This window comes from Collinsella sp. AF19-1LB, from assembly GCF_003459655.1.
Taxonomy (GTDB): Bacteria; Actinomycetota; Coriobacteriia; order Coriobacteriales; family Coriobacteriaceae; genus Collinsella.
In genome coordinates, this window is sequence record NZ_QRWO01000011.1 from 1 (window position 1) to 57,671 (window position 57,671).

Sequence of the window (57,671 nt, forward strand, 5' to 3'; positions counted from 1 at the left end):
GGGACGCTCTTACACCACGTCTGCGCGCGCCACCCGATTGAGCCCTGTTTGGGAAAGCATATCCCGTTCTGAGCCGAAATTCCGGGTCGCAGTTTCCGCTAGGGGCCTCAACCGGAAAGCGCGTCCCAGAATTCGACCAAATTGCGGGATGCACTTTCCGGAGCCAAGCCGCGGCGCGCATAAAAAACGGGTGCAGACCGAAGTCCGCACCCGTAAACGTCGATGACCGAAGGCTTATTTGCGCATCAAACCGCCGCGCTCGTCGATGGCGTCCCAGAAGGCGCTGGCAAAGCGAGGATCGCTTGCGGCCATGAGGGCGTTGGTGGCCATCCAGCCAGAAGGGGTGCCGGTGTCGTAGCCCGACAGCGGGTCGATGACGACAGCGTACATAGCCTCGCGGTCGAGCGAGCGGGCCATGGCATCGGTAAGCTGGATCTCGCCGCCCTTGCCGGCCTGCTGATCGGCGAGCAGGTCCATGACCAGCGGGCTCAGCAGATAGCGACCGACGATGTACAGGTTGGACGGAGCCGCCTCGGGAGCGGGCTTCTCAACCAGACCGCCGATGCGCCAGACAGCGCCCGGCTCTGCGTCGCCGGCGTCCTCAAAACCCTCGAGCGATCCAACACGATCGCCAGCGATGACGCCATAGCGGCTGACTTCCTCGGGAGCGCACGCGGCAACGGCGATAACCGAAGCGCCACCGTGCTCCTTGGAAACGGCAAGCATCTTGTCGCAGATGTCACGGTTAGGCACAACGTAGTCGCCTAGAAGAACCAGGAAGTTTTCCCCTGCCACGGCGTCGGCAGCAGAGCGAATGGCATGGCCGAGGCCCTTGGGCTCGTACTGATAACGGAAGTCGACCGGCATGCCGCCCGCGTGGGCGACGGCATCGGCGTAAGCATCCTTACCGCGCTCGCGCAGCAGATTCTCGAGCGAGCGATCGGGCTGGAAGTAGCTCAGCAGCTCGGGCTTACCGGGAGAGGTAACGATGATGGCGTCGTCGACCTCCTCGGGGTCGAGTGCCTCCTCAACGACATACTGAATGACCGGCTTGTCGAGCACCGGCAGCATCTCTTTAGGCGTGCATTTAGTGCCAGGCAGAAAACGCGTGCCGAGGCCGGCGGCGGGGATGATTGCCTTCATGTTATTCAAGGATCCTTTCGCAGGCGCAGAATACGCCCTGTGCGTGCGGCACAACGGCCGCAGACCAAATTGCGATACCGGAGTATCTTACCGCCGGAGACATACGTCGCCGTAAGGCAAACGCAATTCTTCAGCAGGTCAACGCAAATTATTGGTCGAATGGTGCAATTTTTGGCCCCAGCGGTAACGGGATTGGCACGGCGAAGACAGCGGCGTTCTGCGTGTCGAGCAATGGGAATGAGGGGCTAAAAACAAAAAAGACGGGACTCGCATAGCGAGCCCCGTCTGCAAAGAAATCTGGCAAGAAAGCCTGATTACTTGAGGGTGACAGCAGCGCCAGCAGCCTCGAGCTTCTCCTTGGCAGCCTCGGCGTCCTCCTTCTTGGCACCCTCGAGAACAGCCTTGGGAGCGCCCTCGACGACCTCCTTGGCCTCCTTCAGGCCAAGGCTGGTGAGCTCACGGACGGCCTTGATGACCTGGATCTTGTTGTCGCCGAAGCCCTCGAGCACGACGTCAAACTCGGTCTTCTCCTCGGCCTCAGCAGCGCCAGCAGCAGGAGCGGCGACAACGGCGGCAGGAGCAGCGGCGGAAACGCCGAAGGTGTCCTCGATAGCCTTGACGAGCTCGGAAGCCTCGAGAAGGGTCATTTCCTTAAGAGCATCGATGATCTCATCGGTGGTAAGCTTAGCCATTTCTAAGTCCTTTCGGTTTCCGTGTCTGTGCACGGAGATCAGTTAAAACACGGCGCGAATGCGCCAGGGGTGCGGCGTTGCCGCCGCGGGTGAAAACAGCGACTAGGCTGCCTTCTGCTCGGAGACCTGCTGGATCGAACGAGCGAGACCAGAGGAAACGCCGTTGACGCAGACAGCGATGTCGCGAGCGAAACCGGAGATGAGACCGGCGATCTGGCCGAGAAGCTGATCCTTGGTGGGCAGCTCGGCGATAGCCTTAACATCATCAGCGGAAACGGCCTTGCCGTCGGAGATACCACCCTTGATCTCAAGGACACCCTTGGAATTGGCGGAGAAGTCCTTAAGGGCCTTAGCGGCCTCGACCGGCTCGGTCTCGTAGAACACATAAGCGACGGGGCCGGCGAGGATCTCGTCGATCTCGGGCTGCTCCTGGTTCTTGAGGGCGATCTTGACCAGGTTGTTCTTGTAGACCTTCATCTCGGCGCCGCACTCGCGAAGCTGATGACGCAGCTCCTGAGCCTGCTTAACCGTCAGACCGTTGTAGTTGACGACGAACAGACCGGCGTTCTCGGCGATACGGGACTCGATCTCTGCAACCTTGTCGATTTTGTACTGCTGGGGCATGAATTACACCTCCTCGAATTCTTTCCGGGCACGGTCCGCCACAAGGACGTGACGGGGGCATGTCCAAAAAGAAAGCCCCCGCGCTGCATGAGCGACGGGGGCGAGAAGACATATCTACTCGACCACCTCGGCTGGCGGGATATCCCATTAAGCTCGCGGGCGATGCCCGTTTGCGCCGGCTGTCTCTGGCAGCGGATTCGTGCGTGAATCGAAAGTATTATGGCGGGGACCCCGGCGTCGGTCAACGGACACGAGGATTCGTACACAAACCCTGCATACGCTCCGGTCCGAGGGGCCGGGTAGAGATTTTCGCTCGGTCAAGTCCTGGGCTCGCACGAAGAGCACATTAAGTGCTCTTCGGCTCGTGCGGAATCTACGAAAATCTCAACCCGGCCCCTCGGACCGGAGCTGCGGTAACTTTGCTGCGAATCCTCGCGTCCGTTGAGTGACGCGCCCCACGCATAACCCTTATGTCGGTAGGCTGATGCGTTGCGTCCCTGATGGCTACAGGGTTGAAACGAAGTTGGACAGGCGATTTAGGCCTTCGTCCAGGTTTTCGTCGGAGACGCAGTAGCTGAGGCGGATGTGGCCTTCGGTGCCGAAGCAGTCTCCGGGGACTAGGGCTACGTTTGCTTCTTTGATGGCTTTGATGCAGAAGTCTTCGCTCGTTAGGCCAAATTGTTTGATGCTGGGGAAGGTGTAGAAGGCGCCGGCTGGTTCCACTACGTCGAGGCCCATGGTGTCTAAGGCTGCGAGCACGCGTTCACGGCGAGCTCGGTAGACTTTGAGCATGGGGGTTGGGTCGACGGTCAGAGCTCGCGCTGCGGCGTCCATCTCGAAGGAGACGGCACTCGATACTAAGTATTGGTGGGCCTTTGCGATCTCGGCAATGACGGGCCCTGCCGCTGCGAGCCAGCCCAAGCGCCAGCCGGTCATAGCCCAGGGTTTGGAGAAGCTCTCGATGACCACCGTCTGCTCGCGTAGCTCCGGGTGGCGCTGGGCAAAGCGCTCGCAGCCATCCACGTAGACCAGACGGTTGTACACGTCGTCGCAGACCACATAGATGCCCGCCTGGTCTGCCACGCGCGCCACAGCGTCGAGCGATGCCGCGTTGAGGATGCAGCCCGTAGGATTGTTGGGCGAGCAGATGACGATAGCCTTGGTCGCCGGTGTCACGCAAGCACGAAGTGTATCTTCGTCAATCTGGAATTGCGCAGGCTCCGTATCCAAAAAGACCGCTTTGGCGTGATTGGCCACGACGATGCTCTCGTACAGGCCAAAGGCCGGCGTGGGGATGATAACCTCGTCGCCGGGGTTGAGCAAAGCCATGAATGCTGCCGACAGGGCCTCGGTCGCGCCGTCGGTCAGGATGATCTCGTCGGCCGAAAACGTAAGGCCCGCGTCCCCCATGTAGGCAGACAGCGCCTCGCGCAGGGCGGGGCGACCGTTGTTGGGCGGATAGTGCGTGTCGCCGCGGCCCAGCGCGGCGGTCACCTCGGCGCTAATCACATCGGGCGTGGGAAAATCGGGCTCGCCGAGCGCGAGCGCAATGCATCCTGGGTGCTGGGCAGCGAGCGCGTTAATCCGACGGATGCCGGAGGGCTTAAGCGTGGCAAGCGAGGTATTCATGGGCAGACGCATGGCGTTCCTTTCGTAAGGGTTGCACTAGGATAGCGCGGCGAGGCGCCGCCAGACGGTGTAACCTAAACGGAAACCAACCGGAAAGGAGGCGGCATGGAGACGACCGTGCGCGGCGATAAGCCAAAAACGTTGCAGACCATTGCGTATATCAGTATTTCCGATAGCGCCGATCTTGAGTTTTTGCTCTGGGACCTGCAGGACGCTATCGCCGCCTATGCACAGCTTTCCGGCACCGTGCTCCCCCGCCCGGTCGACTTGAAGGCGAATAGCGCCGATACCGCCGATGGCATGGTGCTCGCTGTTGATGATGCCTTTGATGATGAGGCGATGAGCGTCGTAGAGCAGGTGCTTGATTGCCTTGGGGGTGCGGAAACGCGCGTCTATGTTGTTGTTCAAGCCGGCTGTGGGAGTCCCGAGCGGGCGCACACGGTCGTTGGCCATCTGCGCGAAGCGTGCGAGCGTCGGGGGCTATCGTGGTGCGGTGGCATTGTCGTCTGCACCGGCAGCGGCTTCGCGGCGCTTCGTCGCTCACCGCGCATGGGACTCTTGCGGCGACCGTTTTCGGAAGCGATGGACAAGCTCGTAGGCGCCGTTCGTATGGGCTGTTCGGTTAAGCATGCGCAGCGACTTGGTGGTGGTAATGCCGAGGACGTCGACGCCGACGGCATGGTTTGCGCCGAGCCAGCCGTGCCCGTGCCGATCTGGCGAGGCGTTCTGAAACACCTCGGCGCCCGCACTCAATCAATAATCTAAATTAATAGGCTGCCCAGTCAACGGCTTCACTCCAACGCTCGACAAGCCGCTCCAAACGCCACGCTGCGTTGGCAGGACTCGTCGACGGCAGCACGATGGCGGGTAGCCCCGCCCGCTCTTGTAGATAGCGTTTGTAGAGCCGGCCAGCTGTACCACCGTTGCATATCACCTGCTCAATAGGAGCTGCACCGGTAATGCGCTCGATATGCGCCGGCACAACGTTTTTGATGCTGGCGTCACTCGAGCCCTTAATGTCGCAGCTCTCAATCACATCCCACAGGGCCACGCCGCCGTTCAGCAGCATGGATCGCTTGGCGGCAATCGAGGCGTCGAGCGTCGCAGGCTCACTGCCTGCCAAAGGGTCGCCCTCGTTGGGCGGCACGGGCACACCGAGGCACGCAGCCATCACACGCCAAAAGCGGTTCTGGGGGTTACCGTAATAAAAATCATTGGCACGCGAGAGCACCGAGGGAAACGACCCCAGCACCAAAATGCGCGAGCGCTCGTCAAACACAGGCTCAAACCCATGCTCAATATGTTGATAGCCCTCGTCGGATGCAGCCATGGCCTAGGCCCTCAACAGATAGCGCACCTCGAAGGGCGCAAGCTCAAGGGTACCCGGCAGCTCGACCGTGGGCGCGCCGTCGGCAAGCAGGTCGACGAAGGACCCGTTGAGCTCGCCAGCGCCAAAGGCGAAGGTCTCGTTCACGGCATTGACCGCCACGAGCACCGTCGCGTCGTCGCAGGTGCGCTCGAACAGTAGCTGCTTGTTCTGGATCACCACGTTACGGTACGCGCCGTAGTTGAGAGCACGGGCCGCCGCGTCATCGGCCGAGCGCAGGCGTGCAAGCTGCTTGATGAAGGCCGTCAGCTCGTTGGGTGCGGGCTCGTCGAGCGCAGGACGCAGCGTCCAATCGCCATCAGGGCCGCCCTTTTCGCCGGCAATCCCCCACTCGCTGCCATAGTAGACGCACGGGATGCCCGGCATGCCAAAGAGCATGCCATAAGCGGGGCGCAGACAGGACTTGTCGGTAAGGATGCTCGCCAGGCGCGGCACATCGTGGTTGTCGACAAACGACAGCAGATGCTTGCCGCGATAAATGCACCACGGGTCACCGCCAAACTGGCGATGCAGTGAGTGGGCAATCTCGAACATGTTGACCGAGTTAAAGCTGGAATACAGGCCCTTGTAGCACTCGTAGTTGGTGCAGGAGTCAAGCATCTCGTCGTTGACGATCTGGTTGTAGTCGCCGTGGAGTGTCTCACCAATCAGCACAAAGTCGGGCTGGAGCCCACGGGTAAAAGTATGCAGGCGGCGCATAAAATCGCGATCGAGCATATAGGCGACGTCCAGCCGCAGGCCGTCGATGCCAAAGACCTCGGCCCAACGGCGCACGGACTCGAGCAGGTAATCGACCACGGCGGGATTTTGCAGGTTGAGCTTCACAAGCTCAAAATGGCCCTCCCAGCCCTCGTACCAAAAGCCGTCGCCATAGCAGGAATCGCCGTCAAAGCTAATGTGGAACCAGTCCTTGTAGGGCGAGTCCCACTTGCGCTCCTGCACATCGCGGAAGGCCCAAAAGCCGCGGCCCACATGGTTGAAGACGGCGTCGAGCACCACGCGGATGCCGTGGGCATGCAGCGTCTCGCACACGGCGGCAAAGTCGGCGTCCCCACCCAGGCGACGATCTATATGGCGCAGACTGCGTGTGTCGTAACCGTGGCTATCAGACTCGAGCGGCGGGTTGATGAGCACAGCGCCAATACCGAGTTCCTGCAGGTAACCGGCCCATTGGGCAATCTTCATGATGGGGGCATCGGGGCTAGCTGTGGCATCGGCGGCCTGGGTGAGCGCATCCTCGGTAACGGGGGCGGCGTTTTCGCGCGGAGCTCCGCAAAAGCCCAGCGGATAGATCTGATAGAACGTCGTCTCGTATGCCCACATAGCAACCTCCCGGTAAGCTCAACACAACGACATCCATTGTATGCCCAGCAGGGTAGCTAATTTGGGACGGGGCTATTTTAGCTACCCCTGCATCGGATGCGGGGTAGCTAAAATGGCCCCGTCCCAAATTAGCTACCCCAGCCCCTTTCTAAGTTGCGGTGAAATAGTTCCCGCTTGGGCCTTCAGAGGCCTTAAACAGGAACTATTCCACCGCAACTGATGAGGGGATGTGGTTAGGCAACGACCTTGGCGCGATGGATGGCCGGGAACAGCACCGTAATGGCGAGGATGACGCCCACGACGGCAATCGCCCCGCCCGCGAAGCCGATCCAGGCGATACCGGGACCCGAAACCACGGCGCCGCCGATCGCTGTGCCCGTGCCGATACCCAGATTGAACAGGCCCGAGAAAATCGACATGGCGACGGCCGACGAGTCCGCCGGCGTGTACTTGATGAGCTCGGCCTGAAAAGCCACGTTAAAGGCCGTACCACAGCAGCCCCACAACGCGCAGACGGCAAGCACCGCCACGAGCGCCGAAGCCGCGGGGGCCATGAGCAGCAGGGCCACTGCCACGCCGGAAAGCGTGATAGCCAAGAAGGGGAAGCGATGCCCGTCGAACAGACGGCCAAACAGCCAGCTGCCCACCAGGCCGGAGCAGCCAAACGCCGTCAGCGTCATGGTGATAGCGCTCGCGTCGACATGCGCGACCTGAGCCAGGAAGGGCTCGATATAGCTGTAACCCGCGTAGTAGCCGGTCGCAATAAAGACCGTGACCGCGTAGAGCGCGATCAGGAACGGGTTCTTGAGCAGCTCGGGCAGCTGTTTGACGGTAAAGCGCTCACCCGCCGGCATGGCCGGGAACACTGCCGCCTGGTACACCACCGCAGCGGCAGAGAAGGCCCCGACCGCGGCAAACGTCATGCGCCAGCCCACGGCCAGCCCGATGGCGCGGCCGATCGGCAAGCCAAAGATCTGCGCGATGGACGAGCCCGTGGCGATCATGCTGATGGCGAGCGCTCCGTGGCGGGTGTCGACCAGACGCGAGGCCATGATCGAGGCGACCGACCAGAACACGGCGTGTGCGCAGGCAACCACCAGGCGCGCGCAGACTAAGATGGGATAGGTCGGCGCCAAGGCGGACAGGAACTGGCCGAGCGAGAACACGGCAAGCACGCCCAGCAGCATCCGCTTGAACTCAAAGCGCGAGGCAAACACCATAAGCGGCAGCGACAGCAGCATGACGCCCCAGGCATAGACCGAGATCATGATGCCAGCTTGGGCCTCGGTGAGCGAAAACGATGCGGCGATGTCGGTCAGCAGGCCGATGGGCATGAACTCCGACGTGTTGAATACGAACGCGCAACAGGCGAGCCCGATAAGCGGGAGCCACTGCTTGAGTGAGATGCCATCTTGCTTTGTTTGAGCCATATAGGAAAACCTCTCCGATTGTCGTGGGCGGTGGGCGATTATAGCAATGAGAAGTCTGTAAAATGAGCAACAAAAGAATTCTTGGAAAACGATCGTTAACGGACGGCGCGCCAATTCTGCTTAGAAAGCAAGGTACGCAGGAACTCAATGTTGAAAACGCGGCTTCATCTTCGGGCTATCGCGCCTGCTCGGACACGCACAAGGACACCCCCAAGAGCACGTCAATTTCGAGCCAACTCGCAACCGCACAATGAACTAGCAAAAGCAGCATATAAGCAAACGCCCCATAATAAAGTCCCTCGTGTACAAGCGCCGTCACTGAAAGTACCGGCGGCAGCGCCACGCTCGAAACTACCCATCCAACAAGAACCTGGATAGCGCAACTTGCAACCAGGTTCCATGCCACCAGCAGCATTGCGGGACGCGCGATTTCTCTCCAGGAGGAACGAAGCACCGTGAACGAACGCATGATGTAGCGTGGTGCAAACCGAATGCCCCGTAGCCCCCTCTGCCCCACGTCTGCATCTTCAATCAACACGAATACGAACGACGCGGAAAGAAGCGTCACGATTACCGTCACCACAAGCGAGCACAACACCCCGAGCTGGCTGCTCGTAAGCGAAGCAAAGACTACAATTGCCGATAAAATCAAGTGAACCAAATAAAGTTGCAGCGCCCCAGAAATCTGGAGGGGAACCGTCGAGGCCAAGAGATAAACCGGAAGGGTTCGAGCCGGTTGCACCGTCTCTTTGGATCGGTCGACAGCAAATAATGAAAAAGCCGCATTCGATAGAAGCAGGTTTAAAAAGGCTGCGACCACAGTGCAAATAAGCGTAATGGACGGATTGATATAGGCGAGCTCAGTTGCAACGTTTGATACACCAATTTGAAGCGCGCTCATAACAAACAAGGGGATATATAACGCCATCGTGCAGCCACTCCGGCATCCCTTCGCTCGATCGCCCGATTCCAGAAAGACATTGAAGTTCTCTCGCAAGTTCACTCTATACCCGTTTTCTTACTAGGCAGGGCGAACGGGCGCCAATATAAACGCCAGTCCGCCCATCCATAATTTCTAGTTTTAACGTCCAGACTAGTCTGTCCAGCCGTCGATGTAGTCGCGGTTAAGCTCAAAGTACTGCGCGGCGATATCTTTCGCCAAGGAGTACGAATTAACGAGCGGGTGCATCGCGAGGCTCTCGACAATGTCGTGCTTCGATCGGTTAACGATGCCACGCGCCACGGTGCGCTCGTAGTACTTGACGCGACGAATCAATTCGAGGTTTCCCGCGGGCACAGAATCGGCTTCGACGCGATGCGGCACGCAGCCATCGGTGGAGATATCGCACGTTGACTCAATGACATCTGTATCGAGAAGGCCGGGGATGGCGCCATTGTTGGGTGTGCACAGGATCATCTGCTGCGTCTTGCCAGAGCGAGCAATATCCATGAAACGGAGCGCGACACCTGCGTATCCGCCAGCATCTTTGCCGTACACGTCAAACGTCCACGGCTTGTCGCGACGAATACCTGTCTCGGCCGCCATGTAGTTGTTTTCGCGCATTCCGTACCACTTCTCAAAGCAAGCGAGGCCTTTTTCGAAGTCGTTCTCAATATCGATAGATGCAAGCTCGCTCGTCATTTCTCGATTAATTTCTTCGATTAGTTCGCCGCGCGTCTGGGGCGAAGAGAGAACGTTGGCAACGGCGCGCTCGCGATAGTAGAAATAGTATAGGTACTCATTTGGCACGCATCCGCGATTTAGGACGAGGTCCTTCTCGAAGAACCTAAGATCTGTATGAGCATATGCCCCGTCGTCGTGGATCAAGTCGGGCATGATGTCCTCGCCGTCAACCGTCACATTGCGGAAGAACGAGAGGTGGTTGAGTCCATAGCACTCGCCCTGAACCGATGCGGGATCAACGCCTTTATACTCGGCAAACTGATGCAACATGCCCGAGGGGGCATCGCAAATGCCATAAGTAAAATCATAGCCCATATCGCGTAGGGCCTGAGATACGACGCCAGCGGGATTAGTAAAGTTAAACACCTTGACGTCCGGCTTTGCATACTTCTTGATTAACTCGCAATACGAAGCAAGCGCAGGGACGGAGCGCATGGCAAAAGACACGCCGGCTGCGCCAGTCGTCTCTTGGCCAAGAACCCCACGTGAAAGAGCAATGCGCTCGTCGCGAACGCGCATATGGTCCCCTCCGACGCGAATCGTCGTGATCACGTAATCGGCGTCCTTAACGGCCTCGACTGCATCGCCCGTCAGCGAAAAATTAAGCGCGGGGCAAAGCATGCCCGAGACATGGGCGGCGAGGCCACCGTAGATGCGTAGCTTCTCAGGATCATTGTCCATAAACACAAGTTCGTCGATTCCAAGCGATGACGCCTGCTGGGCTATGCTCTTTGCCAAAAACATGGAGCGGACGCCACCGCCCCCTATGACCGTAAGCTTCATATCGAAACCCCCAATTAGCACATTCAATATTGCATGGTTCGCCTGTGTATGGATATTGTATCCAGCATGGAGGGCCGCTTCCCGCCCCGGCTGCAAGGCGGGAAAGGAATTCCCCAAGGAGTTATTATTTACGCAACGGAAGCGGCCGCACACGACCGGCGGGAAGGGAGCACCGATGGTTGATAAAAAGCAGATTTCTAAGCTCTACTCAGCCGCAAAGCTATCCGAAACCGAGCAAAGCGTACTCGAATACCTACTCAACAATATCGACACCCTCGATGATATTGGCATAAAACCCGTCGCCATGGCATGCTTTACCAGCATGACGACAGTCATCAGGCTTTCGAAAAAGCTCGGCTACCGTGGCTACCGCGAAATGATGTACGATCTCAAGCACCTTCAGCATGTCTCCCGCGAAATGAATCAATCACTCAAAGACAGCGGCGTCCACTTCGTATGCCACACCGGAGATGTAGACGTATTCATCGCCGCCCTGCATCGCAACAGAATGATCGGAGTAAACGGAGAGGGCTTCTCACGCATCGTTGCGCAGTACATGGCGACCAAGCTCGTTGGACTTGGCTTTTTGGCCGTCATACAGGACTTCCTAGAAACCGATCAGTTTGTCGAATCCAACCGAAATACGCTCAGCTGCATGATGCTCATATCCAAATCGGGCCAGACAGAAGCCATCCTAGAAACCGCAAGGGCATGCCACGACGCGGGCATTACGACTCTCGCGTTTACCGGCAGTGAAGACAGCGAGCTCGCCAAGACGGCAGACGCGATCTTTACGATACATGACGATCACCCAATGGATCTTAAGAACGTTAAGCCTAACTGCTTTACTGGAAGTTGTATTCTCGCATTCGAAGAACTATTGAGCATCTGCCTTGACAATCTAAAACAAGAAGGCTTGGCCCCCTAAAACATGCGATAGGAAGCCAAGCCCTGGAATTGCGCTATGCAATTGCAAACCACTTGCGCGTTTTACTCGTCACCGAGAACTTCGTGTACCTCAGAAGCGACTTCGCCGACACGAGGACCGTAAATGACCTGGATCGCCTTGTCGCTCAGGCGGATAACGCCCATAGCTTCAAGTTTCTTGGTGAACACCTCGTCATCTGCAACCTTAGAACCATCCTTGACAATCACACGAAGACGTGAGATGCAGTTGTCAAGATCATCAATGTTGTCGGCTCCACCAAGCGCTTCGACAATGCCAACAGCAAGCGCGCTGTCCTTGGTCGCACGGCCCTGGACTGCCTTCTCGGAAGTGCTACCAGACTCGCCCTTTGCCTCAGCGGCCTTTGCCTCGAACTCGGCTCTGCTGTTGATCAGCTCAATATCGTCACCATCATCTCGACCGGGCGTCTTGATATCGAACTTAGTAATAAAGAACCGGAAGAGGAAGAAAGCTGCCAGGAAAAAGGCGGGGAGCAGAATAAGGTACGGAAGCAGATTAAGCTTCTCGGGGCGGAATAAGAATGGGATCAGGTCCTTGATATTTCCCTGGTACACCGAAACGCCCATTGCCTCCGAGAGAACTTCACCCAGTCCGGAAAGCGGAGCGTAAACGCCAAAGTAGAGCCAGGGGGCGGCAAACAGGAACGTAAAGAGAATGGGCTCCGTAACGCCAAAGAAAACAGTCGAAATCACTGTGGGGATTAAAAGGCCAGCAACCTTCTTGCGGTTCTGGGGCTTGGCACAAGACCACATAGCAAGGGCGATGCCTGGGAACAACGCGTAATCGTTAATGCCATAGCCAGCCATGAAGGCCCTAACCAAGAGCTTGTCGCTGCTGGGAGAAGCGAGCTGTGCAAGCTGAATGGCGCTATTGCCCACCACGCGCGTTCCATCGACGACCATGGAGCCGCCAAGCTCAGTCCAATACATGGGCGTCTCGAGCAGCGGATGCAAGCCAAACGGCACAAGGCTCTCGAGCACCCAGCGATAGACAAACGTACCGACCAGACCGGAGCCTTTCACGAACGTCGCAATACCCGAAAAGCATCCACCGATGACGGGCCAGACGAAGTACATGATGCCGCCCAGGATGCCACCGGCGACCAGCGATACAATGGGGACCGTTCGACTGCCCGCAAAAAACGCCAACGCCGTTGGAAGCTTGGTCTTGTAAAAACGGCCGGTGATCCAGGCGACCAGGCAGCCCACGATAATGCCGCCAAAGACACCAGAGCTGTAGCCAAAAAAGCCGAGCGAGGTAGTGTAGAGTGCGGACTGCTCACTCGCCTGAATGGACGTAAGGCCGACCTTCTGAAGAGCTTCCACCGTTGTATTGTCGGCAGCCAAGCCAGCTGCTCCAAGCAGAATCTCAACCGTCTTGAGCATGGTGAGATAGCAGACAAGGGCAGAAAAGGCAGCCCAGCCCTTCTCTTTGCGAGACAAGGAGAAGGCGCAGCCGACGGCAAACAAAACACCGAGGTTTCCAATGATTACCTCGCCGAGACCCTTAAATACCGAGAAGAACGTAAAGAGCGGCGAAGCGGCATACCAGTCCCAATTAACGCCAAGGGACACAAGGGTCAGTTCGGTCGTAAAAACGCTACCGATACCCAAAAAGAGACCGGAAATGGCAATGAGCGTAATCGGAACGAGCATTGCCTTTCCGAACGATTGGAATTTTTCTTTCATCAATTCCCTCCTCAATGAGCCTCTACAAACGACTATTGCACCCCACGTCCCCACACAGGCGAAACGGAAGACATGTTCGGCAATAGACACAAAGTGATTGTAGAAAGGGGCACACAAAATGCGCATCGGCATCGCGTAATGCGGTTAAATCGACCGACGATTGCAAGTATTTACGAATCCGTAAACGGCAGCAAATAGGCAGCGAACGGCAACCTGCAGCGTAGGACAGTCCCCGCAGGCCGACAATTACCGGTATTTTGGCTCATATTTATTGAATTGTTGCTCGCCCAAAAGCGCGGAGCATCAACGCGCCCCTAAGCCAACCCCAGCAATATGCCCGCCGAATGCACGACAAACGCCACGATCCAGGCGACCGTCACCTGAAACGCGAATACGGCCACGGCATAGCGCGCGCCCAACTCGCTCTTGACGGCGCCGATGGACGCCACGCAAGGCGGGTACAGCAGCGTAAAGACCAAGAACACGTAGGCGGTAAACGGCGAAAACATGGCTGACAGTGCCGCGGGAGAGGTTGCGCCCAAAAGCACCGTGAGCGTCGAGATGACGCTCTCCTTGGCAATAAGTCCCGTGACGAGTGCCGTCGAGGCGCGCCAGTCGCCAAAACCGAGCGGGGCCAACACCGGCGCGATGATGCTACCCAGACCGGCAAGCAGGCTTTGCGACTGGTCGGCGACCACGTTAAAGCGGATATCGAACGTCTGCAGGAACCAGATGACCACCGTAGCGGCAAAGATAATGGTAAAGGCCTTGGTAATAAAGTCCTTGGCCTTATCCCATGCCAGCGTCACCGTCGTCTTGACGCTCGGCAGGCGGTAATTGGGGAGCTCCATGATAAACGGCACCGGGTCGCCCTTAAATGCCGTACGGTTGAGCACCAGAGCCGCAATGCAACCAACCGCAATACCAATCAGATAGAGCGAGACCATGGCGGGAACCGTCGCCTGTGGGAAAAACGCCCCGCACAGCAAGCCGTAAACCGGCAGCTTGGCCGAGCAGCTCATGAACGGTGTGAGCATGACCGTCATCTTGCGGTCGTGCTCGGATGGGAGCGTACGGGTCGACATGATAGCCGGCACGGTGCAGCCAAAACCGACGAGCATGGGCACAAAGCTGCGGCCCGACAGGCCAAAGCGACGCAGCACCTTATCCATGACAAAGGCCACGCGTGCCATGTATCCGGAGTCTTCCAGAATGGAGAGGAACAAGAAGAGCACGACGATAATCGGCAGGAAGGTCAGCACGCTACCCACGCCCGTAAGCACGCCGTCGACAGCCAGCGAGCGCACCACGTCGTTGGTTCCGAACGCCTTGAGGCCCGCATCGGCCGAGGCGATGATGGCAGCGATACCGTCCTCCATGAGTCCCTGCAACGCCGCGCCGATCACGCCAAACGTCAGCCAAAAGACGAGGCCCATGATCACCAGAAACGCCGGAATGGCTGTGTAACGACCTGTCAGGATGCGGTCAATCTTGACGGAGCGCACGTGCTCGCGGCTTTCGTGCGGCTTGACGACGCAACGCCCGCACACGTCGCCGATAAAGCTAAAACGCATATCGGCCAACGCAGATAGGCGGTCGGTGCCGGCCTCGCCCTCCATCTGGGTAATGATGTGCTCGATAGCGTCGAGCTCATTGCGATCCAGGTGAAGCGCCTCGGTTACCAGCTCATCGCCCTCGACCAGCTTAGTCGCCGCAAAGCGCACCGGGATGTGCGCCGTCACGGCATGGTCCTCGATCAGGTTAGCAATACCGTGGATGCAGCGATGCAGCGCACCGCCGTCCGGACCGTCGGGCGCGCAAAAGTCCAGGCGACCAGGACGCTCGCGGAACCGTGCCACGTGCAGGGCGTGGTCCACCAGCTCGCCGATGCCCTCGTTGCGGGCAGCGCTAATGGGGACAACAGGCACGCCCATCAGGCTCTCGAGCAAGTTGACGTCTACGGCGCCGCCGTTGGCGGTCACCTCGTCCATCATGTTGAGCGCGATGACCATGGGACGGTCAAGCTCCATGAGCTGCAGTGTCAGGTACAGGTTACGCTCAATGTTGGTGGCGTCAATGATGTCGATGATGGCGTCCGGGCGCTCGTCGAGGATGAACTGACGGCTCACGACCTCTTCGCCTGTGTACGGCGACAGGGAGTAAATGCCAGGCAGGTCGGTAACGCTCGCCTCGGGATGGTTACGGATGGTGCCATCTTTGCGGTCGACAGTCACGCCGGGAAAGTTACCGACGTGCTGGTTGGAGCCCGTCAGCTGGTTGAATAACGTGGTCTTGCCGCAGTTTTGGTTGCCAGCGAGGGCAAAGTGCAGCGGCGCGCCCTCGGGCACGGCCGTCTTTGCCGCACGGGGCGAATACGTCCCCTCGCCCAGGGCCGGATGCTCCGTCGTGCCGATTGCGGCGTTAGCGCGCGGACCCGTATCGGTGTCGTGAATACCCACGAGCTCGATGCGAGCGGCATCGTCCTTGCGCAGCGTCAACTCGTAGCCACGCAGGCGAATCTCGAGCGGGTCGCCCATGGGGGCGTACTTCATCATGGTGACTTCGGTGCCCGGCGTCAGGCCCATGTCCAAAATATGCTGACGGAGCGCCTGGTCGTCGGATGTCACCGATGCGACAACGGCGTCCTTTCCAATCTCGAGTGTATCGAGCTTCACGCGCTCATCCTTTCGTTAGACGCGGTTAACCGTTTACCGGGGTTAACCAACTCGTAACGACAAATGATAGCGCTCTGAACTATTTTATAAAGTCAAATACCGATGTTTACCTGCGCAAACTTTATGCGGTGCGCCCCGAAGGCTCTTTACGCATACCGCTCAGCGAGATCGAAACGGAACCCGACCGCGCGGTAGCAGTGAGTCGATCACCCTCGACCGACCCCGTGCATGTAAAGGGCGCCTTGCCCATCAAGACGTGGGAGATAGTACCCAAGAGCTCAAAGAAATCGCCCTCAGCACGGGCACTCGAGAGAGCAATATTGAGACCCCTGACGTTTAGTACTGCCCTGAGCGCGCCGTTCACCCCATGTGAAAACGTCACCTCGCCGCGTCTACTCCCCACCGGCGTCTGGGCCGAAACCACATACGTACCCTCAAGCATGGTTCCTCCTCTGAGTAGGCTTTTTGAAATGGCCATCTAGTCTACTTTGCTGCGAGACGGCTTGCCCAGAAACTGCAAGCACATAACAACGTTCAACCAACAGATTGCTGCAAGGAGGACAAGCGTGCAAGGAGGGGCAGATTGCATTTGGCACCACTTGCGCCAACGGACGGGATGCGGAGCGACTGTGCAGGTGGATTCCGGATCGCCGCTTCCTCCGTCCCCCAGCGAATCAAAACAAGTTGCGGTGGAATAGTTCCTGTTTGATGCTTTAACCAGCAAAAACAGGAACTATTTCGCCGCAACAGCAAAAGCCCGCGCTGGCAACAAATGTCACCTGCGCGGGCTTGGTGGGCGCTCACAAAGGCACGTTACAGAGGCCCACGTCAGTTATGGATTACCGAACGGCACCGGCACGCGACGCCTCCGTCGGCTTACCAAGCGATGAAGCTTGCCGCAGTCTTAGACTATCGGCGCAATGCCGGCAAAGTGCAGATACAGCGAGATGACCGCCACGACAATGACCACCGCTGCGATCAGCTTGTCGTGCAGGTGCGGAAGTACCGGCTTACCGCGACCTCGCTCGCCCAGCATATAAACGGGAATGGCCGGAGCAAAAAGGATCGTCGTGATCATGACGCCCTGGAGGCCCGTCGACCACACAAGGAACAATGTGTAAATGAAGCCGAGCGTGCCGAAGAATCGCGCCTTGCCGACGCTTGGCGCATGCGGTCCGTCCAAATGCTCCTTCTTCCAACCAATCACCATGTAATAGGCAGCCGAGCAGACATACGGAACCAGAATCGTGTTGACTGCGCAGCTATAGAAGAACTGGTAGGTGCTCGCCGCCACATACGACACGATCAAGAAGAGCTGCGTAATGCCGGAGCTCACGAGAACCGTTACCACCGGGGCGTCGTGCTTGTTCGTCTTGGCAAACGCCAGAGGGAAGGATCCCTGGCGCGCCGCCTCGAACGGCGTCTCGGACGCAATGATGACATAGCCCAGCAGCGCGCCGACCAACGAAAGGATAACGCCAAGGTTTACGATGGCAGCACCAACCGGACCGATTGCGCACTCGAGAATTCCCGCCATGGAGGGCGTTGCAAGCTGTGCCATCTCCTCGCGCGGCATAATGCCGAGCGACAGCATCGAGATGATCAGATACAGCGTGAATACAGCCGCAAATCCGAGCGCCGTCGAGCGGCCGACGTCACGCACGTACTTAGCACGGCCCGAGATAACGACAGCGCCCTCGATGCCCGTGAAGACCCAGACAAGGGCAATCATGGTCGAGACAACCTGCTCGCCAAAGCCAGGACCAGCCGGCTCTCCCCAGAAGTTGTCCATAAAGATATCGACGTTGAACTTACCCAGGAGCACGATACTCAGCACAAAGAGCCCCAACGGCACCAGCTTCGCCAACGTGACGATTGTGTTAATGCCCGCAGCCTCCTTAACGCCACGAAGCACAAGGGCGGTAAGGAACCACAAAAACACGCTGGCGCAGACGATAGAAAGCAGGTTGTTACCCGCGCCAAACGCGGGGAAGAAATAGCCCAGCGCGCTAAACAGCAAGAGCGCAAAGCTCACGTTGGAAAGACATGCGCTGATCCAGTAGCCCCAAGCGGAGTTGAATCCAATGTAATCGCCAAAACCGGCCGCAGCGTATGCATAGATGCCGCCGGTCAGGTCGGGACGGGCCTGAGACAAACCGTTGAACACCATCATCAGCGCAAAGACGCCAATAAAGCAAATTCCCCACGAGACGATAACCGCACCGGTATTTGCCCCGCCTGCTGCCATATCGCCGGCAAGCGAAAAAATGCCGCCACAAATACTGGCGGTAATAACCATCATGGTCAGACGAAAGAGATCGAGGCCATTAGGGTCGATAATCTCTTCATTTTGAGCTTTAGAGGCCATTGTATGTGCACCCCCTTCATCATGTGATCGAACGAAAGATGGCCCGGACGTCCCGAATCGGGTGCCGGGCCATCGGTCAAGCGATCATCAGACTGTTACAGCTATCGCGTTAGAAGCGCAGCGACAGGCAAGAAAGGCCGCCGTCGACCTTGCGATACTCGGAGGTGTCAACGACGAGTGTCTTGTAGCCCAGATCCTGCACGGCCTTGAGCACAGTCGGATAGCCCTCGGCAACGATGACCGTACCGTTGACCCAGATGCAGTTTGCGCCGTACGCCTCGTCCTCGGGCACGACGATCTTGTTGTACTGGGCAAAGTCGGGCTTATCGATGAACTCACCAGAGACGAGCATGTTGTTGTCCTCGATGTAGTTGACGCCCGTCTTGAGGTGCAGGACCTCCTCCAGCGGAACCTCAGAACCCTCGAGGCCCCAGCCCTCGAGAATCTCGCAGAACTGGCGAATGCCCTCTTCGTTGGTACGAGCGGAGCGACCGACGTAGAAATGGTCACCGACCATCATGACGTCGCCGCCGTCAAGCGTGCCCGGAGAAACGATGTGCTTGACATGCTCGTCGTCAAAGAAGCGACGGACGGCCGGCTCAATCTCGTCCTTCTCGCCGTTGCGGCTATCGGCGCCGGGGTTGGTAATGATGGCGCCGCAGCGAGTGATAACGGCCGGATCTTCGACGAAGCAGCTGTCGGGATACTGCTCGAGTGCCGGCAGCACCGACACGTCAACGCCGCACTGCTCGAGTGCGTGCTCGTAATCGTAATGCTCCTCGATAGCGCGCTCGTAGATGGGCTGGCCAAGCTCGGGAGCGCTCGTGATGCCATTGCTCAGGGACTTGCCGGGACGACGGATGATGACGTGGCTGAACTTGGTCATGATGATCCTCCTTGGATCTCATAGTACTGAGCGGACTTCCTTGCGTCCGCCTTCCTTCCGATGGCTTTATCTTAGGGTGTCTTTGCTGTTTTGTATATTGTATACAATCCCGAACGGTAGATAATCCTCGGTAAGCGTATTCCTGCTTATCGGCGCAAAGTAGCACGATTTAGCTGGTCGTTCTATAATTCGACTGAGCTATTCAAGCGAAACGTATTTAATTTTAGAAATATACCGTTAAGGAACACAAGCTCATGGAAACGCTCAGAAGGCCCCTGAAGGACCACGTATACGACTATATTTCGAGCCGTATTGACGCCGGCGAGTTGTCCGCCGGCGACCGGCTGAGCGAGCAAGCGATCTGCGATGCCATGGGCGTGTCGCGCACGCCGGTCCGCGAGGCGCTCATCCAGCTGGCAAGCGATGGCTACCTGGACAATCTCCCCCGCCGCGGATTCCGCGTCCGTGGGTTCGATCAGCAAAACGCCGTTGAAGTCTTTGAGATTATGGGGCCGCTCGACGGGCAGGCCGCATATCTCGCCTGTTCGAATCTAACTGACGACGATATTACGCAGCTGAAATTTCTCGTCGGCTCCATGGACCTCGCGATCCAAGGCGGTCTCATCCGTAAGTATGACGACATTCAGCGAGACTTTCACCTTACGTACTTCAACCGCTGTGGCAACGACCGTCTGCGCGATATGATCTCGCAGCTCGAGCGTTGCTTTATCAAGCGCGATTACGAGACTGTTGACCAGGAGACGGCGTGTAAGCTGCTCAATAAAGCCAACAACGAACATGCTCATATTCTTGAGTTGTTCGAAGCACGAGATGCGACGGGCGTGCGCGACTACGTTCGCGATGTCCATTGGAACACGGAAAACGCCCAGTTCACTGTCTGGTAGGAAAGCAACAAGAGACAACGTCGGTCTTAAACCTTGGCGCCAGCACCGCCCAAACTGATCCGTTTTCCTCCGTCCCCGAGGGGTCATTCTTTTGGCAGCCAAGACAACACCGATATTTTGACGCCGACAGCAAAAGCCCGCCAGAGCGAGCAAGGTGACGCGAAGCGAGGCGGCATTGACTTTCTGGTCATGCCGCCTCAGTTGAAAGGCAGATTGCCGCTCTGGCGGGTTTGCAGCGTCGAGCTGTTACGCGGTTTGGTAAAACCGCGTAACTAGAAGCCGTGGCGCTCCAGGAAGCGGAAGGCTAGGCGAATCCAAGGACGGACCGCCACCTGCTTGTCCTCGTTGTCGACCGCGGTGTTGGCGTTGCCGAGCGAAAGGCCGTGACCGCCCTGGTCAAAGACGTGCATCTCGCATGCAACGCCCTCCTCGGCCATGCGCTGCGCAAACGGGTAGACCTGCGCGACCGGCGCCGTCTTGTCGTCCGAAACGCCCCACACAAAGGTCGGGGGCATCTGGCGCGAAACGTGCGTGGTAGGGCAAATGTCGGCCAGGTGCTCATCGGTCGCCTCGCCGCCCGTCACCATCGACAGATAGTCGTTGAGCAAATCGCGCCCTGTCTTGCCACCCGTCTTGGGCACGCGCAGGTCGATGCGCGGGTCACGCGTCTGCATATCGCGCACATAGGCAAGGTCGAGCAACGGATAGCCCAGCACCACGGCGTCGGGACGAATATCCTCCGGACGAGCCCCGGCAAGGCCCGCGAAAGGTCCGGTCTTCCACTGCGTTGCCAACGAGGCGCAGATCATGCCGCCCGCCGAGAAACCCACGATGCACACGCGCTTGGGATCGACATGCCACTCGTCGGCGTTGGCGCGCACGGTAGCGACCATCTTGGCGAGGTCCGCCTGCGGGTGCGGAAAGCTCACGTCGCCCGTGGCGCTCGTCACATAGTTGAGCACAAAGGCCTGGTAGCCGCGGTCCAAAAACGCAAACGCCACCGGGTCCTGCTCGTGCGGAGCGATATGCGTAAACCCGCCTCCGCCGCAGATGATCACCGCGGGGCGGCGGCCATTGGGCTTGTCGGGCAGCGGCTCGGCACCCAGATACGTAAACGTCGCCGGATAATCCTCGGTCGGCTCCTCGCCCCACAGCGCATGGTTCTCAATAATCATAGGTGCTCCCTCCGTGCGATTCGTGCGCACTCGTTTTTCGCACCTTAGCGTACCCCACTTGAGCCCGCGGCGCAGAAACACCCCCGCAATAAGTTGGCCTTCAACTGATATATCACAAAATCGCTGTTCAGAGGTATCGTTGGACAGCGTAAAATAGGAGCGCTGACCGTGCTGGGAAACACGTACGAAACGTTTCCGGCAAACCACACGCGTGCAACATGCGCGCCTGATACGTTGGAGGCATCTATGGGTCTGCTCGATTCGCTCAAGTCCACGTTCACTTCGTCGGGCGAGGCGTCCGTTCCGCCCGCAGCAAGCTTCGCCACCCGCGAAGGCGTCATCTACGCTCCTGTCAACGGCGTGCTCGTCAATCTGAGTGAGGTTCCCGACGAGACCATCGCCTCGGGCATGCTCGGCCAGGGCTACGGCATCGAGCCCATTACCGGCACCATTTACGCCCCCGCTAACGGCCGTATCGGCGCCACCACCGTCACCAACCACTCCATCGGCATGATCACCGAGGACGGTCTTCGCGTGTTCATCCATGTTGGCCTGGGCACCGTGGAAATGAACGGCAAGGGTTTTGCCCGCTTTGTCGAGATGGGCGACACGGTCAAGGCCGGCCAGCCGCTCATCAGCTTCGACCGCGACGCTATCAAGGCCGCCGGTCACGAGGACATTGTGACCGTCATCATCTCTGAGCTCGACCGCCTCAAGAGCATCGACCACGTCGGCGAGTCTGGCACGCTTATCGGCGGCAATCCGCTCGTCAAGCTTGGCGATCCGCTGCTGGTTGCCAAGACCAAGTAGCCAGGCCCCGCGCCACACAGCCAAAAGGCACCTCGTCAGGCGCCCGCGACCATTTGGCCGCGGGCGCTTTTCGTTTGAAAAACCATCCCGCCAATGCCTTATCTGTATAGCCCAAATGAGCCGAGCTGCTAGAATATCGAACTGTATGGATAACTATCATTCAACCGTTATGGGAGGATACGTGAACCGCACCAAAATCGCGCAGCTCTATGCCGATGCCGAGTCGCTCGGCGGCCAGACCGTCACCGTCGCCGGCTGGGTCAAGTCCGTCCGCGACATGAAGAACTTTGGCTTTGTCACGCTCAACGACGGCAGCTGCTTCCGCGACCTGCAAGTCGTCATGAACCGCGAGGCACTCGACAACTACGACGAGATCGCCCATCAAAACGTCTCGGCCGCACTCATTTGCACCGGCACCGTCAAGCTGACCCCCGATGCACCCCAGCCTTTCGAGCTTTCTGCCACCTCCATCGAGGTCGAGGGCGTCAGCGCCCCGGATTACCCGCTGCAGAAGAAGCGCGCAACCGTCGAGTTCCTGCGCACCCAGCAGCACCTGCGCCCGCGCACTAACCTGTTCCGCGCCGTGTTCCGCATCCGCTCTGTCGCGGCTGCCGCCATCCACCGCTTCTTCCAGGAGCAAGGCTTTGTCTACGTCAACACCCCCATCATCACCACGAGCGACTGCGAGGGTGCCGGCGAGATGTTCCGCGTGACCACGCTTGACCCCAAAAACCCGCCCCTCACCGAGTCCGGCGAGGTCGACTGGAGCCAGGACTTCTTTGGCAAGCACGCGAGCCTTACCGTATCCGGTCAGCTCAATGCCGAGAACTTTGCCATGGCCTTTGGCGACGTGTACACCTTTGGCCCCACCTTCCGCGCCGAAAACTCCAACACCACGCGCCACGCCGCCGAGTTTTGGATGATCGAGCCCGAGATGGCCTTTGCCGACCTGAACGACTACATGGATAACGCCGAGGCCATGCTCAAGTACGTCCTTAAGGACGTTATGGCCACCTGCCCCGACGAGCTCAACATGCTCAACAAGTTTGTGGACAAGGGCCTGATCGAGCGCCTGGACCATGTGGCAAACTCCGACTTTGCCCGCGTTACCTACACCGAGGCCGTCGAAATCCTGGAGCAGGCCGTCGCCGCCGGTCACAAGTTTGACTACCCCGTGAGCTGGGGCATCGACCTGCAGACCGAGCACGAGCGCTTCCTGACCGAGGAGCACTTTAAGCGCCCGACCTTCGTGACCGACTACCCGGCCGAGATCAAGGCCTTCTACATGCGCATGAACGAGGACGGCAAGACCGTCGCCGCCGCCGACTGCCTGGTTCCCGGTATCGGCGAGATTATCGGCGGCTCCCAGCGCGAGGAGCGCCTGGATCTGCTCGAGGCCCGCATCAAGGACCTGGGCATGAATCCCGAGCAGTACAAGTACTACCTTGACCTGCGCCGCTACGGTTCCTGCAAGCACGCCGGCTACGGTCTGGGCTTCGAGCGCTTGGTCATGTATCTGACCGGCGTGGGCAACATTCGCGACGTCCTGCCGCACCCGCGCACCGTGGGCAACGCCGACTTCTAATCGCCACAGCGCCACCAAACGCGTTCCAGCGCATCACGCCAGCGCCTCTCGGCAAGCCGAGGGGCGCTTTTTTCAACAGCATCCGTCAAGCTTTTGGCAAGTTTTTGGTCAGTTGGGCAGGGCTGTTGAAAACTCGACCCGCCGCTTGCCGACGGCTACCGACCGCCCAGGGCGTCCTGCACCCCTGGGAAAGCCCCGCGTCCTAGGCTCCATACCGTCGCCACCCAAAACGGAAAGGACGTGGGCGCCATGACCGAAACCGCTGTTGAAACTTACGAGACCACGACGAGGGGCGCCGCCTCGATGGCAGCCTATCGCGCCGTTCGCATCCTGCAACTATTAAGCGAAAACACCGGTGAGGACAAGGCCATGCTTTCCGATGAGTTGATCCGGCGCCTCGCCCATCCCGACGACCCCGCCCGCATGCCCATCTCGGCGGCGCGGCGCAGCATCTACACCGCCATCTCCGCACTTCGCCATGCCGGATACGAAATTGAGTACAAGCGCGGCGTGGGGTATCGGCTCTTGACCCGTCCGCTCACCGACGAAGAGATCATCCGACTCCACGGCATGGTCATGCGCAACCGCTCTACGCCCATCGCCATTCGAAAAAGCATGGCGCAGCACCTGGTCGCCATGGCGAGTGCCGACGTTCGCGGCTACCTCGATGCACCCGAGCCTGCTCCAAGCGCAGGCGGCAAATCCACCAAGGCCACACGCACGCCCGTCAAGCGCATCGATGCCTGCGAGCTCATCGAGCAGGCCATCGACCACGGAACCACGGTGAGTTTTGATATTTCGAGTGTCACGGCACGCGGAGAGGTCGAAGTGGCACGGATGACACTCCGTCCCTTTGCCATCAAGCAACGAGACGGCATCTCGTATTTGCTGGGAACGGTCTATGACGCGCGAGGCGCCGATGACACGTTGCGTACCGTAGAGATCGGCCGAATGAGAAACGTCACCACACGTCTCCTCGACGGCAAGAAGCTCTTCGCCGCCCTGGACGAGGACGATGCCTCCTCCGCCGCATAAGACCCTCCGCCGCCCATTCGACTACCCGTACCGCCCATCCGATTCTGTATTAAAAAACCCGCCAGGCTGTTGTAAAAATGGACATCAGCGCTACTATAGTTCCACTTGCACTTTGTCCCAGTGCAGTGTTTCCAGCCATTTTTATACTGGGGGTAATGATATGAAGGACATCACCATCAGCCGCAGGAGCCTTCTGGTCTCCGCCGGTCTGCTCGCGCTCGCCCCGCTCGCCGGATGCGGCGGCAACTCTGGTTCCGGCTCTGCTGCCGCCGGTTCCGACTACACCATCGGCGTTCTGCAACTCACCGAGCACTCCGCACTCGATGCCGCCAACGACGGCTTTGTCAAGGCCATCAAGGAGAGCGGCCTTAAGGTCAAGATCGACCAGAAGAACGCCCAGAACGACCAGTCCACGTGTAAGTCCATTGCCGACAAGTTTGTGGGCGACAACGTCAACCTGATTTATGCCATCGCTACGCCCGCCGCGCAGGCTGCCGCCGGCGCCACGGCCGATATCCCCATCGTGGGCTGTGCCATCACCGACTACGCCGCCTCCGGCCTGGTCCAGGACAACGACAAGCCCGGCACCAACGTCACGGGTGCTTCCGACCTCACCCCGGTCGCCGAGCAGCTCGAGATGATGCAGAAGGTCCTGCCCAACGTTAAAAAGGTCGGCCTGCTCTACTGCACCGCCGAGTCCAACTCCGACGTCCAGATCAAGGCCGCCAAGAAGGAGCTCGACAAGCTGGGCCTGGAGCACACCGACTTCACCGTCTCGAGCTCCAACGAGATCCAGTCCGTCGTAGAGTCTGCCGTGGGCAAGATCGACGCACTGTACTCCCCCACCGACAACACCATCGCCGCGGGCGCCTCGCAGGTGGGCCAGATCTGCAAGGAGAACAAGCTCCCCTTCGTCACCGGCGAGGAGGGCATGTGCAAGGCCGGCGGCCTGTTCACCCTCTCCATCAACTACGAGGACCTGGGCTACGCTGCAGGCGAGATGGCCGTTAAGATCCTGAAGGGCGAGGCTAAGCCCGAGGATATGGCTATCGAGCACCTCTCGAGCAAGGACCTGGTCGTCGTCAAGAACGACGAGATGGCCGAGGCGCTGGGCATCGATCTTTCCGCCCTGGACGAGTAGCACCATGCGCCGTAACGCATCTAGGGTTCGTTCTCGCGCCATAGCTGCGTTATTCAATATCTGAGCCATTGGGGCGAACGTCATAGACCGGCGTTCGCCCCAATGGCTCAGATATAACAAAACGTTTGCCTGCCGTTCTTATATTCATTGTTACCGCTATTATGGAACATCACGTGTCCACCCTATCCTAGGAGGTATGAAGCATGCTCATTGCATTGCAGGGCGCCGTTTCGCAGGGCGTCCTCTGGGGCATTATGGTGCTCGGCGTGTTTATCACGTTCCGCCTGCTCGACATCCCCGATATGACCTGCGACGGCAGCTTTGCCCTCGGCGGCTGTGTTTGCGCCGTGCTCATCGTCAACAATAACGTCGACCCCTTGCTCGCCGTGCTGGCCGGCATGTGCGCCGGCGCCATCGCGGGCGCTGTCACGGGCATCTTGACCACCGTTTTTGAGATTCCTGCAATCCTCGCCGGAATCCTTACGCAGATCAGTCTGTGGTCCATCAACCTGCGCATCATGGGTAAATCCAACACGCCCATCCTTGCCAAGGGCACCATCTTCTCATCCGTCAGCCACATGACGGGCCTGCCGCAGTCCACCGTTGCCATTATCTTGGGCATCTTGCTCGCCGTGGCTATCGTTGCCATCCTGTATTGGTTCTTTGGCACCGAGATCGGCTCGGCGCTGCGTGCCGCCGGCAACAACGAGTACATGATCCGCGCCCTGGGCGTCAACACCAACTCCACCAAGATGATCGCCCTCGTGCTCTCCAACGCCCTCATCGGCCTCTCTGGCGCGCTTATCTGCCAGAGCCAAAAGTATGCCGACATTGGCATGGGCACCGGCGCCATCGTTATCGGTCTTGCCGCTATTGTTATCGGCGAGGTGCTCGGCCGCCTGCTGCCCGGCGGTCTCACGCAGTTTAGCGTCCGTCTTGCCTCCGCCGTCTTTGGCTCTGTGGTGTACTTCCTCATCCGCGCCATCGTGCTGCAGTTGGGCATGGACGCCAACGACATGAAGCTGCTCTCCGCCGTGATCGTCGCCGTGGCCCTGTGCGTGCCCGTAGTTTGGGAGCGCTATAAGCTCCGCAGCTCCTACACGAAGGGAGATGAGGCAGATGCTTAAGCTCTCGCACGTCAAGAAGACCTTTAACAAGGGCACCGTCACCGAGAAGCGCGCGCTCACCGGCGTCGACCTTACCCTCAACGACGGCGACTTTGTAACTGTGATCGGCGGCAACGGCGCCGGCAAATCCACGCTGCTCAACATGATTGCCGGCGTATATCCGCTCGATTCGGGCGTTATCGAGCTCGACGGCACCGACATCTCGCGCCTGAGCGAGTCGCAGCGCGCCAAGTACCTGGGCCGTGTGTTCCAGGATCCCATGCGCGGCACCGCAGCCGACATGCAGATTGCCGAGAACTTGGCCCTCGCCAAGCGTCGCGGCCAGCGTCGCGGCCTTTCGTGGGGCGTCACCAAGGCCGAGAAGGACGAGTACGTTGAGTTGCTCAAGCGCCTGGACCTTGGCCTGGACACGCGCCTCAACGCCAAGGTCGGCCTGCTTTCGGGTGGCCAGCGCCAGGCACTCACGCTGCTCATGGCCACGCTCACCAAGCCGCGCTTGCTGCTGCTCGACGAGCACACCGCGGCACTCGACCCCAAGACCGCCTCTAAGGTGCTCAATCTGACCGAGGAGATTGTCGACGAGAACCACCTGACCACGCTCATGGTCACGCACAACATGAATGACGCCATCCGTCTGGGCAATCGCCTGATCATGATGCACGAGGGCCACGTTATCTACGACGTGGCGGGCGACGAGAAGAAGTCGCTCACCGTCGCCGACCTGCTGCAGAAGTTCGAGGAGGTCTCGGGCGGCGAGCTCGCCAACGACCGCATGCTGCTGAGCTAAACCTACCAAAAGGGACAGGTTTATTTTGGCAGGTTTTATCTGCGCAAACGTCAAAACCGCCGCAAAGGAACAGATACCTTTGCGACGGTTTTCGCATATCATGTCGATAATCCAGCGTCAGCAGGAACCACTGGTTAAGAACTAAGGAAACTGCCATGAGAAGACTCCTTCCCCGTCTTGCTTGACCGCCGCACTCCTTGCCGGCGTGCTCGCCGGCGGCCCAGCTTACGCCACCGCGGCCACCCCATCTCAAGTTATCGGCCCGTCCGATGTGATCGGACGGGCTTTTTGGTGGGTATCATGGTTGAATGATCATTAGGAGGTTTTCCCTACATGGAATTGTTTGAACCGATTCTTCATTTCTTTGAGCAGCGCTGGGTCCACAACATCATCTGGGCCGTCATCTTGGTAATAGTCACCGCCATCGCCGCCAAGGTGGCATCCAAGACCCTGCGCCACCTACTCAACCGAGACGACAACCCGCTTCCCGCATCGAGCATCTTCATCAACATCGCGCGTGCCGTCATTTGGATGATCGGCGGCAGCTTTATCCTCGACAACTGCTTTGGCATTAACGCAAACGCGCTCGTCGCCGCTCTTGGCGTCGGCGGCATCGCCATCTCGCTCGGCTTTCAGGACACGCTATCAAACCTTATCGGCGGCATGCAAGTGACCTTTATGGGCATCATCAAGCCCGGCGACAATATCGAGGTCGGCGGCGTGTCGGGTGTGGTCCAGGACATCACTTGGCGCCACACGACCATCGAAGATGCCTGCGGGCAGACCATCATTGTGCCCAACTCCAACATCTCCAAGAACACGCTCGTGCATCTGATGCCCTTTGGGCGCGTGGCCGTGCCCGTTGCCGTAAAGGACACGTCTAAGTGGGCCTCGCTGGACGCGCTGGCAGATGAGCTTACCGACGCCACCAAGGCCGCGGTGCTTCCCATCTCTGGCTTTGACAAGGAGCCGTACGTGCTCTTTAGCGAGATCGGCGACTTTGGCGTCAAGGGCAAAATCATCTTTATCGTCAGCGACGATAGCACCACCTTCACGGCAACCGACGCCTGCATTCGTGCCATCGCCCCCATCGTCGCCTAAACTACCACAAAGGGGACAGGCACCTTTGTGGTAGTTTCGCATCGTGGTACCATGGTTCATATCGTTGTTTAAACGACTAAGGGAGTAGACACCATGGAAGAGGCCTATCGTCAAGCACGCAAGCGCGGCGAGCAAGGACGTCGACGCGCCATTAGTCAAAGCGAGCATCCGTACCTCACGGACCTCGATAGCTTAGTTGCTCAGCTCCCCTTAGGCCAGCGAGAGAATGTCGGCCTGAGAGACATTCCGCTCGAAATGGTCGTCGGCACGGTTACCAAGGGCCGTCAGTCCGCCTTTTCATGCAACTTTATGCCCTTGCTGCCGTTTGGCACCGAGTTCGCCCGCAAATGGTCCAACCTCTACGACATCCAGGTGACCGAGGGCTATCGCGACCCCATCATCGTCACCGAGTTCATGCATCGGTTCTATGTCCAGGAAGGCAACAAACGTGTCAGTGTCCTCAAATTCCTGGACGCCCCGACGGTTTCGGCCAAGATTACCCGTCTCTACCCCGGCACATGGGATTCCGTCGAAAGCCGCCTGTACGGCGAGTTCTGCGCGTTTTGGCGCGTCTGCCCCCTATACGAGATCGAGTTCTCTCGCGAGGGAAGCTACGAAACGCTCGCCAAGATGCTCGGTCAGAACCTTATCGAAAAATGGCCGCAGAAAAAGGTCGACTACCTGCGCCACACCTTCCTGCTCTTTAAGCGTGCCTACCTTCGCGCGGGCGGCGACCACCTGGACATTACGCCCGCCGACGCCATGCTCGTCTACCTCAATGTGTACAACCAGGACCGCCTGCTGGATACGCCAACGGATATCGTCGTAAACCGCCTGTGCAAGATCTGGCGCGAGCTGGTCATCGCCGGGAAAAGTGACGAGGACAAGGTCGATCTTGTCGAAGCGCCGAGTGTCGATGAGGAGGAGTCGCCCGCCAAGTCCACCTCCGGTGTGCTCAACTTCTTTATGGGCAAGACCGTCTATTCGGCGGCCAATCCCCTGCGCATCGCCTTTATCCATGAGTTCCCCTGTGCGACGTCGAGCTGGGACAGCCTTCACGACCAAGGGCGTCAGTATCTCGATGAGCACTTTGGCGGCATCGTGCGCACCGAGGCGTTCGAGGACTGCCACGATCCGGACGTGTTCTACGCCGCCGTGGAGACCGCCGTCAAGCACGGGGTGAACGCCATCTTCTCGACTTCACACCGCCTGATGGAATATACGCTCAGAGCCGCCGTTGAGTATCCCCAGGTGCGATTCCTCAACTGCTCTATCGGCCTTCCCCACCAAAGCGTCCGTTCGTACTTTGGCAAGATGTACGAGGCCAAGTTTCTCCTGGGCGCCCTTGCGGCCAGCATGGCGGACAACCATCGCATTGGCTACCACGCGTCGGTCTTTGCGTCGGGAGCGCTTAGCGAGATCAACGCCTTTGCCATCGGCGCCTCGCTGCTCGACCCTCGTGCGCAGGTAATCCTCACCTGGGGCGATGTACCCGCCGGCGGTCTTGCCGAAGCCATGTGTCGCGAGGGCGTGAGCGTCATGACCGGCGCCGATATGTCCAAGTCTCTCGAGGACCCCACCGCCTACGGGCTTCACCGTCTGGTAAACGGCAAGGAAGTTACCGGTATTGCTATGCCGGTATGGAACTGGGGCCGTTACTACGAACTCATCGTACGCAGCCTACTGCACGGCACATGGGACGAGACCGCCGATGACCAGCAGGTGCGCGCCGTCAACTACTGGTACGGTATGAGCTCCGGCGTCATCGATATTCGCTACGCTCCGGGCCTACCCTATCAGACGCGTAAACTTGTGCAGCTGCTTCGCAACGGCATTGTCGAGGGCTCCATCAACCCATTTGGCGGCGAGCTCCACAGCCAGGACGGCGTGGTTCAGATTGAGGGCTTCCCTCCCCTGCCGAGTACGCAGATTGTCGAGATGAACTGGCTGGCTGACAACGTTATAGGCTCGATTCCGCAGCTCGATAACGAGCCGGAGGTCCGTGCCCTATGAATATCCTAGCCATTGCCGATGTAGAGGAGCGCTGCCTGTGGGAATGTTTTCGCAAGGAGCGCTTTGAGGACGTTGACCTGATTCTATCCGCAGGCGACCTGGATCCGGACTATCTTGAGTTTTTGGTCACTGTCATCAACAAACCGCTTGTGTACGTTCGTGGCAACCACGACGACCGCTACGCGCGCCATGCACCGGGCGGGTGCATTTGTGTTGAGGACAGCGTATATGTGTACCGAGGTATTCGCATTGCGGGTCTGGGCGGTTCCATGCGCTACCGCGACGGCGCGAACATGTATACCGAGCGCGAGATGGCAAAACGCATGCGCAAGCTATCGCGAAAAATCGCACTGGTAGACGGATGCGATATTCTACTTACCCATGCACCCGTCGCAGGCATGGGCGACCTGGACGACCTGCCGCATCGAGGATTCGAGTGCTTTAATGCGGCTCTTGAGTCTTGGGGTCCCGACTATATGATTCACGGGCATGTGCACCAAAGCTACGGCCCCAACTTTCAACGCGAGCGCCAACACCCATGCGGAACGAAGATTGTCAACGCCTGCGGCTATACCAAGATCGAAATTGACGAGGCGCGCTACCCCACGCGCGGTTGGAAGGCCGCTTGGCTCAACTCGCAAACCATGCGCCGCGAGCTCAAACGCCACGAAGCAATCGAGTCTTCAACCGCCAGAACCCCCTGGTAACTGCCAACAACCACCACGAAGGGGATAGGCACCTTTATGGTGGTTTTGCTGACTCGTCCGACCTGTCCATCACGGTGCTTGTGTAATTAACGAGAACACTCATTGTTTTGTAAGGACGGCGCTCACGTGCCGTCTTTTTTTGTCAACTTATGCAGTCTCGACCGTGTTGTATGTAGAGGGACCTCGCGAGACGCCTTCCCTATATCCACCACGACCAATTGGAGGTGACACTATGCCTGCACGCCGTAACCGCAATAGCACGCTCCGATGCGATGCCGATCAGATCGAGCGGGAAGCAAAGCGCTTGGTCGACACGTATTCCGACCTCATCCTTCGATTGTGCTATTCGGCCCTTGGATCCGCTGACGACGCTCAAGACATCTGCCAAGACACGCTGATCAAGATTCTCCAACGCACTCAACCGTTCGACTCGCTCGAACACGAACGTGCTTGGGTGATCCGAGTCGCACTGAACGCATGTCGCGATATCGGCCGTACGCACGCGAATCACCCGGTTGTCGACCTCGATTCGCTCCCCGATTTCTGCGCACCCGTAACACATACCGAGCAAGAATTCGCGCAACGCGACTGCGCCATTCTTTCCGCTGTCACGGCCCTGCCTCAAGCACAGCGCATCGCCATCTTTTTGCACTACTACGCAGGCATGAGCATCAGGGAAATCGCAGACGCCGTTCACGCGACGCCAGCTGCAACCGCCCAGCACCTTAGCCGCGGACGTGCGTCACTTCGGCTTTCCTTGAAAGGAGACCACAATGACTACGAATTCGAATGACTATCGCCACGCCCTGGAGCACATTTCGTTTACCGATAATGCGAAGCAGCACATGGCAAACTCGATTGCTCAGTCCGTCGCCTCGAGCGATGCGGCGACCGCTCAAAGCAACTTTAATGGCACGCGACGCAAGCCGCGCATCGCCCGCCATCCCGTAAGAACAGTCGCTCGCATTGCCGCTGTAACGGCAGTCCTCGCTATCGTCATTGGAGGCGCTGGCACGGCTATGGCAACAGGCGTCCTGCCGCTTCCTTCTGACATGCTTTCCGACATCTTTGACGGACCTGCTTCTCAAACCGAGATCATCGACCGTATTGGCCGGCCCGTCGGTGCTAGCTGCTCCAACAACGGAGTCACCGTGACCGCCGACGCCATCATGGGCGACAAGGATATGGTTACCATCGCCTATACGCTTACGTTCGACGATCCCGCTGCCCTGAAAAAGCTTTCCGAGCCGGGCGAGAACGGAACTATCGCCGGAAGTGTCGATGGAAACGTATACGTTGATGGCGAGCATGGCGGCCAAGGCCAATCATGGCTCATTGACAAGAACCCCAATGACTCCAGCATTCAATACTTTACACAGTTCAGCGTTGAATCACCCGGCCTTATGGGCAGGACCGTCCGCACGCATATCAACTCTCTCGTTGTGCCACGTGCTGGCAAAGAGCTTCCCGAGTATAAGAAAATACTTACGGGCCCATGGGATCTTAAGTTCCAGCTGAATTACGAAGATACATCCGTTACGATTCCCGCGCCCAAATCGGTCAACTTTAACGGCACCAAGGCGACGATTCAAGAGGCCACCGTATCCTGCGTTGGCGTTTCAGTCCGCTACAACATAGATCGTTCCATCGAACACGACAACAACAGCGGCAAGATGTCTCAAAACATGGAGGAGTCTATGGATGCCGTTGGCAACATACCCCTCATCGTGACGTTCAAAGACGGTCATGTTGAGGACGCAACCAGCCACAGCGGCTATTTCGCAAATAAACTGGATAACGGCACCACTGATGTCCACAAGACCTGGCCGTTCTCGCAAGTTTGTGACACAGACAAGATTGCAAGCGTACAAATTGGCGATACGGTCATTCCCATGAATTCGTAACGCTACGCGGCTCGTATATGCACCCGGTTCCGCGCTTCGCGTCTAAAGATGCGCTGTCATCGAGCAGCGTGAGCGCAAGGCCGCCCGTATGGTCGGCTGGGAACACCTCGTTGCGCTAAAAACCACCACGAAGGGGACCGGCACCTTTGTGGTGGTTTTGCTGACTCGTCCGACCTGTCCCAACGGTTTGTCTCAATCTGTAACAGGTAGGGCCCAAATAATCGGTTAGCTGTTACAGATCGAGACAGACCACGGATGCTCAGCCGAAAATCTCAATCTGTAACAGGTAGGAACGATTTTGCCCCTTAGATGTTACAGATTGAGATATTTGACAGCTTGAATCGGCATCGCCTACAGCGCGGCGACGACCTTGTCGCCCATCGTCGTGGTGCCGAGGATCTTATCTGCCGGGGTGTTGACATCGGCGATGTCACGGGTGCGCCAGCCCTCGTCGAGCACGCGCGCCACGGCGCTCTCGATCCACGCGGCTTGCTCGCCCATGTCGAGCGCGTAGGTCAGCAGCATCGCCACCGACAAGATTTGAGCCAGCGGATTGGCCACGCCGAGCCCCGCGATGTCAGGAGCGCTGCCAGCGCTCGGCCCAAACAGCGATACGCCATCATCCAGCGAGGCAGAGGCAAGCATACCGAGCGATCCGGTAATCTGAGCCGCCTCATCGGACAGGATGTCGCCGAACATGTTCTCCGTCACCACGACGTCAAAGTCTGCCGGTCGACTGTTGAGCTGCATGGCGGCGTTGTCGACGAGCAGGTCCTCAAGCTCCACGTCGGAGTACTCCTCGTCTTGCACGCGATGCACGATCTCGCGCCACATGCGGCTCGTCTCCAGCACGTTGCGCTTATCAACGCTCGTCACCTTGCCGCGACGTTTGCGCGCCGCCTCAAATGCCTGGCGCGCAATGCGCTCAATCTCGTACTCGCGATACTCCATCACGTCGACCGCACGCTGACCGGCCGCACCCGCAGCGCCCGCGCAGGTCACGGATGCGGGCGCCAAAGTCCCACGGCATGTTGTAGCCCATCGTATCGGGGATGTTCACGACCGTGGCACCGGCCTTTACGGCCGCCTCGATAATGCGCACCAGAAACTCCTGATCGGAGCGGCCGGCATCCTCGGCATAAAACTCAACATCGTCAACGAACTTGCGAGCATGTTTGACGGCATGGATCGCTCACTCAATTGCCCTTTCCTCAGTCATATGGAGCTTGTCGCGCAGGTGACTGGTGCTCACACCCAGCCCTGTATGGATACGGGGCCTCTGGGCCGTTTTGAGCGCCTCTGCAGCCACTTCGATACCCCTGTCGACAGCGCGCGTCAGGCCGCATACCGTGCATCGGTCGCCCGCAATCTTGCCAATCTCCTGTACGGAGCGAAAGTCACCAGGACTCGAGATGGGAAAGCCCGCCTCGATAACGTCCACGTTCATGCGCACCAGCTGGCGGGCGATGAAGAGCTTTTCCTCGGTATTCATGCTGGCGCCCGGCGACTGCTCACCGTCGCACAGGGTGGCGTCAAAGATTGTGATTTTGTGGCTTATATGTTCCTCCTGATTGACCGTTTTATGACAGATGGCTTTCAGGAGAGAGAGAAGGCCTAGAGATAGAAAAATACCCGTGTCGCTCATCACGCCTGAAAGCGGCAGACGATAGCGCACCCGGGTACAACAAATCGTTATAGCGAGATTACAACCCTAGCGCGCTATCCAATCTAGTAGCGCTAGGCCTAGGAGCTGTTGCGTGTTCTTAAACATGTTGGGCTCCCTTCGGCCTCGGGTAGTACTACATCGCGCTAAAGTACAACACAAGTAAAACCACCACAAGGGTGCCTGTCCCCTTCGTGGTGGTTTCGTTGACTCAAAAGCAAGAGACCCGGTCCTGCACGAGGCAGAACCGGGTCTCTTTAGCAATGCTTGCTTTGCTCAGGCAGTAACTGTTAGTTACTCAGCCAGGAAGTCGCGCTGGATAGCGGGATCGACCTTGACGCCAGGGCCCATGGTGGAAGACACGGAGATGGACTTGACGTACTTGCCCTTAGCAGAAGAGGGCTTGACGCGCAGGATCTCGGTGTACAGGGCAGCGTAGTTCTCGACGAGCTGCTGCTCGGTGAAGGACTTCTTGCCCAGGGGCACGTGGCAGATGCCGTAGCGGTCGGCGCGGTACTCAACGCGGCCAGCCTTGAGCTCGGAGACCATCTTGGCGACGTCCATGGTCACGGTGCCGAGCTTGGGGTTCGGCATGAGGCCACGGGGACCAAGGATCTTACCGATGCGGCCAACCTTGGCCATCATGTTCGGCGTAGCGATAGCGGCGTCGAAGTTGATCTCGCCCTTCTGAATCTGGGCGACAAGCTCGTCGGAACCGATGATGTCGGCGCCGGCAGCCTCAGCCTCGCGGGCCTTCTCGCCCTCGGCGAAGACGGCAACACGAACGGTCTTGCCGGTGCCGTGGGGCAGGGAGATGGAACCACGGATGTTCTGGTCAGCCTTACGAGTATCGATGCCCAGACGGAAGTGGGCCTCGACGGTCTCGTCGAACTTGGCGGTGTCGAGCTCCTTAATGAGCTTGGCAGCCTGAAGGGGGGTGTAGAGCGTGGCGCGATCGATCTTCTCGGCAGCGGCGTTATAGCTCTTACCATGCTTAGCCATGTGCATTACCTCCTGTGGTTAAACGGGCGTGAGCCCTCCCACATCGTATCGTGTGCCCTATTGCACACATTTAACGGGCGCCCAGGTCGGAGCACCCGTCGTTACCATAAGAAATCGCTACTCAGCGATGGTGACGCCCATGGAACGGGCGGTACCGGCGATGATCTTCTTGGCGGCGTCAATGTCGTTGGCATTGAGGTCCGGCATCTTGATCTCGGCGATCTTGGTGAGCTGCTCCTGGGAGAGCTGACCAACCTTGTCGGCCTGGGGCTTAGCGGAACCAGACTTGAGGTTCAGCTCCTTCTTGATGAGGTGAGCCGCCGGCGGGGTCTTGGTGATGAAGGAGAAGGACTTATCCTCGTAGACAGAGATCTCAACGGGGATGATGTCGCCCTTCTTGTCCTGCGTCTCGGCGTTAAAGGCCTGGCAGAACTGCATGATGTTCACGCCAGCAGCGCCCAGAGCGGGGCCGACGGGAGGAGCGGGGTTAGCTGCACCAGCAGGAATCTGGAGCTTAATGACGTTGGCAACCTTCTTCTCAGCCATGGTCATTCCTTTCGAATCACGAGTGTGAAGTACTTGCTATATCGTAAGCACGCACGTGTTAGAAGCACTCCTGAGATGAGCAGTCACAGAAGAAGCACGCTCGCGCGAACGGACGAAAACTTAAGCGATGACAGCGACCTGGTTAAAGTCGAGCTCGACCGGCGTCTCGCGGCCAAAGATCATCAGCGTGACCTTGAGCTTGCCAGCCTCGGTGTTAACCTCGGAGACCTTGCCATCAAAGTCGGTAAGCGGGCCATCGGTGACGCGGACGGACGTGCCGACCTGAATATCAACCGAGGTGCGCTTGGGCGAATCGCCCTTACCGGGACGACGAGTCATCTTGTTGTACTCGTCGCGGGAAAGCGGAGCGGGCTTGCCGTTGCCGCCTAGGAAACCGGTGACGCCGGGCGTGTTGCGAACACACGTCCACGCATCGTCATCCATCTCCATGCGAACCAGGACATAACCCGGAAAGATCTTAGAATCCTTGGTCTCGCGCTTGCCGCCCTCTTTGATCTCGGTGACGCGCTCCATAGGAATCTCGATATCAAAGATACGGTCCTGCATGCCCATAGTCTCGATGCGATGCTCGAGATCGGACTTAACGCGGTTCTCGTATCCAGAGTAAGTGTGAACGACGTACCAACGCTTAGACATGGTTTAGCCCCTCAATCCAGAGAACAGAGCAAGAGCCTCGCCAAAGCCAGCATCGAGCAGAGCGATGACGACGCCGACGACGATCAGAGAAGCGCAAACGACGACCGAGTAGTTCACGAGCTCCTTCTTATCGGGCCACGTGACACGCTTCATCTCGGACTTCACCGAAGCGAAATACTTCTTGGTGCGGGCGAAGAAACCAGGCTTCTCGTTCTTCTTAGACTTCGCAGCCTTCTCGCTCTTCTTGGCAACGGCCTTCTTGGCCTCAACCTTGGAGTTGGCGGCAGCGTTGTTGGCAGGCGCCTGCTGCTGTGCCTTCTTCTTGTTCTTCTTGTTGGCCATTTGGGTTACCTCCGCGCAATGCGCTTATACATGAGTAAACCGTAAGCCCCCAAGTGGGAGCTTACGGAATAATGACTGGCACGCCAGGAAGGACTCGAACCCTCAACACTCGGTTTTGGAGACCGATGCTCTACCAATTGAACTACTGGCGTATATGACTAGAGACTAGCGAGTCTCTTTGTGCAGCGTGTGGTGACGGCACCAGGGGCAATACTTCTTGATCTCCATACGATCAGGCATGGTCGACTTGTTCTTGGTGGTCGTATAGTTGCGGCGCTTGCACTCAGTGCACGCAAGAGTAACTAGAGTACGCATGTATCCTGAACCTTTCATTTCCGCCCCGTACGGGCACGAGTTGTTACTTTATCAGCTCCACGTAAGTGCTGTCAATGAAAACCTCGAGTCAATTGGTTCTCGGTGGATCCATTCATATTTGGAACACATCAATGAAGCCATCGAGATCTAATCGACGGTGCATCCAGGACCATTATCGATCCTCTCGACACCAGCAACGGCTCAATATCCATTGCAGAAAAGAACCCGGCACCCAAATAAGTGCCGGGTTCTCTAAGTCAGCTATATCAAAGAGCTAATTTACTCAATGATCGTGGAGACGATGCCCGAACCGACGGTGTGGCCACCCTCGCGGATAGCGAAGCGCAGGCCCTCCTCCATGGCGATCGGGTGGATGAGGTCGCCCTCGATGGTGATGTGGTCACCAGGCATAGCCATCTCGGTGCCCTCGGGGAGCTTGACCGTACCGGTAACGTCGGTGGTACGGAAGTAGAACTGAGGACGATAACCATCGAAGAACGGGGTATGACGGCCGCCCTCCTCCTTGGTCAGAACGTAGATCTCACCGGTGAACTTGGTGTGCGGGGTAACCGAACCGGGCTTGCAGAGAACCTGGCCGCGCTCGATGTCCTCGCGCTTGATGCCGCGGAGCAGCAGACCGACGTTGTCGCCAGCCTCGCAGAAGTCCATGGACTTACGGAACATCTCGATACCGGTAACGACGGTGTTCTGGGTATCCTTGATGCCGACGATCTCGACGGGCTCGTTGAGCTTGAGCTCACCGCGCTCGACACGGCCGGTAGCAACGGTACCACGGCCGGAGATGGTCATAACGTCCTCAACGGCCATCAGGAACGGGAGGTCGTTGTTACGAGCAGGCGTCGGGATGTACTCGTCGACGGCGTTCATGAGCTCGCGGATAGCGTCCATCCACTTGGCGTCGCCCTCGAGAGCGCCCAGAGCGGAACCACGGATGACGGGGATGTCGTCGCCGGGGAAATCGTACTCGGAGAGGAGCTCACGGGTCTCCATCTCGACGAGGTCGATAAGCTCGTCATCGTCGACCATGTCGCACTTGTTCAGGAAGACGACGATGTAGGGAACGCCGACCTGACGGGCGAGCAGGATGTGCTCGCGAGTCTGAGCCATGGGGCCGTCGGTAGCAGCGATGACCAGGATAGCGCCGTCCATCTGAGCAGCGCCGGAGATCATGTTCTTGACGTAGTCAGCGTGGCCCGGGCAGTCAACGTGAGCGTAGTGACGGGAAGCGGTCTCGTACTCGACGTGGGAGACGGAGATCGTAATGCCGCGCTCGCGCTCCTCGGGAGCCTTGTCGATGTTCTCGAACGCAGTGAAGTCAGCCTTGCAGCCCTCGGTCTCGGAGAGAACCTTGGTGATGGCGGCGGTCAGCGTGGTCTTGCCGTGGTCGACGTGACCAATGGTGCCGATGTTAACATGCGGCTTAGTGCGCTCAAACTTCTCTTTGGCCATAAAGCCCTCCTCTTAACAGGTCGTCCCCGGACGGGACTTTGCCTTTATACCATAGTGGCCTCTCAACATACTATTGAGAAGCCACCGTGTTACCTATGGTAGCGGTGACTGGATTCGAACCAGTGACGCCACGGGTATGAACCGTGTGCTCTAACCAACTGAGCTACACCGCCGGATGGAGCCTGCAACCAGACTTGAACTGGTGACCTCTTCGTTACCAACGAAGTGCTCTACCGACTGAGCTATACAGGCACTTGACGGGTGGGAGCTATAGGATTCGAACCTATGTAGGCAGAGCCAACGGGTTTACAGCCCGTCCCCATTAACCACTCGGGCAAACTCCCAATCGTTCAAGTATCCGCAGGTCCTTTGGTCTTTTGGACCGCCGCCCCCGCGAACGAAAAAGATAATACGATGCAACCTTGGGGGCTGTCAACGAAAACCTCTAGATACACGGTTCCGGGCGTATCTATATAGCCGTGACCTGCGGTTTTATTGAGTTTGGATATGAAGGACGGTGGTTTTGGATACAGAGGTGACATTTCCCAAGGTAACACTTTGGCGTAGTGGAGTACACCTTCAGGATCGAACTTCGATAACAGCCTATTTGCACCTATATATAGGTCGAGATCGGGCTTCCGTGGCAGATTCGAGTGTGGATTTTCTTCCGTTTGAAATCGAGCGTGGACAATCTCCCACTATTGGCGTGCCCCCAAGGCCAAAGTGGCAGATTATCCACGATCATTCACTAAGCGGGAGATTTTCCACGCTCGTACGTCCGATAATCCACGCTCAGGGGGGGGCAGCCGAGCTCGACACGGCTTTTGTCTCGATCTGTAACATATAGAGAACATTTTCTCCCCTATCTGTTACAGGTCGAGATATTACGCAGAGACCCCAGCTTACGTCTCAATCTGTAACAGTAAGAACGGTTTTCAGCCTCTTCGTGTTACAGACCGAGATGTTATCGTCCGTCCCTTGGCAATGTCTCGATCTGTAACAATAAGGAGGGTCTTCAGCCCGCCCGTGTTACAGATCGAGACAAACCTAAAGCCTGGTGGGAGTCAAACCCGCTGACATGTCAACATAAATAGAAACGGGCCCTGTCCCATATAGAGACAGAGCCCGAAACTCTCATGGAGCCAGTGACAGGAATCGAACCTGCAACCCACTGATTACAAATCAGTTGCGCTACCGTTGCGCCACACTGGCACACTTGGCGCTTTCGCGCGAAGCCAATTAAGAATAAAGGAATTGCTGACAAGGCGCAACAGACCCTTTGACCGACCACATCTCAAAACTATTCGTCAGAACGAATAGTTTTATCCGTTCGCCAAAACCAAAAACTATTCGTATTGGCGACGGCAACCCACAGTCCATTGATTACAAATCAACGGGCCGGCCAATTGGGAAACGGGTCTCTATGGATACTCCCCTACCGGCCGCGCAGGGCCTTGAGCTTGGCCAGGGCATCGGGGCTCAGGCGACTGCCCAGAGTCATCTTGATCTGCGGGGCTTCCTCTGCCTCGTGAACGTCGTTATCGATCTGTTTGATCTCGTCCACCAGCATGCGGCTCGAGATGCGCGTGACGCCCTTGCCCATGACGACGGCCTGGATCGTGCCGTCGCTCGACACCACGGAGCACGCGCGACCTTCCTCGCGCGCCTCGATGCAGAGCTTCTGCACCACGGTATCGGCAGAGACGCCCGTCGGCGAAAACTCGATGCGCACGCCGCGGGCCGGCAGGTTGGGGCGCTCGCTGGAGATGTTGCCCGCGCCGTCGAACACGATCACGGCCTCGTAACGGCCCTGGGCAAACGCCGCGACATCGTTGATGAGCGCAGTACGAGCCATATCGTGGACGTCGCTGGAATACGGATCGTCGGAATGGTCGTACACGAGCTTTTCGTAGCGCGGCGTGCAGTGAATCACGTTGTAGCCGTCGACCACCAGCAGCTCGGGCTTATTGGAGTGCACCGTCGAGACCGGATCGGCGATAGCCTGCGCAAACGCATTGCCGCCCACGCCATAGGTCGCGGCCGAAACAATTGGCTTGGCCGAGCCCTCGCCAAAGCGCTTGGCCTTGGACTTGGCGCGGTTCTTCTTGGACATGCGCTACTCCTCCCCCATGAGCTCGCCGGCATTGCGGCGCAGCCACTCAAAGCACAGCGCGGTGGTCGCCTGGGCCACATTGAGACTCTCGGTCATGCCGCGCTGGGGAAGCTTGGTCAAAAAGTCGCATTTCTCGAGCACCAGGCGCGAGATGCCGTCGCCCTCGGAGCCCATGACGAGCGCAACGCGGCCCTCGAAGGGAGCATCCCAGCAGCTGCCCTCGGCGTGCTCGGAAGCACCGCCCACCCAAAAGCCAGCAGCCTTGAGGTCGTCGAGCGCTCGAGCGATGTTGGGAACCTGTGCGATGGGCAGATGCATAACGGCACCAGCAGAGGTTTTGTAGCTGCCCACGGTCACACCGGCGGCGCGCTTGTTGGCAATGATGACGCCCACCGCGCCCACGACCTCGGCAGAGCGCACGATGGCACCAAAGTTACCGTCGTCGGTCACATGGTCGAGTACGACGACGAGCGCCGGGCCGTCACCCGCGCGGTCAAGGATATCGGCGACGTCCGCATAGGGGAAATTACCCACCTCGAGCGCAATGCCCTGATGAGCGCCATGGCTCGACAGCGCATCGAGCTGCGCGCGCGGCACATACTTAATGCGGACGTCCGCGGCGTTGAGATCGTCGACCAGGCGCGACAAGGCAGCATCGCGCTCCCCGCCCTCGGCGATGAGCGCGCACTTGATGGGAAAACCAGTGCGTAGCGCCTCGGCGGCAGCACGACGACCTTCGATAAACTCGCCCTTGGGAACCTCGACGTTATCGCGGCTACGCTCGCGCTGCGAGCGAGCAGCCTGTGAGCGCTCGCGCTGGCCCTTGGGAGCGGCAGCGCGGTCGTTGCAGCGAATCGGACGCGAGCCAGAAGCAGCCTGCTTGCCTCCACGCGGTGCACGTTTGCGATTGTCGGCCATAAAACGGCCTCCTTAACACAATTATCAAACGAAACAAAATAAACGACCGCCCATGAATATTAATTCGGGCGGTCGGTACGGGTTTTCCAAGTGCCCGAGATGGCCGTGAAAGAGGAGCGACGCGTACTTGAGTACGCGAGCGACGGTTTGAACGGCAAGGTCGGGCGCTTGGGAAACCCGCGGGGATTAGAGAGATTTGATACGGGTGCCGGCGGCGGTATCTTCAATCGTCAGCCCGAGGTCCTTGAGCTGGTCGCGGATGGCGTCGGCCAGATCCCAGTTCTTGGCGGCACGGGCCTCGGCGCGGGCCTCGAGAATCTTGGCAGCGGCCTCGTCCACGTCGTCACCCGTGTAGGCGACCAGGCCGGCGGCAACGCCCAGCAGGCCCAGCGGCAACTCGACCTTGGGCTCGGGGAGCTCGACGCCAAACGTATCGAGCAGCTCGACCAGCGTATCGGCAGCAGCAAGCGCAGCGGCCTTGTCGGCAGCATCGCCCGCCTGCTCCAGGTACTGGTTGCACTCGGTCACAAAGCCAAAGACAGCACCCATGGCACCGGCAGTGTTAAAGTCGTCGTCCATGCACTCCTTAAAGGCGGCACGGGTCTCGGCGGCCTTGGCGGCAAACGCCTCAGATGCTGCCTCATCGGCATCGGCCGCCGCATGGTTCGCGGCCCAGCGCAGGTTCTCGACCGTACCGGCGATACGCGTAAGCGAGTTCTCGGCACCCTCCAGGCGCTCCCAAGAAAAGTCGAGCGGCGAGCGATAGCTCGTCTGCAGCATCAGCAGGCGCAGGGCCGCAGCAGAGTGCTGTTCGAGCACCTCGGCCAGCGTAAAGAAGTTTCCGAGCGACTTGGACATCTTCTCGCCGTCTACCAGCAGCATGCCCGTGTGCATCCAGGTGTTGGAGAAACCCTGGTGCCAGGCGCAGGTGGCCTGGGCACACTCGTTCTCGTGATGCGGGAAGGCAAGGTCGGAGCCGCCGCCGTGGATGTCGATCGGGGTGCCCAGGTAGCGATGCACCATGGCGGCGCACTCGGTGTGCCAACCGGGACGGCCTTCGCCCCAGGGGCTCGGCCAGCTGGGCTCGCCGGGCTTGGCGGCCTTCCACAGGGCAAAGTCGAGCGGGTCGTTCTTGTCCTCGTTCTCCTCGATGCGCGCGCCAACCATCAGATTGTCGATGTTGCGGCCCGAAACCTGACCATAGTTGGGATCGCTGCGCACGGCAAAGTACACGTCGCCGTTATCGGCGGCGTAGGCATGGCCCTGCTCGATAAGCGTCTTGATCATAGCGATCATGGGGCCGATCTCCTTGGTGGCGCGGGGGCGCACATCGGGATCGAGCACGTTGGCGGCACGCATGACGCCGATGAACTTGTCGGAGAACTCCGTCGCGACCTCGGCGGCCGTGCGGCCCTGCTCGTTGGCGCGCTTGATGATCTTGTCATCGACATCGGTGAGGTTCTGGGCGAACGTGACCTCGTAGCCGCTCGCGATGAGCCAGCGACGAATCACGTCAAAGCTGATGAACGTGCGAGCATTGCCGATGTGGATGTTGTCGTAGACCGTGGGGCCGCACACGTACATGCGAACCTTGCCGGACTCGATGGGCTGGAACTCTTCCTTTTTATGGGTAGCGCTGTTGTAGATACGCATTCGTTACTCCTTAACGGTTTTCTGTAGCAGGCAGACGGCCCAGGCGCCAATTCCCTCGCCTTGGCCTTCCCAACCGAGCTTTTCGGTCGTGGTGGCGGCGACGCCCACGTTTTCGACGTCGACACCCAGGGCATGGGCAAGGTTGGCGCGCATGGCATCGCGGTGCGGAGTGATCTTGGGTTGCTGGCAGGCAATGGTGCAATCGGCATCGACAAACTCAAAGCCAAGCTCGCGCGCATAGTCCATCACGCGAGCGAGCAGCACCATCGAATCGGCACCCTCGTAGGCGGGATCGGTGTCGGGGAATAGCTTGCCGATATCTCCCCCGCGGCAGGCGCCCAGAATGGCGTCGGCCAAGGCGTGCGCGAGCACATCGGCATCCGAGTGGCCCAGCAGGCCGCGCTCGTAGGGAATGTCAACCCCGCCGATGATACATCGACGCCCCTCCACCAAACGGTGGACGTCGTAGCCGTGGCCAATGCGCAGGTTACTGAACATGGGGAAGGTCCTCTCCCTCGGCCATGCGACCGAGCAGAATCGCGGTTACGGGACGCAGGTCCTCGGGCACCGTCACCTTAAGGTTATCGCGCGGGCTCTGGACACAGCGGACGCGCCCGCCCATGCGCTCGACCAGCGATGAATCGTCGGTGCCGATAAAGCCCTCGGCGATAGCAGCGGCGTGAGCGCGCTTCATGGCGTCGACGCTAAAGATCTGCGGCGTCTGCGCGGCCCAATAGAGCTCGCGCGGCGGCGTCTCGACGATGTTGTCGCCATCGACGATCTTGAGCGTGTCGATGGCAGGCTGGCCGCACACGACGCCGTCGAGGGCACGGTCGCCCACAAGCACGTCGATCGCATGATCGATGGCCTCGGTCGTAATGAGCGGACGGGCGCCGTCGTGGATGGCGACATATTCGAAACCCGCCGGAGCCGCATGCACGCCGGCACGGGTGGAATCCTGGCGGGTCTCGCCGGCATCGGCAAAGCTGATGGGCGTGTCATAGTCAAACGGGTCGATGGCCAGGCGGCGCATCTCGGCACGGCGCTCGGAAGGACACACCACCACGATGTGGCCGACCTTATTGCTACGGTCAAATGCGCGGATAGACCAGCTCATGAGCGGACGGCCCGCCACGTTAACGAGCTGCTTGCCGCCGGGATTTCCAAAGCGCTGGCCACTGCCGCCGGCAACGACCACGGCGCATACGGGCGCCATTATGCGTTCCCCTGTTTGGTGCCCTTCATGCGGTACAGGGAGTCCGCAAGAATGGCAGGGTTGTTGACGCCAAAGTCGCCTAGGCGCTCCGGATCCTCGCTGATGTCGTCCATGAGCTCCTGCAGCGATCCATACTCGTCGACGATCTTCTCGGCCACGCCGTCGCGCACGACGGACACGCGCGAAAGCGTGCGCAGGCCCAGCGGTGTCATGACGGAGTCCTCGTCCAGGTCGTCGTAACCCAGAACCGCCGCCACATGCTGCGGGTCGGACAAGTCCTTGGGCGTCATACGGCTCAGGTTGGCGCGGATCTTTTCGGCATTGGCCTCGGAGGAATCGCTCGCATAGTCGCGAATCATCAGGTCGTACTCGGTATCCATGCTGGAGCCGGCGAGCTGCTCGAGCTGCATCTGCACGAGCTTGCCCTGGTTGCCCAGCTTGACAATGCAATCCTTAAGTTCGGTCTTTGCCTGCTGCATGATCTCGAAGCTCGAGAAAATCCCGGTAATGTCGGCGAGCGTAACGTAGTCGTCGAGCTCGAGGGCCGTCAGGCGCAGCAGGGAGCGGTCGAGCGACTGACGGGTAGTCTGGAGCGTGGCGACGAGCTGGTTGACCGAGCTCATGATGGTGGTGACGGGCTGGATCTCGTAGCTCTTGCCGTGAACGTACACGTTGACGACGGCACGACGGGCCGAGACCGAGATCACGATGGCATCCGTGAGCACCGACATGCGGGCGGCGGTGCGGTGACGCATGCCCGTCTCACTCGTGGCAAGCGAGGGATCGGGATTGAGGTGGAAGTTGGCGCGCAGGATCTGGGTGAGGTCGCCGTCGATGACGATGGCGCCGTCCATCTTGGAAAGCTCGAACAGGCGGTTCGAGGTAAACGAAATGTTGAGCGGGAAGCCGTCGTTACCAGCAGCGAGCACGTTTTCGGTGTCGCCGACGCAAATAAGAGCGCCCAGGTGACCAGCAATGATCATGTCGAGGGCGGTGCGGATCGGCTGGCCAGGTGCCGTCAGGCGGATGGCCTGTTCCATACGCTTTTGCAGCTCGTTCTTATCCAAGGCATCGCTCCCATCGTATACGCTCCATAAACGTCAATAAGTTTCTCACGGTTTGCCTCTGTGACGCCCGCAAAATCCGATGCTTACAGAATGAGCGAACACAGCTGAGAGCCCCAATCCAAATGAGCTGCTTATGTGGTAGCATCGGGATTCGCATAAATGAGGGAGTAGTCGCGTGATCGGGTTCGCCTCCGGTGGCGCGGCAAGTCAACACACTGGCCGATGCGGCCTGGCTTGCCTTAATGAACGAGACTCGTGGCTGTGCGCGCAACGCGTACGCCACGGGTCTTTTTTGTTACTCCCCCAAGAGGTACACGCGGGCCCGCCCGCAGAGAGGGAGCCAGACTATGGGACTCGCAGAGCTCGTGCTGCTCGCCGTTGGCCTTTCGATGGATGCCTTTGCCGTATCCATCTGCAAGGGCCTTGGCATGAAGAAGATCAACCTTAAAGTCGCCGTGGTGCTCGGCCTGTTCTTTGGCGGCTTTCAGGCCGGCATGCCCGTAATCGGATGGGCGCTTGGCAGTCAATTCATGGGCATCATCGGACCCATCGACCATTGGATTGCCTTTATCCTTTTGGCCTTTATCGGCGGCAAAATGCTGTGGGAAGCCTTTACCGAGGACGAGAATGAAGGCGACGGCAAGGATGCCGAAAAGATTGACCTGGGCGAGTACCTGATCCTCGCCATCGCCACCTCAATCGACGCCCTAGCCGTAGGCATCTCATTTGCGGCGCTCTCGGTTGACATCGTTCCCGCTGTATCGCTTATCGGCGTCACAACGTTTATCTTCTCCGTCGCCGGCGTAGCGATCGGCCACACCTTTGGCGCGCGCTACGAAAAACCTGCCACCATCGTGGGCGGCATCGTGCTCATCCTCATCGGACTTAAGATCTTGCTTGAGCATCTGGGGATTTTGGCGCTGTAACGCCAAACACAATCGCTCAAAACTCAACGCCAGTACAAGGCCTCATGCAAAGTTTTGCATGAGGCCTTTTCGTGCAGACTTTTGCATGTCATACTGATATGCAAAAGTCTGCATGTTGGAGATCGCCATGGATACCCTTCCCATCACCACACCACGCCAAGCTGGCATCTATGTGCGTCAGGCACGCGAGTCGCAGGAAATCACCCGTGCGGCCCTCGCTAAAAAAGCCGGCGTTTCGGAGCGCCTGCTCGCATCGCTCGAGCTAGGAGACGCCACGGGTATTCGGCTCGACAAGTTGCTGTCCGTCTTTAATGCACTCGGCATAGGTCTCTTTGCGCAAAGCGATAACGACTCCATCGCATCGCCCTCCGAACATCCGACGACGAAAGCGGACCTCCCTATCGCGAACTCGAATGCCCTGCCAAAGCCAAGCGTAGGCAGACGACCCGCTCGACAGGGAACGCCATCTTCCTATGGTGCCTTGCTGGCCCAAATCGCAGCCGAGCAAGGCCTTTCCGGCACTTCAGGCCTCTCCTTTGGCTGTAAGGTTGTGAAATAAATGGCAGAGATGGAGCTTGCAACCCTCATTTGTGGCGAAATCGCAGGCACTCTCCGGCAAGACAAGCATGGACTCTGCAGCTTTGTATACGCCCCAACCTATCGCGGAGCACCGCTATCGCTAACAATGCCGCTTTCCAATCGCACGTATGGCCATAACATCGTCCGCCCGTTCCTATTTGGCCTTTTGCCCGACAGTCAAGAGCAGCGTCGCGCTATTGCCGCCGAGTATGACGTTGCATCCAACAACCCCGTCGCCCTCTTGTGCCATATCGGTCTTGACTGCGCAGGGGCCGTTCAGTTTTGTCGAACCGATCAATTAGGCGCCGCCCGCGGCAGGGTCTCGGCATACCGCCCGCTTACCAATTCTCAAATCGCTCACAAGCTCAAAGCAATTCGCGATGACGAAAGAGAGACATGGATGGGCTCCAACGAAAGCTGGTCCCTGGGCGGCAACCAAGGCAAATTTGCACTAGCTTGGCATGATGGCCAATGGTGCGAATGTCTAGGGTCATCCCCCACTACCCATATCTTCAAAAATGGTGTCGTTGGGTTCAAACATCAGGCCTTAAACGAATTCGTCTGCATGAAAACGGCTCGGCGTGTTGGCATTCCAACTGCCAACGTCTCCTATTGCACATTTGAAGACGAAGCCGCGCTCGTCGTTGAACGGTACGACAGAATGGTCAATAGCAGCGGAAATATCGAAAGGCTGCATCAGGAGGACTTTTGCCAGGCGCTCGGTGTATTGCCAAGCCAGAAATACACCGCCGACGGAGGACCAACCACACGAGACATCCAAGAACGACTGATTAACACAGTCCCCCACCACATGAATCTTGTGCTTTTTACCTATATGTTGTTCTATAACGCCATTATCGGAGCGCCTGACGCACACGCTAAAAACTACTCGCTCATCCTAGGTAAAGGCACAAACGCAGCGCTCGCACCCATGTACGATGTCGCATCGGGCTTGGCGTACGAGCGTATGCGCCGCCGGGCGCGCCTTGCCATGAGCGTTGGCGGCGAAAATCGAGTGGGGCGCATCGGTCCAGGCGCTATCCGCCGATACCACGGTATGGGCGACCCCGCGCTGGAGGCGGCGCTCACCGATGCCGGGCTATCCGAGAAGTTTTGCTTTGCGACCATGATGGACCTCGCCTACGAGGTGCCCATTTGCATGGAAGAGATCATGGACGAACACGCCGACCTGCCCGGCATGGCGGACCTGCGCGAGCACATGCTCGGCCCCGTCCGCGAAAACTGCCAGCGCACCCTCGACCTCATCAAGGCGGATATGGGCTAGGCGCCAATCAATCCACATTTCTTAAAAGAAGAGGGGGGCACCCGTCGCAAAAGTTCGGATGCCCCCTCTCGTAATGTCATTTGCAATCCGCTAGCACGTGGCTCGAACTGCTGCTAGCGCGACCCTTACGCGGCAAGGCGCTTGAGGACGTCGATGAGCAGCTCGTAGAAGCGCTCGGCAGAAGCGAGCTCCATGCTCTCGTCCGGGGTGTGGACATCGGAGAGCGTCGGGCCCACGGCGATGGCGTCCAGGCCGTGCAGGGCCTCAGCAAACAGGCCGCACTCAAGGCCAGCGTGAATGGACTCGATGCGCAGCTCGGAGCCAAAGAGCTCGCGATAGCTCTCGACAAAAACGTCGCGGACCGGCGAATGCTCGGCATAGCTCCAGCCGGGATACTCGAACTCGAACTTGGCGTCGAAGCCCAAGACATCGGCCAGCGTCTGCAGGCGGTCCTTGAACTCGTTCTGCAGTGAGGTGATCGAGGAGCGCGGGGACAGCATGATCTTGACCTGGTCGTCGGAAGTGGCGACCACGCCGATGTTGGAGGAAACCTCGACGGAGCCGTCGGTGGCGACGTTGCGGCGAATCACGCCATTAGGGGCAAGACGCAGGGCGCGGATGAGGGCAAGCGCGGACTTCTGATCCATGGCCTCGACCTCGGCGTCGTCGGCAATCTCGACGGTGCAGGTAAAGCCGGGGTCGAAGACCTCGAGCTCGGCAGTGACGTCGGCGATGATGTCCTTTGCGATCTGGGCCGCGGCCTCGGCGGCAGCGTGGTCGGCGTAAACCAGCTCGGCCTTGCACTCACGGTTGATGGCGTTGTCCTTAGTGCCGCCGTTAAAGCTAACGATGGCGGGCTCGCCGGCGACCATCAGGCGGTCGATGATGCGGGCCATGATGAGGTTGCCGTTGCCGCGCTCCAGGTGGATATCGCTGCCGGAATGACCACCCAGTAGGCCGGAGATGTCGAGCGTGAGGGTGCTGCCGGTCTTGTGCTCGCGCACGATGGGGCAGGTGTAGGTAACAACGACGCCGCCGGCGCAGCTGACGGTGGCAACGCCCTCTTCCTCGGAGTCAAGGTTAATCATGGTGCGGGCGCTAATCTGGGACTTGTCGAGCGTCTCGGCGCCGACCAGGCCAGTCTCCTCGTCGGTGGTGAATACGCACTCGAGGGCGGGATGAACGATCGAATCGTCGTTGAGCACAGTAAGCATCAGAGCGACAGCAATACCGTTGTCGGCGCCCAGGGTGGTGCCGTTAGCGGTGAGGACGCCGTCCTTGACGACCAGGTCGATACCGTCGGTCGTAAAGTCGTGCTCAACAGAGCCCAACTTGTCGCACACCATATCGATGTGGCCCTGCAGCATCACGGTCGGGGCATTCTCGGCGCCGGCAGAAGCGGGCTTGCGAATGATGACGTTGTAGACCTCGTCCTGGTACACATCGAGGCCGCGCTCCTTGGCAAACGCAACCAGGAAATCGCTGATGCCCTTCTCGTTGCCAGACCCACGGGGGATCGCGCTGACCTCCTCAAAGAAATGGAACAGCTGGGCGGGCTCGTAGCCGGTGATCTTGTAATCCATGGTGCCTCCTTGGCGCAACTGGTTAGACAGTAAGACATGCGCCTTGTATATTCCCAGACTTTGCGTGCATAAACCAGTCGAAAACGCCGAGCGCCCTTGCATCATCGGCTAACGGTGGGGAGACGCCACTTTATTAAGATAAAGCAGGTTAGACGGGCCGCGCCGAAGGGACGTTGAATCCTTCAACCAACCTCAACGCCTGTTGAACATTAATGCATACACCATTGGTATGTTTAATAAGATTCTTGTCCTCCGTCACAACGTAATCGGCATCAATGCGATTGGCGACGCCCAGCATCAGGTCGTCCTCAAAGTCATTGTGGTGGTACTTGAACACAAAGGAGTCGAAGACCTCGTCTGCACCGACCGGGGCGATGAGGGCTAGCTCGCGCATCTGTCGAACGCATGCCCAAGCCGTTTCGTCTGCCGCCGCAATGGCGTTATCGCTCAGTGAGCCAGTCTTTCTTCGGCACTCCTGCTTGATTGCCGCCGAGACAAGATATGAAACGTCTTTGACCGAAAGCGACGAGGCAAACAGGGCAATCCGCTCCGAGGCGTCGGCAATCTCGATCAGATGGACGACATTTGCCGTACGGTCGGACCTGCCAGACAAATAATCCATCCATACGTTGGTATCGATTAACAGCTTGAGGACGCCTTCTGTGCTCATAGTTCCACCCATTCGGGATAGCGCTCCGCCATGGCCTCCTCATAGAGGTCGTCATAGTCTCCCGAGAACTCAGGGATGGGGATGCCGTATTTGAGGCACGAATCGCGAACGATATGGCTGCCTTGCGCGGCCCTTGACTCCATGCGCTGGGGCTCCACTCCGTCAGAAACCGGAGCCGCCGCGTCTCCCTTCGAGGGCATGCGTCCGTTAACGACCAGATACTCCCAAAGTGTCCGAACGGCTTGTGACGGCGTCATGCCAATATGAGTCAGGACGGCGTCTCCCGCCTCTTTGAGCTGGCGATCTATACGCACGTTCATCTGAACTGGCCGCGTGTCGAGTATTGACGTAGGCATATCAGCTCCTTTGCTATACTAAATCTCGATTTTAGTATAGCACAGCAGATTGAAGCGCATTTCAATAGAAATGAGGGCGCTTCCTTATCGGAAACGCCCCCGTTATACAAGGTATGTTTAATCCCTACAGCGCACCAGAGCCGGCTTGCATCATGCCGCCGGGGCCCGAGGTCACGCCGCCACTTACGGGCGCGGCGCTGCCAGTGTGCGGTGCCGCCGGGGCGGTATCGCCACCGAGCGTGCCCGCCGGACGCGGTGCCGGAATCTCGCCCGTGCCGTGGCTAAAGACGAACTTGCCATCGGCCACGTCGCACAGGACGGTATCGCCCTCGCCCCACTCACCGGCCAGAAGCTCCTCGGACAGCGGGTCCTCGATGAGCTTTTGAATAGCACGGCGCAGCGGACGCGCACCGTTGGTGAGGTCGGTGCCCTCGGCCACGATCTTGTCATAGGCCGCATCGGTGAGCTTGATGTTCATGCCGTTGGCAATCAAACGCTGACGCAGATCGTCCACCAGCAGGTGCGCGATCTTGGTGAGATTCTCGCCCGAGAGCTTCTGGAACACCACGATGTCATCGATGCGGTTGAGCAGCTCGGGGCGGAACAGGCGCTTGAGCTCGCCCATCGCGCGGCCGCGGATCTCACTCGAGGTGAGGCCCTGCTCGCCGGTGGTGCCAAAGCCAACGCTCGCATCCTGTGCGATCTCGCGGGCGCCCACGTTGGACGTCATGATGATCACGGTGTTGCGGAAGTCGACCGTCTTGCCCTGGCTATCAGTCAGGCGACCCTCCTCCAGCACCTGCAGCAGGATGTTGAAGATATCGGGGTGTGCCTTCTCGATCTCGTCGAACAGCACGACCGAGTACGGGTGGCGACGAACGGCCTTGGTGAGCTGGCCGCCCTCGTCGTGACCGACGTAACCCGGAGGGCTGCCGATGAGCTTGGAGACCTCGAACTCGCTACCGAACTCGGACATGTCGAAGCTGATGAGTGCGTCCTTGCTGCCAAAGAGGTACTCGGCGAGCGTCTTGGCAAGCTCGGTCTTGCCCGTGCCGGTGGGACCAAGGAAGATAAAGCTGCCGCCGGGGCGACGCGGGTCCTTGAGCGGCGAGCGGCTGCGGCGCACGGCCTTGGCAACGGCCTCGACAGCCTCATCCTGACCGATGATGCGCGTCTTGAGCACGCTTTCGGTCTGCAGCAGGCGCCGGCTCTCGCTCTCGGTAAGCGAGGATACCGGCACGCCCGAAGTCACGGACACGATATCGGCGATCTGACTCACATCGATGGTGAGCGGGCTGGCGTCGAGCTCGGCGGTCCAGGCAGCCTTGGCCTCGGCGAGTTCAATCTCGGCAGCCTTCTGCTGCTCGGTGATCTCGGCGGCCTTGTTCATGTCGTCGCTCTCGGTGGCCTCCTGCGCGGCGGCCTTGAGCTCCTCTATGCGATGCTCGGCCTCGCGCACCGGCTCGGGCGCGCGGTTGGCGGCGATGCGGGCGCGGGCACCGGCCTCGTCAATGAGGTCGATGGCCTTATCGGGCAGGAAGCGATCCTGAATGTAGCGGTTGGAAAGGTTCGCGGCGGCCTCGATAGCACCCTGCGTATAGCGCACATGGTGGTGCTCCTCGTAGCGCGGCTTGAGCGCGGTCAGGATCTTGACCGTGTCCTCGACGCTCGGCTCCTCGACATCGATGGTCTGGAAGCGGCGCTCAAAGGCCGGATCTTTAGTGAGGTACTTACGGAACTCCTCGGCCGTGGTGGCACCAATGATCTGGAAAGCACCGCGCGCGAGCACGGGCTTGAGCATAGAGCTCGCATCGATAGAACCCTCGGCAGAACCGGCACCGATGATGGTGTGCATCTCGTCGATAAACAAGATGACGTCGTCGGCTTCGGTCGCCTCCTGGATCACGTTCTTGAGGCGCTCCTCAAACTCACCGCGATACTTGGCACCCGCGACAAGACCCGGCAGATCGAGCGTCCAGATATTCTGGTTCATAAGATTCTCGGGCACATTGCCAGCAGCAATCTGCTGCGCCAGGCCCTCGACGATAGCCGTCTTGCCCACGCCGGGATCGCCCAGGATAAGCGGATTGTTCTTGGTGCGGCGCGAAAGGATCTCCATCATGCGCTGGACTTCCTTTTCGCGGCCAATCACGGGATCGAGCTCGCCGTCGCGCGCCTTCTGCGTGAGGTTGGTGGCGAACTGCTTGAGCGTGTCGGTGCCGCCCCCCCTTTGCTGAGAGGCATCCGAGCCGCTAAAGAACGGCAAGCCCGCACCGGGGCGACCGGCGCCGGCTCCGGCGAGCGGACGCTTCTTGTCCTGATCCTTGGCGGTGAGTTTCTCGATAGCCTTTTTGATGGAGGCGGACGACACACCCAGGCGCATGAGGATGTCCATGGCCATGCCGTTGCCCTCTTCGACGATGCCGATCAGCAAGTGCTCGGTCGACACGTAGGTCTGGTTGTTCTCACGCGCCACGCGGAAGGAGCGCTCCATCACGCTAATGACGAGCGGCGTAAAGGCAAGCTTGGCAGCCTCGGTCTCCTCGCTGGGCTCGGGAACCGTGGTCTGGACCTCTTTGAGGGTATCCATGATGTCGTCGTAGGAGATATCGAGCGAACGCAGAGCCTCGGCGGCAATGCCCTCGTCCTCCTTGGCGAGTGCGAGCAGCAGGTGCTCGGTACCCACCTTATTTGAGTGAAGATCGAGCGCTTCTTGCTTGGCCATGGACATGACCTTACGCGCGCGATCGGTAAAACGGTCTAACATGCTAGTTCCTCTTAGACGAGCTAGTTTTTTTCAAACGCAAAGCGCCACTCGTGGCGGCGCTTTGGTCTCTTTACCCATATGGAGTATATGTTAACCGCTGGGGCCTTTTCCGCATGCAGCCATACGACAACGTCTACAAAAAAGGAATTGCCAGGTGCGTCTGCATCGGCCCAACGAGCGTGGATTTTCGGACACCCATTCCACGAGCGTGGATAATCTCCCGTTTTGAGCCCGTAAACAGGCCAAAAACGGGAGATTATCCACGTTCATGTTTTGCGGATCAGTTTCATTTGCACCAATTAGCTGGTGTGGCGCCAGCGAGGGTCGGTGAGCGTACGCGCCACACCCAGGCCAACGGGCAAAAACGCCACGATGAGCACTGCACGCACAAACCAGCCGAGCATATTGACCGTGTCGAAGGTGCACATGTAATACATCGAGCGATACAGATACAAGCCCGGCACCATAATGACAATCGATGGCACCGTGAGGGCGATACGTGGGTAGGTGAGCTTGATTTCGGCTAAGCTCGCGAGCAGCCCCGATACCAGCGCGCCAATAAACGCTGCCGCCTCGGGAGGCATACCTACGCTCAGGCCCAGGAAGGGAAACAGCGCCGGCGCATCGACGAGCGTAAGGCGCAAGGTATTGGACACGGCGCCGATCAGCCCAGCTGCCGCGGCCATCTTTACCGGGCTGTTGAACATCACCGAGAAGCCGAATACGCCAACGAAGCTCATCACCACGCGCAGGAGCGTAAGGGCAAGCGGCGAAAGGCCGAGCGGGGCAAAATCATCCGGTGCCAGCCCCACACACTCTGCAACCATCCAGCCCACAAGGGTCGCCATCACAATAATCGACACGGCATACGAAAGACGCTCAATGCCGCTTCGCATATCGAGCTTAGCGATGTCGAGGCCTGCCGTAATGAGGGGAAAGCCGGGAATCACAAAGAGCATGGCGCCGATATAGCCTTCTTGGTGCGACATTGCCCCCGGTACGACCTGGCCAAGGCCGAGCAATGCCAGCAGATACGAAACGCAAGCGAGCGCAACGCCAATCGTCAGCGCGCTAAACTGGCCAAGACCCTGCTTGAGAATATGAGAGCGAGCAAAGTTGCCAACACCAGCGCCTACGAATGCGCAGGCCATCTCGATAGGGCCGCCGCCGAGCAAAAAGACGAAGGCGCCGCAAGCACAAGCTGCCGCAAGGCCCTGTTGCCAGGGAGAGTAATCGGGTTTTGAACTCTCAACGGTCTTGAGCATCTCGTGGTATTCGTGCACGGTAAACCGGCGCCCATACGTCTCGATTTCCTTTAGGAAGCTCTCCATCATCCAAATGCGATGGGTATTGACTCCCGTTGTGGGCAGGCTGACAACCTCGTTAAAGCAGTGGCCATCTTCGATGCAGGTGCACTCAAACGACAGAAGACTTAAGTCAACGTGGACGGTGACACCGAGTACGGCGGCAACGCGATTCATGGTATCGCGTACACGCCAGGCACCCGTTCCGCTCGCGAGCATAAGCATACCGGTGCGGCAGATGATGGATGACTTATCGGTGAGCGGCGCATCGACGGCAAGCTCATCGCCTGCCGTCACGATCTGGTGCCAGTCTGTTTTCATATGGAGTGCGCCGGCACGAACACCGTGGTGCATGGGGGCTCTCGAAAGCAGCGAGTCAAGGCGCGAAGACTGTGGGGGCTCCGTTGATCCGACCTCGTCCTCGTCGGGCTCTTCATCAACAAGGTCGAAAGTATCGAGCGCCGCCGGCTCGCGACGGTCGATCAATTCCTCGTCCTCATCATCAAAGTAGTTGAACTGATCGAGCATGTCCTCTTCGATTGCACGCTCGCTCGCGTCGTCCATATAGACGCTCCCTTCCTGCCGACTAACTCCCATCCTAGGCAGCGACGGCTAAAGGAAACATAAAACAGACGACTGTCATGCATGGAAGGCGTAAACCCCCAATGCACCGGTAGACCCCAGGCGGCTAGGACCGTCCCCAAGTGCCGGCACAAGAGGAACGTCCCTAAGTGCCAACCAGGGCAACGCCACAGGTAGAGGACGGACAGCGAAAGCCCGCCAGAGCGAGCAAGGTGCCTTCAAGCAAAATGGCGCCGCAGGTTGAGCATAAGTCAGCGAGCGGGTCGCATTTGAGACAAGGTGACGTGAAACGAAAGGGCGCTGACCTTCTGGTCGCGCCCTTGAAGTTGAACGTCAGATTGTCCAAATGCGGCCCGCGCAGCGTCGAGCCGTTACGCGGTTCTACGAACCGCGTAACTAGTTAGTACATCTTTGCGCCGGCGGGGATGGAGGCGTCGAGCTGGATCAGGTTGAGACGCTCCTCACCATCCTCCTCGTGGATAGCGCTGATGAGCATGCCGCAGCTGGGAATGCCCATCATCTTGCGCGGAGGCAGGTTGGTGATGGCGAGCAGCGTCTTGCCGACCAGGTCCTCGGGCTCATAATAACCGTGAATGCCGGAGAGGATGGTACGATCGGTGCCAGTGCCGTCGTCGAGCGTAAAGTTCAGCAGCTTCTTGGACTTCTTGACGGCCTCGCACGCCTTGACCTTCACAGCGCGGAAATCGCTCTTGGAGAAGGTATCGAAGTCGACGAACTCCTCAAACAGCGGCTCGACGGCGATCTTGGAGTAATCAACCGTGGGCTTGAGCGGCTTGACGAACGGGCTCGCGGTGTTGCCGGCCTCGGCAGCCTTAGCGGCAGCGGCACCGGACTGGAAACCCTTCTCGGGCTTCATGTGCGGGAACAGTAGCACGTCGCGGATGGAAGCCTGGTTGGTGAGCAGCATGACCACGCGGTCGATACCGATACCGATGCCGCCCGCGGGAGGCATACCGTACTCGAGGGCGCGCACGTAGTCCTCGTCGTACTCCATGGCCTCGTCGTCGCCGCCAGCCTTCTCAGCCATCTGGGCGGCAAAGCGCTCGGCCTGGTCGACCGGGTCGTTG

51 protein-coding genes, 5 tRNA genes and 1 pseudogene (1 of these 57 running past the window's edge) are annotated in these 57,671 nt (G+C 58.9%); 17 read left to right on the forward strand and 40 right to left on the reverse strand.

Annotated elements, in window-relative coordinates; genetic code table 11:
• Positions 1 to 234: 234 nt before the first annotated feature.
• The 4 genes from DWX39_RS04340 to DWX39_RS04355 all read right to left on the reverse strand — a co-directional run bounded on the left by DWX39_RS04340 (position 235) and on the right by DWX39_RS04355 (position 4,100).
• Positions 235 to 1,143 carry a UTP--glucose-1-phosphate uridylyltransferase gene (locus tag DWX39_RS04340; protein ID WP_117758627.1) on the reverse strand — a complete coding sequence of 303 codons (909 nt, stop codon included), beginning with the start codon at positions 1,141 to 1,143 and terminating at the stop codon, positions 235 to 237.
• Between the two features lie 314 nt (positions 1,144 to 1,457).
• Entirely contained in the window at positions 1,458 to 1,835 is a 378-nt protein-coding gene (rplL, locus tag DWX39_RS04345; RefSeq protein ID WP_117758628.1) for a 50S ribosomal protein L7/L12, read from the reverse strand.
• A 102-nt stretch (positions 1,836 to 1,937) separates the two neighbouring features.
• The gene (rplJ, locus tag DWX39_RS04350) at positions 1,938 to 2,459 is read right to left on the reverse strand and encodes a 50S ribosomal protein L10 (RefSeq protein WP_117758629.1); all 522 of its coding nucleotides are present in this window, start codon (positions 2,457 to 2,459) and stop codon (positions 1,938 to 1,940) included.
• Between the two features lie 504 nt (positions 2,460 to 2,963).
• Positions 2,964 to 4,100, reverse strand: coding sequence for a pyridoxal phosphate-dependent aminotransferase (locus DWX39_RS04355; RefSeq protein ID WP_117758630.1), 1,137 nt, complete (start codon positions 4,098 to 4,100; stop codon positions 2,964 to 2,966).
• Between the two features lie 93 nt (positions 4,101 to 4,193).
• Here DWX39_RS04355 and DWX39_RS04360 point away from each other — a divergent pair, with 93 nt between their 5' ends.
• Entirely contained in the window at positions 4,194 to 4,853 is a 660-nt protein-coding gene (locus tag DWX39_RS04360; RefSeq protein ID WP_117758631.1) for a hypothetical protein, read from the forward strand.
• Position 4,854: 1 nt separating this feature from the next.
• On the opposite strand, the gene DWX39_RS04365 is transcribed toward DWX39_RS04360, so the two are convergent.
• From DWX39_RS04365 to DWX39_RS04385, 5 genes are all read right to left on the reverse strand, one after another.
• The gene (locus DWX39_RS04365) at positions 4,855 to 5,418 is read right to left on the reverse strand and encodes a uracil-DNA glycosylase family protein (RefSeq protein ID WP_117758632.1); all 564 of its coding nucleotides are present in this window, start codon (positions 5,416 to 5,418) and stop codon (positions 4,855 to 4,857) included.
• 3 nt (positions 5,419 to 5,421) lie between these two features.
• Positions 5,422 to 6,798, reverse strand: coding sequence for an alpha-amylase family glycosyl hydrolase (locus DWX39_RS04370; protein WP_117758633.1), 1,377 nt, complete (start codon positions 6,796 to 6,798; stop codon positions 5,422 to 5,424).
• Positions 6,799 to 7,031: 233 nt separating this feature from the next.
• A complete protein-coding gene (locus DWX39_RS04375) occupies positions 7,032 to 8,228 on the reverse strand; it encodes an MFS transporter (protein ID WP_117758634.1) in 1,197 nt (398 codons plus the stop codon).
• Positions 8,229 to 8,403: 175 nt separating this feature from the next.
• Complete coding sequence (locus DWX39_RS04380) at positions 8,404 to 9,156, reverse strand: hypothetical protein (RefSeq protein ID WP_117758635.1); 753 nt, start codon at positions 9,154 to 9,156, stop codon at positions 8,404 to 8,406.
• Positions 9,157 to 9,321: 165 nt separating this feature from the next.
• Positions 9,322 to 10,695 carry a 6-phospho-beta-glucosidase gene (locus DWX39_RS04385; RefSeq protein ID WP_117758636.1) on the reverse strand — a complete coding sequence of 458 codons (1,374 nt, stop codon included), beginning with the start codon at positions 10,693 to 10,695 and terminating at the stop codon, positions 9,322 to 9,324.
• Positions 10,696 to 10,870: 175 nt separating this feature from the next.
• Here DWX39_RS04385 and DWX39_RS04390 point away from each other — a divergent pair, with 175 nt between their 5' ends.
• A complete protein-coding gene (locus tag DWX39_RS04390; protein WP_158561614.1) occupies positions 10,871 to 11,623 on the forward strand; it encodes a MurR/RpiR family transcriptional regulator in 753 nt (250 codons plus the stop codon).
• 62 nt (positions 11,624 to 11,685) lie between these two features.
• On the opposite strand, the gene DWX39_RS04395 is transcribed toward DWX39_RS04390, so the two are convergent.
• From DWX39_RS04395 to DWX39_RS04415, 5 genes are all read right to left on the reverse strand, one after another.
• Entirely contained in the window at positions 11,686 to 13,350 is a 1,665-nt protein-coding gene (locus tag DWX39_RS04395) for a PTS transporter subunit EIIC (RefSeq protein WP_158561615.1), read from the reverse strand.
• A gap of 314 nt (positions 13,351 to 13,664) precedes the next feature.
• Positions 13,665 to 16,025: a ferrous iron transport protein B gene (gene feoB / locus DWX39_RS04400; RefSeq protein WP_117758639.1), complete on the reverse strand. Its 2,361-nt coding sequence runs from the start codon at positions 16,023 to 16,025 to the stop codon at positions 13,665 to 13,667.
• 121 nt (positions 16,026 to 16,146) lie between these two features.
• Positions 16,147 to 16,467: a hypothetical protein gene (locus tag DWX39_RS04405; RefSeq protein ID WP_117637613.1), complete on the reverse strand. Its 321-nt coding sequence runs from the start codon at positions 16,465 to 16,467 to the stop codon at positions 16,147 to 16,149.
• A gap of 462 nt (positions 16,468 to 16,929) precedes the next feature.
• Positions 16,930 to 18,393: a basic amino acid/polyamine antiporter gene (locus DWX39_RS04410; RefSeq protein WP_117756912.1), complete on the reverse strand. Its 1,464-nt coding sequence runs from the start codon at positions 18,391 to 18,393 to the stop codon at positions 16,930 to 16,932.
• 109 nt (positions 18,394 to 18,502) lie between these two features.
• Positions 18,503 to 19,279 (reverse strand): dimethylarginine dimethylaminohydrolase family protein, encoded by a 777-nt coding sequence (locus tag DWX39_RS04415; RefSeq protein ID WP_117583089.1) that lies wholly within the window; start codon positions 19,277 to 19,279, stop codon positions 18,503 to 18,505.
• 254 nt (positions 19,280 to 19,533) lie between these two features.
• Between DWX39_RS04415 and DWX39_RS04420 the strand changes: the two genes are divergently transcribed.
• Positions 19,534 to 20,184 carry a GntR family transcriptional regulator gene (locus DWX39_RS04420; RefSeq protein ID WP_117758640.1) on the forward strand — a complete coding sequence of 217 codons (651 nt, stop codon included), beginning with the start codon at positions 19,534 to 19,536 and terminating at the stop codon, positions 20,182 to 20,184.
• 272 nt (positions 20,185 to 20,456) lie between these two features.
• Here DWX39_RS04420 and DWX39_RS04425 read toward each other — a convergent pair whose 3' ends face one another.
• A complete protein-coding gene (locus DWX39_RS04425) occupies positions 20,457 to 21,359 on the reverse strand; it encodes an alpha/beta hydrolase (RefSeq protein ID WP_117758641.1) in 903 nt (300 codons plus the stop codon).
• A gap of 246 nt (positions 21,360 to 21,605) precedes the next feature.
• On the opposite strand from DWX39_RS04425, the gene DWX39_RS04430 reads away from it, so the two are divergent.
• From DWX39_RS04430 to DWX39_RS04480, 11 genes are all read left to right on the forward strand, one after another.
• Positions 21,606 to 22,169, forward strand: a complete 564-nt coding sequence (locus DWX39_RS04430) for a PTS glucose transporter subunit IIA (RefSeq protein ID WP_117583092.1) — start codon at positions 21,606 to 21,608, stop codon at positions 22,167 to 22,169.
• A 181-nt stretch (positions 22,170 to 22,350) separates the two neighbouring features.
• On the forward strand, positions 22,351 to 23,754 hold the full coding sequence (gene asnS / locus DWX39_RS04435) for an asparagine--tRNA ligase (RefSeq protein WP_117758642.1): 1,404 nt from the start codon (positions 22,351 to 22,353) through the stop codon (positions 23,752 to 23,754).
• A 249-nt stretch (positions 23,755 to 24,003) separates the two neighbouring features.
• Entirely contained in the window at positions 24,004 to 24,789 is a 786-nt protein-coding gene (locus DWX39_RS04440; protein WP_117758643.1) for a hypothetical protein, read from the forward strand.
• A 160-nt stretch (positions 24,790 to 24,949) separates the two neighbouring features.
• Entirely contained in the window at positions 24,950 to 25,930 is a 981-nt protein-coding gene (locus DWX39_RS04445; RefSeq protein WP_117758644.1) for an ABC transporter substrate-binding protein, read from the forward strand.
• A 203-nt stretch (positions 25,931 to 26,133) separates the two neighbouring features.
• Entirely contained in the window at positions 26,134 to 27,057 is a 924-nt protein-coding gene (locus DWX39_RS04450) for an ABC transporter permease (RefSeq protein ID WP_117758645.1), read from the forward strand.
• On the forward strand, positions 27,050 to 27,844 hold the full coding sequence (locus DWX39_RS04455; protein WP_022093887.1) for an ABC transporter ATP-binding protein: 795 nt from the start codon (positions 27,050 to 27,052) through the stop codon (positions 27,842 to 27,844). Before DWX39_RS04450 ends, DWX39_RS04455 begins: the two co-directional genes overlap by 8 nt.
• 333 nt (positions 27,845 to 28,177) lie before the next feature.
• Positions 28,178 to 28,945, forward strand: coding sequence for a mechanosensitive ion channel family protein (locus DWX39_RS04460; protein WP_117758646.1), 768 nt, complete (start codon positions 28,178 to 28,180; stop codon positions 28,943 to 28,945).
• Positions 28,946 to 29,038: 93 nt separating this feature from the next.
• Entirely contained in the window at positions 29,039 to 30,958 is a 1,920-nt protein-coding gene (locus DWX39_RS04465; RefSeq protein ID WP_117758647.1) for a BMP family ABC transporter substrate-binding protein, read from the forward strand.
• A complete protein-coding gene (locus DWX39_RS04470; RefSeq protein ID WP_117639531.1) occupies positions 30,955 to 31,665 on the forward strand; it encodes a metallophosphoesterase in 711 nt (236 codons plus the stop codon). The genes DWX39_RS04465 and DWX39_RS04470 overlap by 4 nt, the downstream gene beginning before the upstream one ends.
• Positions 31,666 to 31,897: 232 nt before the next feature.
• Entirely contained in the window at positions 31,898 to 32,458 is a 561-nt protein-coding gene (locus DWX39_RS04475) for an RNA polymerase sigma factor (RefSeq protein ID WP_117583099.1), read from the forward strand.
• A complete protein-coding gene (locus tag DWX39_RS04480; RefSeq protein WP_117758648.1) occupies positions 32,439 to 33,569 on the forward strand; it encodes a DUF4179 domain-containing protein in 1,131 nt (376 codons plus the stop codon). The genes DWX39_RS04475 and DWX39_RS04480 overlap by 20 nt, the downstream gene beginning before the upstream one ends.
• A gap of 351 nt (positions 33,570 to 33,920) precedes the next feature.
• Here the strand turns inward: DWX39_RS04480 and DWX39_RS04485 are convergent, their stop codons facing one another.
• From DWX39_RS04485 to disA, 19 genes and pseudogenes are all read right to left on the reverse strand, one after another.
• Positions 33,921 to 34,571: an isocitrate/isopropylmalate family dehydrogenase gene (locus DWX39_RS04485; RefSeq protein WP_233508878.1), complete on the reverse strand. Its 651-nt coding sequence runs from the start codon at positions 34,569 to 34,571 to the stop codon at positions 33,921 to 33,923.
• Positions 34,495 to 35,214 (reverse strand): annotated as a pseudogene (locus DWX39_RS04490) (hypothetical protein). The gene DWX39_RS04485 and the pseudogene DWX39_RS04490 overlap by 77 nt, the downstream one beginning before the upstream one ends.
• Positions 35,215 to 35,526: 312 nt before the next feature.
• Positions 35,527 to 36,234 (reverse strand): 50S ribosomal protein L1, encoded by a 708-nt coding sequence (gene rplA / locus DWX39_RS04495; protein WP_117736544.1) that lies wholly within the window; start codon positions 36,232 to 36,234, stop codon positions 35,527 to 35,529.
• A 117-nt stretch (positions 36,235 to 36,351) separates the two neighbouring features.
• Positions 36,352 to 36,780, reverse strand: coding sequence for a 50S ribosomal protein L11 (gene rplK / locus DWX39_RS04500; RefSeq protein ID WP_022093893.1), 429 nt, complete (start codon positions 36,778 to 36,780; stop codon positions 36,352 to 36,354).
• Positions 36,781 to 36,900: 120 nt separating this feature from the next.
• Positions 36,901 to 37,437 (reverse strand): transcription termination/antitermination protein NusG, encoded by a 537-nt coding sequence (nusG, locus tag DWX39_RS04505; protein ID WP_006234984.1) that lies wholly within the window; start codon positions 37,435 to 37,437, stop codon positions 36,901 to 36,903.
• Between the two features lie 3 nt (positions 37,438 to 37,440).
• A complete protein-coding gene (gene secE / locus DWX39_RS04510) occupies positions 37,441 to 37,779 on the reverse strand; it encodes a preprotein translocase subunit SecE (RefSeq protein ID WP_089572519.1) in 339 nt (112 codons plus the stop codon).
• A 76-nt stretch (positions 37,780 to 37,855) separates the two neighbouring features.
• Positions 37,856 to 37,931, reverse strand: a tRNA-Trp gene (locus DWX39_RS04515).
• Positions 37,932 to 37,944: 13 nt separating this feature from the next.
• Complete coding sequence (gene rpmG, locus DWX39_RS04520; RefSeq protein WP_022093895.1) at positions 37,945 to 38,094, reverse strand: 50S ribosomal protein L33; 150 nt, start codon at positions 38,092 to 38,094, stop codon at positions 37,945 to 37,947.
• 279 nt (positions 38,095 to 38,373) lie between these two features.
• Positions 38,374 to 39,564, reverse strand: a complete 1,191-nt coding sequence (tuf, locus tag DWX39_RS04525) for an elongation factor Tu (RefSeq protein ID WP_089572520.1) — start codon at positions 39,562 to 39,564, stop codon at positions 38,374 to 38,376.
• A 96-nt stretch (positions 39,565 to 39,660) separates the two neighbouring features.
• Positions 39,661 to 39,737 (reverse strand) — tRNA-Met (locus DWX39_RS04530).
• 3 nt (positions 39,738 to 39,740) lie between these two features.
• Positions 39,741 to 39,816, reverse strand: a tRNA-Thr gene (locus tag DWX39_RS04535).
• Positions 39,817 to 39,826: 10 nt separating this feature from the next.
• Positions 39,827 to 39,908, reverse strand: a tRNA-Tyr gene (locus DWX39_RS04540).
• 793 nt (positions 39,909 to 40,701) lie between these two features.
• Positions 40,702 to 40,776 (reverse strand) — tRNA-Thr (locus tag DWX39_RS04545).
• A 223-nt stretch (positions 40,777 to 40,999) separates the two neighbouring features.
• Positions 41,000 to 41,677 carry an NYN domain-containing protein gene (locus DWX39_RS04550; RefSeq protein ID WP_006234978.1) on the reverse strand — a complete coding sequence of 226 codons (678 nt, stop codon included), beginning with the start codon at positions 41,675 to 41,677 and terminating at the stop codon, positions 41,000 to 41,002.
• Positions 41,678 to 41,680: 3 nt separating this feature from the next.
• Entirely contained in the window at positions 41,681 to 42,595 is a 915-nt protein-coding gene (gene rlmB / locus DWX39_RS04555) for a 23S rRNA (guanosine(2251)-2'-O)-methyltransferase RlmB (protein ID WP_117758649.1), read from the reverse strand.
• 186 nt (positions 42,596 to 42,781) lie between these two features.
• Positions 42,782 to 44,248, reverse strand: coding sequence for a cysteine--tRNA ligase (gene cysS / locus DWX39_RS04560; RefSeq protein ID WP_117758650.1), 1,467 nt, complete (start codon positions 44,246 to 44,248; stop codon positions 42,782 to 42,784).
• Positions 44,249 to 44,251: 3 nt separating this feature from the next.
• On the reverse strand, positions 44,252 to 44,746 hold the full coding sequence (gene ispF, locus DWX39_RS04565) for a 2-C-methyl-D-erythritol 2,4-cyclodiphosphate synthase (RefSeq protein WP_006234975.1): 495 nt from the start codon (positions 44,744 to 44,746) through the stop codon (positions 44,252 to 44,254).
• Positions 44,736 to 45,464 carry a 2-C-methyl-D-erythritol 4-phosphate cytidylyltransferase gene (gene ispD, locus DWX39_RS04570; protein ID WP_117758651.1) on the reverse strand — a complete coding sequence of 243 codons (729 nt, stop codon included), beginning with the start codon at positions 45,462 to 45,464 and terminating at the stop codon, positions 44,736 to 44,738. The genes ispF and ispD overlap by 11 nt, the downstream gene beginning before the upstream one ends.
• Positions 45,464 to 46,504, reverse strand: coding sequence for a DNA integrity scanning diadenylate cyclase DisA (disA, locus tag DWX39_RS04575; RefSeq protein ID WP_369831362.1), 1,041 nt, complete (start codon positions 46,502 to 46,504; stop codon positions 45,464 to 45,466). The genes ispD and disA overlap by 1 nt, the downstream gene beginning before the upstream one ends.
• A 374-nt stretch (positions 46,505 to 46,878) precedes the next feature.
• On the opposite strand from disA, the gene DWX39_RS04580 reads away from it, so the two are divergent.
• The 3 genes from DWX39_RS04580 (at position 46,879) to DWX39_RS04590 (ending at position 49,321) form a co-directional block, all read left to right on the forward strand.
• On the forward strand, positions 46,879 to 47,457 hold the full coding sequence (locus DWX39_RS04580; RefSeq protein WP_117758652.1) for a manganese efflux pump MntP family protein: 579 nt from the start codon (positions 46,879 to 46,881) through the stop codon (positions 47,455 to 47,457).
• A gap of 127 nt (positions 47,458 to 47,584) precedes the next feature.
• Positions 47,585 to 48,016, forward strand: coding sequence for a helix-turn-helix domain-containing protein (locus tag DWX39_RS04585; RefSeq protein WP_117775884.1), 432 nt, complete (start codon positions 47,585 to 47,587; stop codon positions 48,014 to 48,016).
• On the forward strand, positions 48,017 to 49,321 hold the full coding sequence (locus DWX39_RS04590; protein WP_117758654.1) for a type II toxin-antitoxin system HipA family toxin: 1,305 nt from the start codon (positions 48,017 to 48,019) through the stop codon (positions 49,319 to 49,321).
• Between the two features lie 125 nt (positions 49,322 to 49,446).
• Here the strand turns inward: DWX39_RS04590 and DWX39_RS04595 are convergent, their stop codons facing one another.
• The 6 genes from DWX39_RS04595 to lysS all read right to left on the reverse strand — a co-directional run.
• Positions 49,447 to 50,904 (reverse strand): aminoacyl-histidine dipeptidase, encoded by a 1,458-nt coding sequence (locus DWX39_RS04595; RefSeq protein ID WP_117758655.1) that lies wholly within the window; start codon positions 50,902 to 50,904, stop codon positions 49,447 to 49,449.
• A gap of 148 nt (positions 50,905 to 51,052) precedes the next feature.
• Positions 51,053 to 51,574: a PIN domain-containing protein gene (locus tag DWX39_RS04600; protein ID WP_158561616.1), complete on the reverse strand. Its 522-nt coding sequence runs from the start codon at positions 51,572 to 51,574 to the stop codon at positions 51,053 to 51,055.
• A complete protein-coding gene (locus DWX39_RS04605) occupies positions 51,571 to 51,930 on the reverse strand; it encodes a type II toxin-antitoxin system RelB/DinJ family antitoxin (RefSeq protein WP_117758657.1) in 360 nt (119 codons plus the stop codon). Before DWX39_RS04605 ends, DWX39_RS04600 begins: the two co-directional genes overlap by 4 nt.
• A gap of 124 nt (positions 51,931 to 52,054) precedes the next feature.
• Positions 52,055 to 54,697: an ATP-dependent Clp protease ATP-binding subunit gene (locus DWX39_RS04610; protein ID WP_117758658.1), complete on the reverse strand. Its 2,643-nt coding sequence runs from the start codon at positions 54,695 to 54,697 to the stop codon at positions 52,055 to 52,057.
• A gap of 299 nt (positions 54,698 to 54,996) precedes the next feature.
• Entirely contained in the window at positions 54,997 to 56,565 is a 1,569-nt protein-coding gene (locus DWX39_RS04615) for a threonine/serine exporter ThrE family protein (protein ID WP_233508877.1), read from the reverse strand.
• 418 nt (positions 56,566 to 56,983) lie between these two features.
• Positions 56,984 to 57,671, reverse strand: the 3' end of a protein-coding gene (gene lysS, locus DWX39_RS04620; protein WP_117758660.1) for a lysine--tRNA ligase. It continues 1,277 nt past the right edge of the window; 688 of the gene's 1,965 nt are visible here — the last part of the coding sequence; the start codon falls outside the window, past its right edge — the gene reads right to left on this strand; it ends in the stop codon at positions 56,984 to 56,986.

Bases quoted from the DNA above. Each gene is read 5' to 3' on its own strand.
- DWX39_RS04430 (WP_117583092.1), top strand. From the start codon at position 21,606: ATGGGTCTGCTCGATTCGCTCAAGTCCACGTTCACTTCGTCGGGCGAG.
- DWX39_RS04370 (WP_117758633.1), bottom strand. From the start codon at position 6,798: ATGTGGGCATACGAGACGACGTTCTATCAGATCTATCCGCTGGGCTTT.
- DWX39_RS04405 (WP_117637613.1), bottom strand. From the start codon at position 16,467: ATGCTTGAGGGTACGTATGTGGTTTCGGCCCAGACGCCGGTGGGGAGT.
- DWX39_RS04420 (WP_117758640.1), top strand. From the start codon at position 19,534: ATGGAAACGCTCAGAAGGCCCCTGAAGGACCACGTATACGACTATATT.
- DWX39_RS04605 (WP_117758657.1), bottom strand. From the start codon at position 51,930: ATGCCTACGTCAATACTCGACACGCGGCCAGTTCAGATGAACGTGCGT.
- rplK (WP_022093893.1), bottom strand. From the start codon at position 36,780: ATGGCTGAGAAGAAGGTTGCCAACGTCATTAAGCTCCAGATTCCTGCT.
- DWX39_RS04450 (WP_117758645.1), top strand. From the start codon at position 26,134: ATGCTCATTGCATTGCAGGGCGCCGTTTCGCAGGGCGTCCTCTGGGGC.
- DWX39_RS04615 (WP_233508877.1), bottom strand. From the start codon at position 56,565: ATGGACGACGCGAGCGAGCGTGCAATCGAAGAGGACATGCTCGATCAG.
- secE (WP_089572519.1), bottom strand. From the start codon at position 37,779: ATGGCCAACAAGAAGAACAAGAAGAAGGCACAGCAGCAGGCGCCTGCC.
- DWX39_RS04550 (WP_006234978.1), bottom strand. From the start codon at position 41,677: ATGTCCAAGAAGAACCGCGCCAAGTCCAAGGCCAAGCGCTTTGGCGAG.
- DWX39_RS04375 (WP_117758634.1), bottom strand. From the start codon at position 8,228: ATGGCTCAAACAAAGCAAGATGGCATCTCACTCAAGCAGTGGCTCCCG.
- DWX39_RS04590 (WP_117758654.1), top strand. From the start codon at position 48,017: ATGGCAGAGATGGAGCTTGCAACCCTCATTTGTGGCGAAATCGCAGGC.
- ispD (WP_117758651.1), bottom strand. From the start codon at position 45,464: ATGGCGCCCGTATGCGCCGTGGTCGTTGCCGGCGGCAGTGGCCAGCGC.
- DWX39_RS04455 (WP_022093887.1), top strand. From the start codon at position 27,050: ATGCTTAAGCTCTCGCACGTCAAGAAGACCTTTAACAAGGGCACCGTC.
- DWX39_RS04585 (WP_117775884.1), top strand. From the start codon at position 47,585: ATGGATACCCTTCCCATCACCACACCACGCCAAGCTGGCATCTATGTG.
- DWX39_RS04385 (WP_117758636.1), bottom strand. From the start codon at position 10,695: ATGAAGCTTACGGTCATAGGGGGCGGTGGCGTCCGCTCCATGTTTTTG.
- DWX39_RS04410 (WP_117756912.1), bottom strand. From the start codon at position 18,393: ATGGCCTCTAAAGCTCAAAATGAAGAGATTATCGACCCTAATGGCCTC.
- DWX39_RS04425 (WP_117758641.1), bottom strand. From the start codon at position 21,359: ATGATTATTGAGAACCATGCGCTGTGGGGCGAGGAGCCGACCGAGGAT.
- DWX39_RS04365 (WP_117758632.1), bottom strand. From the start codon at position 5,418: ATGGCTGCATCCGACGAGGGCTATCAACATATTGAGCATGGGTTTGAG.
- rplJ (WP_117758629.1), bottom strand. From the start codon at position 2,459: ATGCCCCAGCAGTACAAAATCGACAAGGTTGCAGAGATCGAGTCCCGT.
- DWX39_RS04595 (WP_117758655.1), bottom strand. From the start codon at position 50,904: ATGGATTACAAGATCACCGGCTACGAGCCCGCCCAGCTGTTCCATTTC.
- DWX39_RS04355 (WP_117758630.1), bottom strand. From the start codon at position 4,100: ATGCGTCTGCCCATGAATACCTCGCTTGCCACGCTTAAGCCCTCCGGC.
- DWX39_RS04395 (WP_158561615.1), bottom strand. From the start codon at position 13,350: ATGAAAGAAAAATTCCAATCGTTCGGAAAGGCAATGCTCGTTCCGATT.
- DWX39_RS04465 (WP_117758647.1), top strand. From the start codon at position 29,039: ATGGAAGAGGCCTATCGTCAAGCACGCAAGCGCGGCGAGCAAGGACGT.
- rplA (WP_117736544.1), bottom strand. From the start codon at position 36,234: ATGGCTAAGCATGGTAAGAGCTATAACGCCGCTGCCGAGAAGATCGAT.
- DWX39_RS04460 (WP_117758646.1), top strand. From the start codon at position 28,178: ATGGAATTGTTTGAACCGATTCTTCATTTCTTTGAGCAGCGCTGGGTC.
- tuf (WP_089572520.1), bottom strand. From the start codon at position 39,564: ATGGCCAAAGAGAAGTTTGAGCGCACTAAGCCGCATGTTAACATCGGC.
- DWX39_RS04475 (WP_117583099.1), top strand. From the start codon at position 31,898: ATGCCTGCACGCCGTAACCGCAATAGCACGCTCCGATGCGATGCCGAT.
- DWX39_RS04600 (WP_158561616.1), bottom strand. From the start codon at position 51,574: ATGAGCACAGAAGGCGTCCTCAAGCTGTTAATCGATACCAACGTATGG.
- DWX39_RS04380 (WP_117758635.1), bottom strand. From the start codon at position 9,156: ATGGCGTTATATATCCCCTTGTTTGTTATGAGCGCGCTTCAAATTGGT.
- rpmG (WP_022093895.1), bottom strand. From the start codon at position 38,094: ATGCGTACTCTAGTTACTCTTGCGTGCACTGAGTGCAAGCGCCGCAAC.
- DWX39_RS04470 (WP_117639531.1), top strand. From the start codon at position 30,955: ATGAATATCCTAGCCATTGCCGATGTAGAGGAGCGCTGCCTGTGGGAA.
- DWX39_RS04610 (WP_117758658.1), bottom strand. From the start codon at position 54,697: ATGTTAGACCGTTTTACCGATCGCGCGCGTAAGGTCATGTCCATGGCC.
- rlmB (WP_117758649.1), bottom strand. From the start codon at position 42,595: ATGGCCGACAATCGCAAACGTGCACCGCGTGGAGGCAAGCAGGCTGCT.
- DWX39_RS04580 (WP_117758652.1), top strand. From the start codon at position 46,879: ATGGGACTCGCAGAGCTCGTGCTGCTCGCCGTTGGCCTTTCGATGGAT.
- DWX39_RS04340 (WP_117758627.1), bottom strand. From the start codon at position 1,143: ATGAAGGCAATCATCCCCGCCGCCGGCCTCGGCACGCGTTTTCTGCCT.
- DWX39_RS04415 (WP_117583089.1), bottom strand. From the start codon at position 19,279: ATGACCAAGTTCAGCCACGTCATCATCCGTCGTCCCGGCAAGTCCCTG.
- DWX39_RS04480 (WP_117758648.1), top strand. From the start codon at position 32,439: ATGACTACGAATTCGAATGACTATCGCCACGCCCTGGAGCACATTTCG.
- rplL (WP_117758628.1), bottom strand. From the start codon at position 1,835: ATGGCTAAGCTTACCACCGATGAGATCATCGATGCTCTTAAGGAAATG.
- cysS (WP_117758650.1), bottom strand. From the start codon at position 44,248: ATGCGTATCTACAACAGCGCTACCCATAAAAAGGAAGAGTTCCAGCCC.
- DWX39_RS04390 (WP_158561614.1), top strand. From the start codon at position 10,871: ATGGTTGATAAAAAGCAGATTTCTAAGCTCTACTCAGCCGCAAAGCTA.
- DWX39_RS04360 (WP_117758631.1), top strand. From the start codon at position 4,194: ATGGAGACGACCGTGCGCGGCGATAAGCCAAAAACGTTGCAGACCATT.
- nusG (WP_006234984.1), bottom strand. From the start codon at position 37,437: ATGTCTAAGCGTTGGTACGTCGTTCACACTTACTCTGGATACGAGAAC.
- DWX39_RS04445 (WP_117758644.1), top strand. From the start codon at position 24,950: ATGAAGGACATCACCATCAGCCGCAGGAGCCTTCTGGTCTCCGCCGGT.
- DWX39_RS04440 (WP_117758643.1), top strand. From the start codon at position 24,004: ATGACCGAAACCGCTGTTGAAACTTACGAGACCACGACGAGGGGCGCC.
- ispF (WP_006234975.1), bottom strand. From the start codon at position 44,746: ATGTTCAGTAACCTGCGCATTGGCCACGGCTACGACGTCCACCGTTTG.
- disA (WP_369831362.1), bottom strand. From the start codon at position 46,504: ATGGAACAGGCCATCCGCCTGACGGCACCTGGCCAGCCGATCCGCACC.